The organism is Ruminococcus sp. 1001713B170207_170306_F1 (assembly GCF_015668065.1).
GTDB classification, from domain to species: Bacteria; Bacillota; Clostridia; order Lachnospirales; family Lachnospiraceae; genus Blautia_A; species Blautia_A faecis.
On record NZ_JADPEX010000021.1, the window covers coordinates 1 to 57,671 of the forward strand.

41 protein-coding genes and 1 pseudogene are annotated in these 57,671 nt (G+C 44.5%); 34 read left to right on the plus strand and 8 right to left on the minus strand.

Annotated elements, in window-relative coordinates; all coding sequences use genetic code 11:
* Positions 1–478: 478 nt before the first annotated feature.
* The 12 genes from I4V84_RS12960 to I4V84_RS13015 all read left to right on the plus strand — a co-directional run bounded on the left by I4V84_RS12960 (position 479) and on the right by I4V84_RS13015 (position 15,042).
* Entirely contained in the window at positions 479–3,979 is a 3,501-nt protein-coding gene (locus I4V84_RS12960) for a DNA polymerase III subunit alpha (RefSeq protein WP_187565827.1), read from the plus strand.
* A gap of 206 nt (positions 3,980–4,185) precedes the next feature.
* Positions 4,186–5,175 carry a 6-phosphofructokinase gene (gene pfkA / locus I4V84_RS12965; protein ID WP_173718340.1) on the plus strand — a complete coding sequence of 330 codons (990 nt, stop codon included), beginning with the start codon at positions 4,186–4,188 and terminating at the stop codon, positions 5,173–5,175.
* A gap of 296 nt (positions 5,176–5,471) precedes the next feature.
* A complete protein-coding gene (locus tag I4V84_RS12970) occupies positions 5,472–6,764 on the plus strand; it encodes a potassium transporter TrkG (RefSeq protein ID WP_243284098.1) in 1,293 nt (430 codons plus the stop codon).
* A gap of 75 nt (positions 6,765–6,839) precedes the next feature.
* Complete coding sequence (locus I4V84_RS12975) at positions 6,840–7,496, plus strand: TrkA family potassium uptake protein (protein ID WP_148463321.1); 657 nt, start codon at positions 6,840–6,842, stop codon at positions 7,494–7,496.
* Positions 7,497–7,511: 15 nt separating this feature from the next.
* Positions 7,512–8,294: an RNA methyltransferase gene (locus I4V84_RS12980; RefSeq protein WP_118583958.1), complete on the plus strand. Its 783-nt coding sequence runs from the start codon at positions 7,512–7,514 to the stop codon at positions 8,292–8,294.
* Positions 8,295–8,382: 88 nt separating this feature from the next.
* Complete coding sequence (locus tag I4V84_RS12985; protein ID WP_173717395.1) at positions 8,383–8,817, plus strand: NfeD family protein; 435 nt, start codon at positions 8,383–8,385, stop codon at positions 8,815–8,817.
* 1 nt (position 8,818) lies between these two features.
* Positions 8,819–9,763 carry a stomatin-like protein gene (locus I4V84_RS12990; RefSeq protein ID WP_195379314.1) on the plus strand — a complete coding sequence of 315 codons (945 nt, stop codon included), beginning with the start codon at positions 8,819–8,821 and terminating at the stop codon, positions 9,761–9,763.
* 151 nt (positions 9,764–9,914) lie between these two features.
* Positions 9,915–10,916 (plus strand): ornithine carbamoyltransferase, encoded by a 1,002-nt coding sequence (gene argF, locus I4V84_RS12995; RefSeq protein ID WP_195992439.1) that lies wholly within the window; start codon positions 9,915–9,917, stop codon positions 10,914–10,916.
* A gap of 111 nt (positions 10,917–11,027) precedes the next feature.
* Entirely contained in the window at positions 11,028–11,891 is an 864-nt protein-coding gene (locus I4V84_RS13000) for a biotin--[acetyl-CoA-carboxylase] ligase (RefSeq protein WP_243284099.1), read from the plus strand.
* Between the two features lie 126 nt (positions 11,892–12,017).
* On the plus strand, positions 12,018–12,368 hold the full coding sequence (locus tag I4V84_RS13005) for a DUF6145 family protein (protein ID WP_118583962.1): 351 nt from the start codon (positions 12,018–12,020) through the stop codon (positions 12,366–12,368).
* Between the two features lie 128 nt (positions 12,369–12,496).
* Positions 12,497–13,501 carry a tRNA dihydrouridine synthase DusB gene (gene dusB, locus I4V84_RS13010; protein WP_330637359.1) on the plus strand — a complete coding sequence of 335 codons (1,005 nt, stop codon included), beginning with the start codon at positions 12,497–12,499 and terminating at the stop codon, positions 13,499–13,501.
* A 176-nt stretch (positions 13,502–13,677) separates the two neighbouring features.
* Positions 13,678–15,042, plus strand: coding sequence for a M20/M25/M40 family metallo-hydrolase (locus tag I4V84_RS13015; RefSeq protein WP_195992440.1), 1,365 nt, complete (start codon positions 13,678–13,680; stop codon positions 15,040–15,042).
* A 72-nt stretch (positions 15,043–15,114) separates the two neighbouring features.
* On the opposite strand, the gene I4V84_RS13020 is transcribed toward I4V84_RS13015, so the two are convergent.
* Positions 15,115–16,356 (minus strand): hypothetical protein, encoded by a 1,242-nt coding sequence (locus I4V84_RS13020; RefSeq protein WP_148463327.1) that lies wholly within the window; start codon positions 16,354–16,356, stop codon positions 15,115–15,117.
* 34 nt (positions 16,357–16,390) lie between these two features.
* A complete protein-coding gene (locus I4V84_RS13025; RefSeq protein ID WP_187565821.1) occupies positions 16,391–17,476 on the minus strand; it encodes a polysaccharide pyruvyl transferase family protein in 1,086 nt (361 codons plus the stop codon).
* A gap of 181 nt (positions 17,477–17,657) precedes the next feature.
* Between I4V84_RS13025 and I4V84_RS13030 the strand changes: the two genes are divergently transcribed.
* The 4 genes from I4V84_RS13030 to I4V84_RS13045 all read left to right on the plus strand — a co-directional run bounded on the left by I4V84_RS13030 (position 17,658) and on the right by I4V84_RS13045 (position 28,681).
* Entirely contained in the window at positions 17,658–17,894 is a 237-nt protein-coding gene (locus tag I4V84_RS13030) for a purine biosynthesis protein PurH (protein ID WP_118583972.1), read from the plus strand.
* Positions 17,895–18,157: 263 nt separating this feature from the next.
* Entirely contained in the window at positions 18,158–19,363 is a 1,206-nt protein-coding gene (locus tag I4V84_RS13035; protein WP_195408901.1) for a bacterial transcriptional activator domain-containing protein, read from the plus strand.
* 254 nt (positions 19,364–19,617) lie between these two features.
* Entirely contained in the window at positions 19,618–27,585 is a 7,968-nt protein-coding gene (locus I4V84_RS13040) for a Cna B-type domain-containing protein (protein ID WP_195992441.1), read from the plus strand.
* A 295-nt stretch (positions 27,586–27,880) separates the two neighbouring features.
* Positions 27,881–28,681: a hypothetical protein gene (locus tag I4V84_RS13045; protein ID WP_195992442.1), complete on the plus strand. Its 801-nt coding sequence runs from the start codon at positions 27,881–27,883 to the stop codon at positions 28,679–28,681.
* Between the two features lie 70 nt (positions 28,682–28,751).
* Here I4V84_RS13045 and I4V84_RS13050 read toward each other — a convergent pair whose 3' ends face one another.
* Complete coding sequence (locus I4V84_RS13050) at positions 28,752–29,591, minus strand: AraC family transcriptional regulator (RefSeq protein ID WP_173716070.1); 840 nt, start codon at positions 29,589–29,591, stop codon at positions 28,752–28,754.
* Between the two features lie 170 nt (positions 29,592–29,761).
* Here I4V84_RS13050 and I4V84_RS13055 point away from each other — a divergent pair, with 170 nt between their 5' ends.
* The 3 genes from I4V84_RS13055 to I4V84_RS13065 all read left to right on the plus strand — a co-directional run bounded on the left by I4V84_RS13055 (position 29,762) and on the right by I4V84_RS13065 (position 34,670).
* Positions 29,762–31,924 (plus strand): alpha-galactosidase, encoded by a 2,163-nt coding sequence (locus I4V84_RS13055; RefSeq protein WP_195992443.1) that lies wholly within the window; start codon positions 29,762–29,764, stop codon positions 31,922–31,924.
* 193 nt (positions 31,925–32,117) lie between these two features.
* On the plus strand, positions 32,118–33,551 hold the full coding sequence (locus I4V84_RS13060) for a hypothetical protein (RefSeq protein ID WP_195992444.1): 1,434 nt from the start codon (positions 32,118–32,120) through the stop codon (positions 33,549–33,551).
* 99 nt (positions 33,552–33,650) lie between these two features.
* Complete coding sequence (locus I4V84_RS13065) at positions 33,651–34,670, plus strand: U32 family peptidase (RefSeq protein ID WP_195992445.1); 1,020 nt, start codon at positions 33,651–33,653, stop codon at positions 34,668–34,670.
* 131 nt (positions 34,671–34,801) lie between these two features.
* Here the strand turns inward: I4V84_RS13065 and I4V84_RS13070 are convergent, their stop codons facing one another.
* Positions 34,802–36,592 carry a flavin reductase gene (locus I4V84_RS13070; RefSeq protein WP_195992446.1) on the minus strand — a complete coding sequence of 597 codons (1,791 nt, stop codon included), beginning with the start codon at positions 36,590–36,592 and terminating at the stop codon, positions 34,802–34,804.
* Positions 36,593–36,864: 272 nt separating this feature from the next.
* Here I4V84_RS13070 and I4V84_RS13075 point away from each other — a divergent pair, with 272 nt between their 5' ends.
* The 8 genes from I4V84_RS13075 (at position 36,865) to I4V84_RS13110 (ending at position 44,935) form a co-directional block, all read left to right on the plus strand.
* Positions 36,865–37,452 carry a Crp/Fnr family transcriptional regulator gene (locus I4V84_RS13075; protein ID WP_243284100.1) on the plus strand — a complete coding sequence of 196 codons (588 nt, stop codon included), beginning with the start codon at positions 36,865–36,867 and terminating at the stop codon, positions 37,450–37,452.
* Positions 37,453–37,621: 169 nt separating this feature from the next.
* On the plus strand, positions 37,622–38,512 hold the full coding sequence (locus I4V84_RS13080) for a ribokinase (protein WP_187565813.1): 891 nt from the start codon (positions 37,622–37,624) through the stop codon (positions 38,510–38,512).
* A 428-nt stretch (positions 38,513–38,940) separates the two neighbouring features.
* The gene (locus I4V84_RS13085; protein ID WP_118582021.1) at positions 38,941–39,924 is read left to right on the plus strand and encodes a D-ribose ABC transporter substrate-binding protein; all 984 of its coding nucleotides are present in this window, start codon (positions 38,941–38,943) and stop codon (positions 39,922–39,924) included.
* A gap of 173 nt (positions 39,925–40,097) precedes the next feature.
* A complete protein-coding gene (locus I4V84_RS13090) occupies positions 40,098–40,685 on the plus strand; it encodes a DUF2291 family protein (protein ID WP_195992447.1) in 588 nt (195 codons plus the stop codon).
* A gap of 14 nt (positions 40,686–40,699) precedes the next feature.
* Positions 40,700–42,238 carry a sugar ABC transporter ATP-binding protein gene (locus I4V84_RS13095; protein WP_148463203.1) on the plus strand — a complete coding sequence of 513 codons (1,539 nt, stop codon included), beginning with the start codon at positions 40,700–40,702 and terminating at the stop codon, positions 42,236–42,238.
* Positions 42,239–42,257: 19 nt separating this feature from the next.
* On the plus strand, positions 42,258–43,304 hold the full coding sequence (locus I4V84_RS13100) for an ABC transporter permease (RefSeq protein WP_118582012.1): 1,047 nt from the start codon (positions 42,258–42,260) through the stop codon (positions 43,302–43,304).
* Positions 43,305–43,431: 127 nt separating this feature from the next.
* Positions 43,432–43,833, plus strand: a complete 402-nt coding sequence (rbsD, locus tag I4V84_RS13105) for a D-ribose pyranase (protein ID WP_173716076.1) — start codon at positions 43,432–43,434, stop codon at positions 43,831–43,833.
* 103 nt (positions 43,834–43,936) lie between these two features.
* Positions 43,937–44,935, plus strand: coding sequence for a LacI family DNA-binding transcriptional regulator (locus I4V84_RS13110; protein WP_195992449.1), 999 nt, complete (start codon positions 43,937–43,939; stop codon positions 44,933–44,935).
* A 229-nt stretch (positions 44,936–45,164) separates the two neighbouring features.
* Here I4V84_RS13110 and thrH read toward each other — a convergent pair whose 3' ends face one another.
* Entirely contained in the window at positions 45,165–45,770 is a 606-nt protein-coding gene (thrH, locus tag I4V84_RS13115) for a bifunctional phosphoserine phosphatase/homoserine phosphotransferase ThrH (RefSeq protein WP_173769776.1), read from the minus strand.
* A 530-nt stretch (positions 45,771–46,300) separates the two neighbouring features.
* Here thrH and I4V84_RS13120 point away from each other — a divergent pair.
* The 5 genes from I4V84_RS13120 (at position 46,301) to I4V84_RS13140 (ending at position 54,958) form a co-directional block, all read left to right on the plus strand.
* On the plus strand, positions 46,301–47,983 hold the full coding sequence (locus I4V84_RS13120; RefSeq protein ID WP_195982948.1) for a phospho-sugar mutase: 1,683 nt from the start codon (positions 46,301–46,303) through the stop codon (positions 47,981–47,983).
* Positions 47,984–48,169: 186 nt separating this feature from the next.
* Positions 48,170–48,379 (plus strand): hypothetical protein, encoded by a 210-nt coding sequence (locus I4V84_RS13125; RefSeq protein WP_118581997.1) that lies wholly within the window; start codon positions 48,170–48,172, stop codon positions 48,377–48,379.
* A gap of 516 nt (positions 48,380–48,895) precedes the next feature.
* Positions 48,896–50,398 (plus strand): DUF4186 family protein, encoded by a 1,503-nt coding sequence (locus I4V84_RS20685; RefSeq protein WP_195992451.1) that lies wholly within the window; start codon positions 48,896–48,898, stop codon positions 50,396–50,398.
* Between the two features lie 100 nt (positions 50,399–50,498).
* A complete protein-coding gene (locus I4V84_RS13135; protein WP_195983224.1) occupies positions 50,499–51,650 on the plus strand; it encodes an exonuclease SbcCD subunit D in 1,152 nt (383 codons plus the stop codon).
* Complete coding sequence (locus I4V84_RS13140) at positions 51,647–54,958, plus strand: AAA family ATPase (protein WP_195992453.1); 3,312 nt, start codon at positions 51,647–51,649, stop codon at positions 54,956–54,958. Before I4V84_RS13135 ends, I4V84_RS13140 begins: the two co-directional genes overlap by 4 nt.
* 197 nt (positions 54,959–55,155) lie before the next feature.
* On the opposite strand, the gene I4V84_RS13145 is transcribed toward I4V84_RS13140, so the two are convergent.
* The 3 genes and pseudogenes from I4V84_RS13145 to I4V84_RS20690 all read right to left on the minus strand — a co-directional run.
* Positions 55,156–55,815: an HAD family phosphatase gene (locus tag I4V84_RS13145; protein ID WP_195992455.1), complete on the minus strand. Its 660-nt coding sequence runs from the start codon at positions 55,813–55,815 to the stop codon at positions 55,156–55,158.
* Positions 55,809–56,498: a thiamine phosphate synthase gene (thiE, locus tag I4V84_RS13150; RefSeq protein ID WP_173718366.1), complete on the minus strand. Its 690-nt coding sequence runs from the start codon at positions 56,496–56,498 to the stop codon at positions 55,809–55,811. The genes I4V84_RS13145 and thiE overlap by 7 nt, the downstream gene beginning before the upstream one ends.
* Positions 56,499–56,543: 45 nt before the next feature.
* Positions 56,544–56,687, minus strand: a pseudogene (locus I4V84_RS20690) (DUF6783 domain-containing protein); the annotation flags it as partial.
* On the opposite strand from I4V84_RS20690, the gene I4V84_RS20695 reads away from it, so the two are divergent.
* Together I4V84_RS20695 and I4V84_RS13155 are read left to right on the plus strand one after the other, a co-directional pair.
* Positions 56,625–56,789, plus strand: a complete 165-nt coding sequence (locus I4V84_RS20695; protein ID WP_319017146.1) for a DUF6783 domain-containing protein — start codon at positions 56,625–56,627, stop codon at positions 56,787–56,789. The pseudogene I4V84_RS20690 and the gene I4V84_RS20695 sit on opposite strands and share 63 nt — an antisense overlap.
* Positions 56,790–56,907: 118 nt before the next feature.
* Positions 56,908–57,561: a hypothetical protein gene (locus I4V84_RS13155; protein WP_195478090.1), complete on the plus strand. Its 654-nt coding sequence runs from the start codon at positions 56,908–56,910 to the stop codon at positions 57,559–57,561.
* The last annotated feature ends 110 nt before the right edge of the window (positions 57,562–57,671 follow it).

Genomic DNA, 57,671 nt, shown 5'->3' on the forward strand with positions numbered 1-57,671 from the left:
CGCTCCTGAAATGCGCGGCTTGCGAATATACATTGCAAAATCGCTGGTTACTGGAAAGGGAAGAAAGAAACAGTAACGACAACAACGCGGGTGGGGTGAAGTAGTTGGTATCCCGCAACTTTATTATTTTTTGCCAATCTATCGTTACCAAAAAAGTATAGGGAAATCACTCACTCACCCTCCCCCTTCGTAAAAAGTTCTTATATAACATCAGTCCCAGCCAGTACACAGCATTTGGACAATGTGTATTACTCCAGCGAGCCATTTCAGGCGCGCTCTTAGCGGAGGCGAAATCCAGCGCTTACGGAGACTTATGCGTGAGGGCTCTCCCGAACGCATTAGTCGCAGTTAGCGATTAGTTCGCTGGAGCGTTGCGCCGGCGAGTGAGTAATACACATTGCCCAAATGCGTCCCTCCTGAAAAACTTTTCACCCTCCCAACACACTAAATAGCAAATTTGCGAAGAAGGAGACACACAATGGCTTTTACCCACCTCCACGTCCACACCGAATACTCCCTGCTGGACGGTTCCAATAAAATAAAAGAATATGTTGCCCGTGTAAAGGAGCTTGGGATGGACAGCGCGGCCATCACAGACCATGGGGTCATGTACGGCGTCATCGATTTTTACCGGGCAGCGAAAGCAGCCGGAATCAATCCGATCCTTGGCTGCGAAGTCTATGTAGCCCCTGGTTCCCGCTTCGACCGCGAGATCGGCAGTGGCGACGACCGTTACTACCATCTGGTACTTCTTGCCGAGAACAACCAGGGCTACCAGAACCTTATGAAAATTGTATCCAAAAGCTTTAAAGAAGGCTTTTACTATAAACCACGAGTAGACCTGGAGCTTCTCCGGGAATATCACGAAGGTCTCATCGCGCTGAGCGCCTGCCTGGCCGGTGAAGTAGCCCGGTTCCTTAACAGAGGAATGTACCCGGACGCTAAGAAGGCGGCCCTCCGCTATCAGGAAATTTTCGGCGAAGGCAATTTTTTCCTAGAGCTTCAGGATCATGGAATTCCGGAACAGCAGAATGTAAACCAGCAGCTTCTGCGCATGCACCAGGAGACTGGAATTGACCTGGTAGCCACTAACGATATTCATTACACCTACAAAGAAGATGCTGATCCTCACGACATTCTTCTGTGTCTCCAGACAGGGAAGAAGCTGTCCGATACAGACCGTATGCGCTACGAAGGCGGTCAGTACTATGTGAAATCCGAGCAGGAAATGGCGGCACTTTTCCCATATGCACTGGAAGCCTTGGAGAACACACATAAAATAGCAGAGCGCTGCCACGTAGAAATTGAATTCGGAGTTACCAAGCTGCCAAGATTCGACGTTCCCGAGGGCTACACCTCCTGGGAATACTTGAATAAGCTCTGCTTCGAAGGGCTGGAGCGCCTGTACGATCCGGTTACCCCAGAGCTACGGGAGCGACTGGAATACGAGCTGAACACTATCAAAAATATGGGCTATGTTGACTACTTCCTCATTGTGTGGGATTTCATCCATTATGCCCGCAGTAATGGCATTGAAGTAGGTCCCGGACGAGGCTCCGCAGCCGGAAGTATTGTTGCATATACCCTTGGAATCACCTTACTTGATCCAATCAAATATGACCTTCTGTTTGAACGTTTCCTGAATCCGGAGCGAGTATCCATGCCTGATATTGACGTGGATTTCGGATTTGAGCGAAGACAGGAAGTAATCGACTATGTTGTACGGAAATACGGCAAAGACTGTGTGGTTCAGATTGTTACATTCGGTACTTTGGCAGCCCGCGGTGTTATCCGTGATGTAGGCCGTGTCCTCGATATGCCATATGCCCAGGTAGACTCCATTGCGAAAATGGTTCCTGCCAAAATACCGAATGTGAAGCTTGTCACAATCGACAAAGCCATGGAAGTAAACCCGGAACTGAAAAAAGCATACGACGAGCAGCCGGATGTGCATCATCTGATTGACATGGCCAAACGTCTGGAAGGTCTTCCAAGACATACCTCCATGCACGCTGCCGGAGTTGTAATCAGCCAGAAAGACGTCTCCGAGTATGTGCCCCTTTCCCGCGCGCAGGACGGAACCATTGTCACCCAGTTTGTCATGACAACTCTTGAGGAGCTGGGACTTTTGAAAATGGATTTCCTTGGCCTTAGAACCCTGACTGTAATCAACAACGCAGTAAAAAATGTAAAGAAAAATTACGGCATATCCCTTGATATGCAAAAGATAGATTATAATGACCAGAAAGTGCTGGATTCTCTTGGAACAGGTCGTACTGACGGTGTGTTCCAGCTGGAAAGCGGCGGAATGAAAGGATTCATGAAAGAACTGAAGCCACATAGCCTTGAGGATGTAATCGCCGGAATTTCCCTGTACCGCCCAGGCCCTATGGACTTTATTCCCCAGTATATCCGCGGCAAGAACCGTCCAGACACCATCCACTATGATTGTCCTCAGTTGGAGCCAATCCTGAAGGCGACTCACGGTTGTATCGTGTACCAGGAGCAGGTTATGCAGATCGTACAGAGCCTTGCAGGATTTACCCTGGGACGAAGTGACCTTCTCCGCCGGGCCATGTCCAAGAAGAAACTTAACGTTATGGAAAAAGAACGCCAGGCTTTTGTCTATGGAAACGAAGCGGAAGGTGTTCCCGGCTGTATTAAAAATGGAATTGATGAGAAAATTGCAAATAAGATCTACGATGAAATGATCGATTTTGCACAGTATGCATTTAACAAATCCCATGCTGCGGCATACGCCTATGTTACGTATCAGACTGCCTTTCTGAAATACTATTATCCGGTAGAATATATGGCTGCGCTGATGACCTCCGTAATCGACAAGCCTACCAAGGTTGCCGAGTATATTCAGGTCTGCCGTCAGATGAACATTCCAATCCTGCCGCCGGACATCAACAAAGGCGAGTATGGCTTTTCCGTATCAGGAGGCTCGATCCTCTATGCGCTTTCCGCAATCAAGAGCGTAGGGCGTCCGGTCATCGAGGCTATTGTTGCAGAGAGAAAAGAACATGGCGAGTACCTTTCCGTGAAGAACTTTATTGAGCGGAATATGGAAGCTGTGAACAAGCGTGCCATTGAGAACTTTATCAAGGCCGGTGCTCTGGATTGTCTGGAAGGAAACCGTCATCAGAAGATGGTCGTTTTTGGTCAGATCGTAGATGACATTTCCCGAAACAAGAAGCAGTCTATGGCAGGGCAGCTCAGCTTATTCGACATTGCCAGCGAAGATGAAAAAAAAGAATTTGAGATTCGTATGCCGAATCTGGAAGAATATGACAAAGAGACGGTTTTGTCCTACGAAAAAGAAGTCCTTGGCATATACTTGAGCGGCCATCCCCTGGATCGCTACCGTAATATGATGGAAAAAATGATTTCCGCAAGAACTATCGATTTCCAGCCATCAGATGAAGATGACCGTGAAGGTGGTGAACCGGATGAGTCAAAAGTACGGGACAATCAGAAAGTCATCATCGGAGGCATGATCACAGAGAAAAACGTGAAGTATACCAAGACAAACAAAGTGATGGCGTTTCTTACCGTGGAGGATCTGGTTGGAACTGTAGAAGTCATGGTTTTCCCAAGAGATTATGAGAAATGGCAGAATATGATCAATGAGGATGCCAGGGTATTCATCCAGGGACGCGTATCTGCCGAGGATGACAAGGCCAGCAAGCTGATCCTGGAAAAGGTACGGTCATTCTCCGATATTCCGAGAGAACTCTGGATCCAGTTTGAAAGTAAGGATGATTACAGCCAGAAAGAAAAAGGGCTTCTGGAGGATCTACGGAATTCTCAGGGTACAGACACTGTCGTTATTTATCTGAAAGATGTAAAAGCAATGAAAAAACTGTCTGCTGCATACCATGTAAATCTGCAGGATGAATGGCTTGCACAGATGAGTAAAAAATATGGTGAAGGCAATATCCGGGTTGTAGAAAGAGCTCTGAAAACGCTTTAAAGTGAAGAATCAGACAGGTATATGGAAAATTATGGTAAAATCACGGAAAACAGAGTGTAATTTCGGCAATTACTTAAGGAAAGAGTCTTGAAAAACCTTTGAAAATGCTATAAACTAATGCTGAATATGTGTATAGAAAAACGAGGGCGTTTCCACTGAAAATGGAGACACAGCTCCCGACGATTCATAAGATGGAGGAGATTATTATGGCAGAAAACAAAATTAAGACCATTGGTGTCCTTACCAGTGGCGGTGACGCTCCTGGAATGAACGCTGCAATCCGTGCAGTTGTAAGACGTGGACTTTCCAGCGGACTTAAAGTAAAAGGTATCCAGAAGGGCTATAACGGCCTTTTAAACGAAGAGATCATCGATATGACAGCAAGAGATGTATCCGACACCATCGAGCGTGGTGGTACAATTCTTTACACTGCAAGATGTGCCGAGTTCCGCACAGCGGAAGGACAGCAGCGTGGTGCAGAGATCTGCCGCAAGCACGGTATTGACGGACTTGTTGTAATCGGTGGAGACGGTTCCTTTGCCGGAGCACAGAAGCTTGCTAACCTTGGAATCAATACAATCGGAATTCCAGGAACCATCGACCTTGACATTGCATGTACAGAGTACACCATCGGTTTTGATACCGCTGTTAATACAGCTATGGAAGCAATTGACAAGGTTCGTGATACATCTACTTCCCATGAGAGATGCAGTATCATCGAGGTTATGGGACGTGGAGCCGGCTGGCTTGCACTGTGGTGTGGTATTGCCAACGGAGCCGAGGATGTTCTGATCCCTGAGAAGTATGACTATGATGAGCAGAAGCTGATCAATAACATTATTGAGAGCCGTAAGATGGGTAAGAAACACCACATCATCATCAATGCAGAGGGTATCGGCCATTCACAGGCTATGGCAACTCGTATCGAGGCTGCTACAGGAATCGAGACACGTGCTACTATCCTTGGTCACATGCAGCGTGGTGGAAGCCCAACATGTAAAGACCGTGTATATGCATCCATGATGGGTGCTATGGCAGTAGACCTTCTTCTGGAAGGCAAGAAGAGCCGTGTTGTTGGATACCGCCATGGTGATTTCGTTGATTTCGATATCAATGAAGCTCTTGCAATGGAGAAGAGCGTCACTCCATATATGTGGGAGGTTTGTGAGTCCCTTTCTCATAACTATAGGAAATAACAGTGATAATACGGTTCACTTGTCTCAGGGCATATTTCCGACTGGGTTTTACAGTATGTGATACACATTTTGCAGAAATCCTTTGAGCTATGTGCCGACGGCAGGTGAACCGTAATTATAAAAGAGTCATTGTTCCTGACATTCTGCAGCAGAATATTTTGCAAAAGATGCTGAGGGCAGTGGCATAAAGGAAGCTTATGTTCATTCAAAACCTGCAATATAAATTGCATAAACTGAATACGGCACAGATCATTACCCTCAGCTTTGCGGGGGTAATTTTTGTAGGAGGATTAATTTTGTGGCTGCCTTTCTGTACGGCAGCAGGCCAGAACACTTCGTTCTCAGATGCTATGTTTACAGCCACCACCTGTGTATGTGTAACCGGTCTTGTAACTGTGACCACAGCCACTCACTGGAGCCTGATCGGCAAGCTGGTGATCCTTTTGCTGATCCAGATTGGCGGAATTGGTCTGATCGCTCTTGCCAGCATTATTTTTATTTCCCTGAATAAGAAGATCAGTCTGAAGAACCGCAGAATGATCCAGGAATCCTATAATCTGGAGCAGATGTCCGGTCTGGTAACAGTGGTGAGAAAAGTGGTTCTCTGCGTATTTGCAGCGGAAGGAATCGGAGCCGTCGGCTATGCATTCTGCTTTGTACCAGAGCTTGGACTGGTGAAAGGTCTGGGGCAGGCTGCTTTTACAGCAGTTTCAGCCTTTTGCAACGCAGGAATCGATCTCTTGGGAGAGAACAGTCTGGCAGACTATGTAACCAATCCTCTGGTGAATGTGACAACGATGGGATTGATTATTGCTTCTGGACTTGGCTTTAACGTATGGTGGGATCTTGGAAAAAGAATAAAGCTGGTTTTTCAGAAGAAGCTTTCTCTTGGCAGATTATTCCGGACCCTTCGTCTGCAGAGCAAGCTGGTTTTGACTACAACCGGGATTTTGCTCCTTGGTGGGACAATCTGTATTTTGCTGTTTGAGTATAAGAACCCGGACACACTGGGAAGTCTGTCCTTTGGACAGAAGCTGATGGCAGCGGCATTTCAGTCTGTGACCACAAGAACTGCAGGATTTTTTACAGTTGATCAGGGGGCGCTGACCAGCGGAAGTGTAATGATCTGTCTGTTTCTTATGCTGGTTGGAGGTTCTCCTATGGGGACTGCCGGCGGAGTGAAGACGACTACACTTGCAGTGCTTGTGCTGAGTATTATTGCCAACCTTCGGGGAAAAAAGGATGTAGAGGTTTATGGGAGAAAGATTCGCAGCAGTTATATCCGTTCTGCGCAGGTAGTTGTGGGAATGGCGGTTAGTGTGCTGCTTATTTCCGTGCTGGGGATTTTTGCAATTATGCCGGATGCACCCTTTGTGGATGTGCTGTATGAGCTTACTTCTGCAATTGGAACCGTAGGTCTTTCCAGAGGACTGACCGCGGTCCTGAATACACCGGCCAAATGGATCGTTATTTTTACCATGTATCTTGGAAGAATCGGTCCGCTGACACTGGGCGCGGCGGTTGTATCCCGTGCGCAGAAGCGAACGAAAGATGTACATCTGGCAGAAGAGAATATTATGATAGGATAGAAAATGGCGTCTGTGGACGACATTATCCCGCATGAAAGTCCGTTGCTTTCATAGCAGATTTTAAAGGAGATTAGAATGAGCGGAAAATCCTTTGCAGTCATTGGATTGGGGCAGTTTGGAATGACCCTGGCGAAAGAGCTTGCGAATGCAGATTATGATGTTTTGGCAATTGATGATAAAGATGAGAATATTCAGGAAATTGCAGATACTGTCACTTATGCAGTTCGTGCAGATGTGCGCGAGCCTGGAATTCTGAAATCCCTGGGCGTGCAGAACGTAGACGTTGCGATTATTGCGGTTGCAGAAAATATGGAAGCCAGTATTACAGCTACCATGCAGGTGAAGGACCTGGGCGTCCCGCTTGTTCTGGCGAAGGCAATGAATTCCCTTCATGGCCGGATCCTGGAGAAAATTGGTGCTGATCAGGTAATATATCCGGAGCGTTCCATGGGCATCCGCGTTGCCCGTAATTTTACAGCCAGTGGATTTGAGGATGTGTTTGAGCTTTCTACGGAGTTCAGTATGGCAGAATTCCGGATCCCGGATGAATGGGTGGGGAAAAGTCTTTCAGAGATCAGGCTCCGTGAGCAGCATCATATAAATCTGGTTGCAGTGAAGCATGGAGATTCTGTAAATGTAAACCTGAATCCTGCGGAGAAGCTGGAAGCGGGTTGTATTCTGGTTGCAGTAGGAAAGAACGAGGATTTGAATAAATTCCGAAAGCCGCTGTAACAGGGAGGATAATTTATGATAACCAGTGCAAATAATACACAGGTGAAAAATATCATACAGTTAAACCAGAAGGCCAAGGCCCGCAGGGAACAGGGGTTGTTTGTGGCTGAGGGACGGAAAATGTTCGGGGAAGCTCCAAAGGACTGGATTTCCAGGGTTTATGTGACAGAATCCCTGACTGCAGATGAGTCCCTGATGAAGCAGGTCATGGAGCTTCCGGAAGAAAAAAGAGAAATTGTGGCAGATAATGTTTTCCGCCAGATGTGTGATACCAGGACTCCACAGGGAATTCTTACAGTTCTGAAGAAACCGGTGTGGACTGTGGAAGATATTTTAAAAGGAGATGCTCCTTTGGTAATGGTTCTTGAGGATCTTCAGGATCCGGGAAATGCAGGGACTATTTTCCGAACAGGTGAGGGTGCTGGTGTTTCCGGTGTTTTTCTTACGAAAACCTGCGTAGACATTACAAATCCAAAGGTCATCCGATCAACTATGGGATCTGTTTACAGAATGCCTTTCCTATATGTGGAGGATGTGGTATCATTAAAAGCAGAACTGGAGCAAAAAGGTATCCGTACCTTTGCAGCCCACCTGAAAGGAAAAAATTCCTATGATCAGGAGGATTATCAGGGCGGCACAGCATTTCTTATTGGAAATGAAGGAAACGGGTTGACGGAAGAGGCAGCAGAAGCTGCTGATTGTCTCATCCGGATCCCCATGTGCGGCAAGGTGGAGTCCTTGAATGCAGCTATGGCTGCAGGAATTTTGATGTATGAGGCTGCAAGGCAGAGACGGTAGGGTTAGCTGATCTGGAATCTGTCTGCTGAAGTATATCTGATGACGTATGGCAGATTTTGACAATCGCTTATCTGAAAGGGGGAGTCTTATGGAACCAATTATCTGGCTGGGAGTCCTGGCTGTGCTTCTGGTTATTGAAGGGCTTACCACGGCACTTACTACGATCTGGTTTGCAGGAGGCGCACTTGCTGCCGCTATTGCAGCCGGCATTGGAATGGGAATCGTGCCGCAGCTTCTTCTGTTTTTCTGTGTTTCACTGGTGCTGCTGTTTTTTACAAGACCGGCAGCTCTGAAGCTTATGAGAAAAGACACAGAGAAAACAAATGTGGAAGGTCTTCTTGGAAAAAAGGCTGTCGTGATCCAGAAGATCAATAATCTGGCCCAGACAGGCCAGGTTCGCATCAATGACATTGAATGGATGGCCCGGACATCCGATGACAGCGTAACAATTCCGGTTGACACTGTAGTAATCATAAAAGCAGTCCACGGCGTTAAATTGATCGTGGAGCCAAAGGAGGCGTAATATGGGAAGTATCTTATTTTTGCTGATCGTCATCATTCTGGTGCTGTGGATCCTGGCATCCTGCATCCGCATCGTACCCCAGGCATATGCGATCGTACTTGAGCGTTTAGGCGCTTACCAGGCAACATGGGGAACCGGCGTACACTTCAAACTTCCATTTGTAGAGCGTGTGGCAAGAAAAGTCAATCTGAAAGAGCAGGTTGTAGATTTCCCACCACAGCCAGTTATCACAAAAGATAACGTAACCATGCAGATTGATACTGTTGTATTTTTCCAGATCACAGATCCGAAGCTGTACGCATACGGCGTTGAGAATCCGATCATGGCTATCGAGAATCTTTCCGCGACTACATTGCGTAACATTATCGGTGATATGGAACTGGATGAAACCTTGACCTCCCGTGAGGTGATCAATACCAAGATGCGTGCTTCCCTTGACGTGGCAACTGATCCATGGGGAATCAAGGTAAACCGTGTAGAGCTTAAAAATATCATTCCTCCGGCTGCTATTCAGGAAGCCATGGAGAAACAGATGAAAGCAGAGCGTGAGAGACGTGAGGCAATCCTGATCGCAGAAGGTGAGAAGAAATCCACCATCCTTGTTGCAGAGGGTAAAAAAGAATCTGCAATTCTTGATGCCGAAGCTGAGAAACAGGCTGCTATCCTTCGCGCGGAAGCGCAGAAAGAGCGCATGATCAAAGAGGCGGAAGGTCAGGCAGAGGCAGTTCTGAAGGTTCAGAAGGCGAATGCAGAAGGTCTTCGTATGATCAAGGAGGCAGGTGCTGACAATGCAGTTCTTACCCTGAAGAGCTTCGAAGCTCTTGCGAAAGTGGCAGACGGCAAATCTACCAAGATTATTATCCCGTCAGAGCTCCAGAATCTGGCAGGACTGGCAGCTTCTTTGAAGGAAGTTGTTGTGGATGAAAAGGATAAAAAAGAAGAGTAACATTCTTGAAACAAGAAATTAATGAGATGAAAGCCGACGATGGTAGTCTGAAAAGTGAAAAATTGAAAGACTTGTACGACAGTTTACTGTAAAGCATGGCAGAAAGAAAAATGGTGCCAGGCACTATACCTGGCACCAGAGGAGGATTATTATGAACTTAAAAGGCAGAAATTTTTTGACACTGAAAGACTTTACACCAGAGGAAATTCTGTATCTTCTTGATTTATCCGCTGAGTTAAAGGCAAAGAAAAAAGCCGGTGAGCTTACCGAGTATTACAAGGGCAAAAATATTGCCCTGATCTTTGAGAAAACCAGTACCAGAACACGTTGTTCCTTCGAGGTGGCAGCCCATGATCTGGGAATGGGAAGCACCTATCTGGATCCAACTGGCTCCCAGATCGGCAAGAAAGAGAGCATTGCAGATACTGCAAGAGTTCTTGGAAGAATGTATGATGGTATCGAGTACCGTGGATTTGGTCAGGAAATTGTAGAAGATCTTGCAAAATATGCAGGAGTTCCGGTTTGGAACGGTCTGACAAACGAATATCATCCAACACAGATGTTAGCAGATATGCTTACCATCCGTGAGCATTTCGGATATCTGAAAGGAATCAAGCTGGTTTACATGGGCGATGCCCGTTACAACATGGGTAACTCCCTAATGGTAGCCTGCTCCAAGCTTGGTATGCATTTCGTAGCCTGCACAAGTAAGAAATATTTCCCAAATGAGGAGCTGGTTGCTCAGTGCAAAGAGTACGCTGCAGAGTCCGGCGCAACCATTACTCTTACAGAGGATGTAGAGGCTGGAACGAAGGACGCATACGTTATTTACACAGATGTATGGGTATCCATGGGTGAGCCGGATGCAGTATGGGAAGAGAGAATCCATGATCTGACACCATACAAGGTAACCTCTGCAGTTATGAAGAATGCAGGGGAGAAAGCAATTTTCCTTCACTGTCTGCCGGCATTCCATGATCTTAAGACAAAGATTGGCAAAGAGATGGGCGAGCGCTTCAATCTGACAGATATGGAAGTAACAGACGAAGTATTCGAGTCTCCGGCTTCTAAGGTATTTGATGAGGCTGAGAACCGTATGCATACCATTAAAGCGGTTATGGTTGCTACACTGGGAGAGCCTGAGAATAAATAATTCGGCTTCCAGATAACAATGAATTAATGAATTCCGATTGTTTCTACGTTCTTATGTACTACTTTTTATCCTCTGGATAAGATGTATCATTTATTCAAAGAACCTGGACGATTGGGAGTTATAGAAAGGGTATCTGAAATGATTTCCGAAAAAGAATCATATGAAGAAATTGGCACGGGCAGTATCTATAACGAAACCACAATTGCAGATCAGATACATACAAAATGGGCGGGCAAAACCGTCCATTTTGCAAGAGAAACAGATTCTACCAATTTGTGGATCAAGCGTCTGGCGAAGGAAGGCGCATCAGAGGGAACTCTTGCACTGGCAGAATTTCAGTCAGCAGGAAGAGGAAGACTTGGCAGATCCTGGGAGGTACCAGAGGGTACGTCGGTTATGATGAGCATTCTTCTCAGACCGAAATTTGAACCTCAGTATGCACCAACCCTTACCCTTGTAATGGGTATGGCTGTGGCGAAAGCAGTGAAGAATCTTGGATTTGACGTAAGTATCAAATGGCCCAATGATGTGGTGGTTTCCCACAAAAAAATATGCGGAATCCTTACCGAAATGGGGGTTCGCGCTGGAAAAATTGACTATGCAGTCATCGGAGTGGGAATTAATGTAAATATCAAAGAGTTTCCGGAGGAGATGGCAGACAAGGCTACATCTCTTTATCTGGAGAGCGGCAAGGAATTTGACAGAAGCCAGATTCCCGGGCTTGTGATGGAAGCTTTTGAGAAATACTATGAAAAATTTGCAGCGACCTGTGACCTCAGTGGGCTGAAAGAGGAATATGAAAGTATTCTTGCTAATTACAATCAGCCGGTGCGTGTGCTGGCGAAAGAGCCGTACGAGGGCGTGGCCAGAGGGATTACAGATGGCGGAGAGCTGTTGGTAGAGAAAACTGATGGAACGATTGTAGCTGTCAGCGCCGGTGAGGTTTCGGTTCGCGGGCTGTATAGCTATGTGTAAGGCTATTGTTTAGGCACATTTTTGCAAATGATATTCCCCACTGATTGCGATAATCCTACAGTGAATGGGGCATATCACTTGCGAAAATGTTGTTGACACAGATGAAAACAGAAAGGTGGGACTTAATTGTATCAGGAGAATGTAGTACTTTGCGGCGCAAGCGCTTATGAACAGAAATATTATTTTAATAAAGACTTTGATTCTCTGCCAGATCATGTGAAGAAAGAACTGCAGATCATGTGCGTTCTTTTTACAGAAGAGATTGGCGGAATTTTCACATTGGAGTTTGATGATCATGGAAATCTGCAGTTTAAAACAGAGGCTACGGAAGCTGATGGATTTTATGATGATATTGGCGGTGCATTGAAGATTAAAAAGCTGCGTGTAGAGAAAGAGGAGCTTCTGGAATCTCTGGAAATGTATTATCGTGTGTTCTTCCTTGGGGAAGATGTGGATAAAGAGAAGACAGAAGAGTAAGCTGTGTGGATAAATTGATAAACAGGGAAAATAGCAGCTCATCAGATGTGATATTTGAGTTTGCGAAGCGAGTAATTGTTGAAAGGGTTGAATAGTTACACATCAAATATGAAAGTAATTAAGGTGATATGAGTAGTAATTTAGATTCTAAGTTGAGATATGAGCTTCCAAAGAAGATGAAGTGGAAAATTGGAAATGTAGAGATCCCTAACCGGTTCGTCCTGGCACCAATGGCGGGCGTTACCGACCTGGCTTTTCGCAGGCTTTGCAAGGAGCAGGGCGCTGGGCTTCTCTGCATGGAGATGATCAGTGCCAAGGCTATTTCCTATAAGAACAAAAATACCAGGGCTCTGATGGAAATCGACCCGGTGGAGCATCCTATTTCCATGCAGCTCTTTGGCAGTGAGCCAGAGCTGATGACGGAGGTGGCGAAGGAAATCGAGGAGGAGCCTTTTGACATTCTGGATATCAATATGGGATGCCCAGTGCCGAAGGTGGTAAATAACGGTGAGGGTTCTGCTCTTTTGAAAAATCCGGATCTGATCGTGAAGATTGTGAAAAGCATTTCTTCTGCCATTCAGAAGCCATTGACAGTGAAAGTTCGTATCGGTTTTGAGAATGAGCCGGTGGATATTGTGGAGATTGCAAAGCGCGTGGAGGATGCCGGGGCAGCAGCTATTGCAGTTCATGGACGGACACGGCAGCAGTATTATTCCGGGATAGCAGACTGGGAGACCATTGCCAGGGTTAAAGAAGCAGTTTCCATTCCGGTGATTGGAAATGGGGATGTGGATTCGCCGAAAAAAGCAGAGAAACTTTTTCGGCAGACCGGATGTGATGCGGTGATGATCGGGCGTGCTGTGGAAGGAAATCCATGGATATTTCGGGAGATGAATCACTATTTTGCAACAGGGGAAGAGCTGGCAAGACCTTCTCTGGCAGAGGTGAAAGCGATGATTCTGAAGCATGCGCGGGCTCAGATTGAAATGAAGGGTGAATTCATCGGAATCCGGGAGATGCGCAAGCATGTGGCATGGTATACAGCAGGGATGCCCCACAGTGCAGGGCTTCGTAGGGAGTCCAATAATATTGAGAGTTATGCGGATCTGGAGAAGCTGCTGGAGAGATTATAATTATGTTCAGTGGATCCGATTCTGCAAGAAATCATTTCAAATGTAGTGTTGACCAGATGAGTGGAAAACCGCTGTATGATGATAAAAAGATAATAATCAGAAGTATGAGAGTCAGGAGGTTTGGGCTGGGAAGGCTGGAACTTGCTGACTTTTTCTATAGTTGAAAGGGAAAGATTATGGATAAATTACTGAAATATAATGGTGTGCAGGAAGCACTAAAATTTCTGCGCGAAGATGATGAAAGAACTTTGCAGGAGCACCTGGAAATGTGCCAGATTCCTGCGCCTTCCTATGAAGAAGGGGAGAAAGCGGAATATGTCCGAAAGAAGATGGTGGATGCCGGTCTTTCAGAGGTGCACGTTGATGAGGTGGGAAATGTGCTGGGAACCTGGAAAGGGACTGGGAATGGACCGCGAATTATGGTTGCGGGACATACAGACACTGTTTTCCCAAGGGAGACAGACCTTACTTTGAAGAAAGAAGGCGAACGCTACAGTTGTCCGGGAATCGGAGACGATACCAGGGCGGTAGCGGAGCTTCTCAGTCTTGCAAGAGCAATGAAAGCTACAGGCATTCGCGGCGAGGGAGATATTGTGTTCTGTGCAAATGTGTGCGAAGAGGGACTTGGTGATCTGAGGGGAATTAAGCATGTGTTTAAGGATATGGCAAACACAGAAGAACACTACGACGGTTTCGTTTCCATTGATGATAAAAAAACCTCCGGAATCATTTACCAGGCAGTAGGCAGCGAGCGCTATCTGGTAACTTTCCACGGAACCGGTGGCCACAGCTTCACCGGCTTCGGAATTCCCAACCCGATTCACGCAATGGGAAGGGCGATTGCGAAAATCAGCGATCTCCAGACACCAAAGAATCCGAAAACTACTTTCAGTGTAGGCGTAGTAAACGGCGGCACGTCTGTAAATGTAATCGCGGCAGAGTGTTCTATGCTGGTGGATATGCGCTCTGTGGATGCAGGGGAACTTGAGAAATTATCTGCAAAACTCCACCAGGCAATAGAAGAAGCCGTGAATGAGGAAAACGCCCGCTGGGGATATGGAACTTTAAGTTCTGAGAGTACAGTAACCCTTGACGACAATAATATGACGGCGAAAAGCAGTGTGGGAGATACAGCTGGTGCAGTGCCAGTGAATGCTGATAATGGAGACAGGGAAACCTCAGCAGAAGATGACCGCATTACAGTCACCTTCGAACAAAAGGGCAGGCGCCCTGCTGGTACCCAGGAAAAATCCTGCCAGATTGTCCAGGCTGCAAATGCTGCAAATCAGGCCATTGGCATGGAAACCCTGTACATCGGTGCCGCCAGCACAGACGCCAACATCCCCATCAGTCTTGGAATCCCTGCCATCACCGTGGGCTGGGGAGGAAAAGGCGGTGGAGAGCATACCATCCACGAATGGTACGAACCTGTAGAATCCTGGAAAGGACCACAGCGTGACTTGCTTTTGCTGTTGGCGTTATCGGGCTATGAAAATATACGAGAGTATCAGCTTCCACGCATAAATCCGAAAGGAAAATAAAAAAACATCCCCCGGAAAGAATAGTCCCAATAAACGGACATTTCCTTTCCGGGGGATGTTGTATTAATTGAACTAGTTCTGATGTTTTTTACGAAGAATTACATAAATCAGGATCAAAGTAAACAGCACAAACAAAATGGAGCAGGACAGTACATAATTCAATGCTGCGCCCATAATTCCCAACTGCTGCACCAGGATCCGGGCAGCTGCGATGGTAATAACTGCGGTGATGGAATAAACTGGAAGCAGGCATTTTCCCCAGCGGATAGCGATAAGGATATTGTAGATCATGTAGACTTCCGCGCTGATTCCACCGCCGATAAGTAAAACTACGAAATGCAGCTTATATGGGGAAAGATCTACACCGTAAATAATCTCCAGCAATGTTCGACCGATGAGATGCCCTCCGGCCACAACAGCCACACAGCAGACAAGGATGATGCCAATGATCCGCAGTATGTACAGTGTGAACTTTTTCACATTATTTTCCCACCATAATTCTGCGATGGTGGTGATGGTAGGCTTAAACACGAACTCGCACATCAGCGAAATCACAAAAGAAGGCATAAACAGAATGCTATAGTAAGTCTGATATTCATCTGTCATAACGCCAGCCATTGCGTATTTTGGAATGTTGTAGAGCAGCAGGGAAAGAAAAGTACCGATAAACATAGGGGTACAGGTTCGAAGTAACTCCCACACATGAGACATCTGAAGCTTGCGTCCATCCTCTTCATGACCAACGTATTTTCTGGTCATCTGTGAGTTAATGATAAGACACAGAATAAGGGAGGTTGTAGAAGTAGCAACACAGGTGCAGTACAGGTTCTTGGTGATAATAAGCATAGCGGTGAAAAAAACTGCGGAATACAGATTTCTCGCCGCCAGCATTTTTCCCATCTGCTCAACATGGTACTTTTGCTGAAGATTTCCGTGGAAAACATCCTCCACCGCATCAATCATCTTCATCATAATAATAAAAGTGCTGATGATAATATATTCGCCTTTGAAGCTGAAGGAACTGTAAATAATTCCAAACAGCATCATCAGTGCACAGGTGATAATGCGGGAAACCTTATACTCGGAAAAAATATATTTGTGCTCCAGATCCGTGGCCTGATAGGTGCGGACACCATAGCGTCCCACCTGCAGAAGCAGCTGTGCAGTAGCGTAGCTTAAGGAATAAAACCCTGCCAGCTGTGCGCCACACACACGAGTTACCACCAGGAGATACAAAAAGGAGGAGCCTGAGTAACAGGTACTTCCGATCATATTCCATAAAAAGGCTTTTTTTACATTTTTTTCTTTATTCATTTGCTAAAAATCTCCATTTATTGGTAATCGCTGCTTAATCCTCAGATGTCATCTGGCGCAGCTGTTCCATAGAGTGCTCACGGAAGCGGGCAATCTGCTCATTTGCATAAGTAAAATCAATTTCTTCGGTAAGCTTCTCGTAAGAAACATCATCCATAGTTCTATCGGTAAGCTTCACCAGATTAAGAAGCTGCTGAACACGGCGGTTCATGTGATGACCGTTTACCTTGGCGAAGAATTTGCGGTTAAAAATAAGGGCAAAAACAACACCATGGAAAGAATCAGAAACTACATATTCTGCATTTTTGAAAAGTCCCATCCACTCTGCAGGACCAACTGTGATCTTGCAGTCACATTTCAGAAGACCAACTAATGGGAAAGGAATGTATACAATACGGTAGCCGGTCTTATTGTGGAGACGGCGGGCGAAGTCTACGATTTCTTTGTTAATTCCCAGCTGGTAAACCAGAATGTATTTTTCTTTATATTTTGGCTCAACCAGAAGCTTATCCCACTCTTCCGCAGTGAGAAGAAGGGTAGGATCGCAGACCACTTCAGGACGCTTCTCTGTGAGATTCTCTACAATGTCAGCCCCATAGTCTTCACGAACCAGAATTTCATCAAAATCGGAAAGCAGTTCTTTATATTTCTGCTGGTATTCTTCCGGCGGAAGATTTTCACCGATACTTGCGGCATAGCTGCATTTCTTTTTTCCCTCTTTTACAAAATCAAGGAAATAGGTAGTGTCAAAATTGGTAAGCTTGTAATCCCAAATCTGGTCGCTTCCAGCAATATAAATATCGTATTTGCCAGCTACCGGCTGCATTTTACCCTGAATGACAGGCTGGCTGTAGCGCATATGCTTACGGAATTTGTTGCATTTGAAACGGCGGGGAATGTAGCAGATATGGCCGATTGCCCCGTAAATATAGTTAAAAAGTCCTTTCTTTTTCAGGTTTACAAGGCGGAAAGGATTGCTGATATAGTCGCAGCGGTAATCAATAATTTCCGGCTGAGTGCCGATTTCTTGCAGCTTTTTCTGAAGCGCATAGCTCTGCAGGATGGCACCGTAATTGTCGTAGTTATGGAAGGTAATCACACCTACTCGTTTTTTCTGCATAAAGTCCTCCTGGCTAATATAAGGTAGATATAATATAACACATAAACGAGAAAATAAACAGTTTTTGCAGGTGGATTTATCAATTAATTCCAAAGTGTTTATGGAAGTTAAAGTTGAAATTGTTAAGGAGTACGCTATAATAGAGATAATGAAATTTACCTGAGAAAGTGGAGGCGAAAAGATGGCGGGATATTTAATCGCAGAAACTACCCGTGAGGAGCGGGAGAAGATTGTTGCAGAATCCCTTGGAAATATTGAGGCGAACTGCGACGGTTGTATGGCAGGGCTGGCTGAGATGTATCAGGAATACATTGATGGGAAGAAAGAGCTTCGCCAGATCAATATGGAATTTAACGCAAGATACGTAAAAAGCGAGGACATGCCGGTGAGAAGCCGGTGCCCGGAGTCCTTTTGCTAATAGAAATCAAAGAGGGCACCAAACTGAAATATGAATTGAGGCAGTACGAAGTAACAGAATAAAGAAGCAGTAAGAGCAGAAGTTTTCAGTACATGTAACGAAAACTTCTGCCTTTTTTTAACCAAATGTTAATAGTTCTTTTTTTATTCTGGTGTTATTATGTAAAAAAGTCGTATTATAATTAATAAGGAAATAAAAGGCTATTGCTAATTACGTCTGCAATAAATACGTTCTAGAATTATTTTAGTTATGGAGAAAAGTATATGGAAAAAAACGTATTAAAGGTTCGCATGCTTGGAACCTTTTCGTTGGAATATAAGGGAAAAGAACTGGTACTGGATCGAAATAAAGCATCGAAGACTACACAGCTTTTTCAGCTGCTTATGTTTCATACCGAAGACGGCGGAATTTCCAAAGCTGCTATGATAGATGCCCTTTATGGAAGAGTTGAGGTGGAGAATAAGAACGGAAGCCTGAACAACACCATTTTCAGACTTCGTAAACAGCTGAAGGATATTGGACTTCCAGATAGCAAATACATAAATATCCAGTCCGGAATGTGCCGTTGGGACGGAAATATTGAAGTTCAGGTTGATGTAAATGAGTTCCGGAAACTGATAGAGAAAGAAAAAAAGGAGAAACGGGAAGAGGACAAGCTTCATCTCTGGATGCAGGCCTGGAAAATTTATAAAGGTGAATTTCTCCCGGATATGATCGGGGAGCAATGGGTCGCTGTGGAGAATGTCCGGTGCAGAGATGAGTACTTCCGTGTTACAGAGGAGCTGTGCCGCTGGCTGAAGGGGCATGAACGGTATGAAGATCTGCATAAAGTGGCGCACAGAGCCGCCGAAATTTATCCCTTTGACGAGTGGCAGGTCTGGGAAATCGACAGCCTGATCGGAATGTCCCGATATAAGGAAGGCCTTGAAGTTTACCAAAACACCGAAAAGCTTTTATTCGATGAAATGGGAGTGGCCCCTTCGGAGAGATTGTTAAAGCGTTTCAAGCTGATGGGAGAACGGACTTCACAGGCAGCAGGTGCCCTTAGCGATATCAAGGAAAGACTTCGGGAAAAGGAGGCTGCAGTAGGAGCATATTTCTGTCCGTTTCCCAGCTTTGTTGATATCTATCATGTATTCAGCCGTATGGTGGAGCGCTCCGGTTTATCCGTGTTTGTTATGCTTTGCACACTGGACTATAAGGCGGATCATGTTTCGGAGGAGAAGGAACGTGAAAAGTCCGAACTTCTCAGACAGGCTATCCAGTCATCCATACGAAAAGGTGATTTTTACACCAGATACAATGTCCGGCAGTATATTGTCATGCTGATCGAAATCAGCCAGGAGAACTGCCCCATCGTTTCCAAACGAATTGCAAAAAAATTCAATAAGCTCTCTGGCGATAAGAAATTCACTCAGGTTGATTTCTATGTGGCATCCATTGGAGAGATGTGTGAAATGGAGGGATAAATTATGGTCTACGATGTGATTTGTGATGAGTATGAACTCATTTGCTCCTGATTTATGGAAAAGACTTGAAAAATGCTAAAAATGCCATAGGAAATCGCTCGTTTTTGCAACTCTTTCGGAAAATGAAAGAGTTGGAGAAAGAGGCAAAGTGATAGAATATATTTAAAAATCATATACTATCTATCATGCAACCGAAAATAAGTCCCGATTCGGTTAAAATAAATCTACATATCCAAAGAAAGGAATGAGACATTATGAAAAAGAATGGGTATTTAAGAAGATTTCTGGCACTGTTTCTCGCTCTTGTGATGATCATGGCTGATTCATCTGTGACGACGTTTGCGGCGACGGTGGGAAGGGTGAAGCAGAAGAGTGCGGCCGCGGAGACGGAAAATCAGCAGACGGTATATACCTATGAGGATTCTAAGGTAACGGTAACTGCAACGTTGGAAAATGCCGATGCAGTACCGGACAACGCCAAATTTGTTGTCACAAAAATGAATAAAGCAGATCATCAGGATGGTTATGCGTATGCAGAACAGAAACTGAAAGAATATGAAGAGTTAGAGAATGTTCTGTATGATAGTTATCTGATTTATGATATGCATTTTGAAGATGAGAACGGAAACGAAATCGAGCCAGCAGAAAGTCAGGTTTCCGTAAACATTTCTTATAAAAAGGCTCAGAAATTATCAAATGAAACAACAGAAGACAGTGTACAGGTATTACATTTGGATGAAAACCTGGATCAGTTGGAAGATGTAACGGATAATGTTGAACTGAATAAAAAAGGAAAAATTAAGGAAGTAACATTAACAACGGATAGTTTTAGTACTTTTATTATCGCAGATCAAGGTCTGAGTAGTTTTAAGCTGAGATTACAGTTTGTGGATTCGCAGGGAAACGTTGCAACAAGTCAGAATGGTACATACTATGCGAAGATTGAAAAAGATGGATTACATCAGTTTAAAAAAATAACTGTAGAAAATGGAATTGGCGAGGCAACATTTGATGCGCTGTATGATAATAATGGTAATCGACAGAAGAGCATAGAAACTGGTGAATATAAAGCAGTGCTTGCAATTGCTCGTCCAGATCAAAATCCAAACGTAGAAGGTCAGAAACAAAATAATTGGGATACAAATAACGCTTTGTCAGAAGTCGATAATGGCCAGACATTTGATTATCAGTTTACAATTGCAATTAATGACAGATACACAGTAGACTCTTCACATGACACAGTTGTTATTAATGCAACTCAGATGGGAAATAATTCTATTTCTTATGCTGATATAAAAGATGGCTTGAAAGATGCAAGCCAATTTATGGTTGTTGCGAATTATTTCGAGCAATCCATGCATTTTGAGGGAAATTTTGCTGTAGATAAATTTAAAGGAAATGGAAACCCGGTTGGAGCACAGGGAACTGAAAAGAAAATTAATCTTACAATTAATATTGAAAAATCAGTTAATCCGGCAGCTGCAAAAACTTTTAACTTTAGAATAGTTGATGCAAACAAGAATAAAGTCGCAGATGTAACCATTACAACTGATGCTAACGGAGTTGGCTCTACCTCGTATACAATTAAGGATGCAAAAAGTGCATATGAAGTATATGAATTAGATGAAAAAGGAAATATTCTTGAAGATGGAGGAAAAATAGGAGACTATACAGTTTCTTATGATTATTCAGAAGGTTTAAAAGGCTTAATGAACTATGATACAACTTCATTTGCGAAAGTGATTGAAGGGGTTACAAGTTTAACTGCAAATAGCTCAAACAATTTATTTGTAACAACGTCAGAGGTGACGACCGATAAGGGGGCTGTTAAGAAGGTTACCGCAGCAGAATTCGATTCTCTGATTAACATTACTAATATTTTAACAACAGTATCTGGATTATCAAAGAAACTTGCTAAGGCGAAATCTACAGATTCAGCACAAGTTGTTTATTTAACCCCAAGTGATCTGAAACAGTACCGATTAAATCTTCCAGCAGTTAGAGATAATCAAGCTCTTGTGATCAATGTTATGATTCCAAGTGGCATGAATGAACTTGATGTTGCGACAGAAGTACTTTATGTTGGAAATGAAATAGTTGATGTTGCTGGTAAAAAAGAAAGCGAACTGGATCCGAATAGTAAAGGTCAACAAATTGCAAAAAGAACAATTTGGAACTTCGTAAATGAAGATGGAACTCCATATAAGGGATATGTGAAAGATACTGGAAAGAAGATGGGCGGATTTGCCCTTGTTCCAGAAGGCTCATATATGAATAATAATGGAATGTGTTCCATTTATGCTAAAAACGTTTATCAGGGCGGAGCCGAAATTCACAAAAATAGTTTCCCTGGTGATCAGGAAAAATCTGGAACTGTAAAGATTTCTAATAGAAAAGATACACCAGAAGAGACCAGTGTAAGTGTCAAGAAGGTATGGAATGACAGCAACAACCAGGACGGAATCCGCCCGGATTCCGTCACCGTACAGCTTTATGCAGACGGAAAAGCAAGCGGAGCCCCGGTAGACCTGAATGCGGCGAATAATTGGAGCCACACCTGGAGCGGACTTGCGAAGAAAGCAAATAAGACCGACATTAAATATACGGTGGACGAAGTGAGCGTACCGGCAGACTACACCAAGACGGTAAGCACAAACGAAGCGAAAACGGAATATGTGATCACCAATACCCATGTGACCGAGACAACAGAAGCAACGGTCAAGAAGGTATGGAACGACAGCAATGACCAGGACGGAAAACGCCCGGCAGAACTGACCGTGAACCTGATGAACGGAAACACGGTGGTACGGACGGTTACCCTGAATGCTGGAAATAACTGGACAGCGAAAGTGACCGGACTTGCGAAGAAGGCCAACGGAACCGATATCGCATACAGCTGGAGTGAGGGAAGCATGCCGACAGGCTACAGCCTGACTGATACTTCCGTGGATGGAACGGTAACCACCCTGACGAACACCTATGCACCGGAAGAAACAAGCGTAAGTGTAAGGAAGGTATGGACAGACAGCGACAACCAGGACGGAATCAGACCTGCAAGTGTGACAGTACAGCTTTATGCAGACGGAAAAGCAAGCGGAGCCCCGGTAGACCTGAATGCGGCGAATAATTGGAGCCACACCTGGACCAAACTTGCGAAGAAAGCAAACAAGACGGACATTGAATATACGGTGGACGAAGTGAGCGTACCAGAAGGTTATACCAAGACGGTAAGCGCAAATGAAGCCAAGACGGAATATGTGATCACCAATACCCATGTGACCGAGACAACAGAAGCAACGGTCAAGAAGGTATGGAACGACAGCAATGACCAGGACGGAAAACGCCCGGCAGAACTGACCGTGAACCTGATGAATGGAAATACAGTAGTGTCTACGGTAACCCTGAGTGAAGAGAACGGCTGGGAAGCAACTGTATCCAACCTGCCAAAGAAGGAAAACGGAACGGTCATCAGCTACAGCTGGAGCGAGGGAAGCATGCCGGAAGGCTACAGCCTTGAAGGAAGTGTGACAAGCGGAACCGTAACCACGCTGACTAATAAATATGCGCCGGAAGAGACCAGTGTAAGCGTAAGAAAAGTATGGACGGACAGTGACAACCAGGACGGAATCCGTCCAGACTCCATCACCGTACAGCTGAAAGCAGACGGTAAAGAGAGCGGAGAGCCGGTAGAGCTGAATGAGGCAAACAACTGGACCCATACCTGGAATGGTCTTGCGAAGAAGGCAAGCGGAACCGAGATTGAGTACAGTGTAGACGAAGTAAGCGTGCCGGGAGGCTATACTAAGACGGTAACAGCCAATGAAAACAAGACGGAGTATACGATCACAAATACCCATGAAACTGAGAAGACAGAAGCAACGGTCAAGAAGGTATGGAATGATAGCAACAACCAGGACGGAACCCGCCCGGTTGAACTGACCGTAAACCTGATGAATGGAAATGCAGTAGTGGATACTGTAACTTTGAAAGAAGCGAATGACTGGAGCGCAACTGTAGGGAATCTGGAAAAGAAGGCTGGTGGAAAAGATATCGAGTACACCTGGACAGAGGGAAGCATGCCAGAAGGCTACAAACTGACCGACACCAGAAAGAACGGAACTGTAACCACCCTGACTAACACCTACGCTCCGGAAAAAGTTTCCATCACTGGAATAAAGACCTGGAACGACGCGAATAATCAAGATGGCAAACGTCCAACCAGCATCAAGATCAGCCTTTTTGCAAATGGAAATGTAGTGAAGAGCCTTGATGTAACAGCAGCAACCAACTGGACGTATAGCTTCACAGACCTGCCGAAGTACGAAGCAGGAACTGAAATCAAGTACACAGTAGGAGAGGAAGCAGTTGCAGATTATGAGACTAAGGTAGAAGGCTACAACATCACCAACACTCATAAACCAGAAACCCTCGACATCACCGGAACCAAAACCTGGAACGATTCCAACAACCAGGATGGCAAACGTCCAAAGAGCATCACCGTCAACCTTCTTGCAAATGGCATAATTACAGACACCAAGACCGTAACAGCTGACGATAACTGGACCTACAGCTTCACCGATCTGCCGAAATATGCAAATGGTCAGGAAATTACCTACACGGTAAGCGAGCTTACCGTACCTGGTTATACAACAACTATTGATGATAATTACAACATCACCAACAGCTACACCCCAGGTGAGACCAGCGCGTCTGTAACCAAGATCTGGGATGATGCTGACAACCAGGATGGCATTCGTCCAGAGAGCATTACCGTAGCTCTCCTTGCAAATGGAACGCCAACTAACAAAACTGTTACTCTTACTGCTGCGAACAACTGGACACAGACGATAACTGGTCTTCCGGAAAAAGCAGATGGAGAGTATATCACCTACACCTGGACCGAGGTTAATGTTCCAGAAGGCTACAGCTTGACAGGAACTTCCAAGAACGAAACGGTAACCACTCTGACCAACACTCATACTCCAGAGCTTACTTCCATCACCGGAACCAAGACCTGGAAAGATGCAGATAATCAGGATGGAAAACGTCCAGAGAGCATTACCGTAAACCTTTTTGCAGACGGAACTAAGCTTAAGAGCCAGAGTGTAAGTGCTGATGCAGACGGAAACTGGAGCTACAGCTTCACAGACCTTCCGAAATATGCAAACGGACAGGAAATCACTTACACCGTAACTGAGGATGCAGTCGATGGCTACACAACCGAGAGTGATGGCTATAATTTCATTAACACTCATCAGCCAGAGACCACCGAGATTACCGGAACCAAGACCTGGAACGATGCAAACAACCAGGATGGCAAGCGTCCGGAAAGCATCACTGTAATCCTCCTTGCAAATGGCACAGAGAAAACTCGCCAGGCCGTAACTGCAGACGAAGCAGGAAACTGGACTTACACCTTCAAAGATCTGCCGAAATATGCAAACGGCCAGGAAATCACCTACACCGTAGCTGAGGAGGAAGTAACTGATTACACTACAACCTACGATGGCAGCAACATCACCAACAGCTACACTCCAGGAAAGACCAGTGCAACAGTAACCAAGATCTGGAACGACGCTGAAAATCAGGATGGAAAACGTCCGGAGAGCATTACCGTAAGTCTTCTTGCAGACGGTAAAGAAACCGGAAAGACCGTTACCCTGAGCGTCGAGAACAATTGGAAACAGACTATATCTGACCTTCCGGAAAAAGCAGACGGAAAAGCAATCGAGTACACCTGGACAGAGGAAACTCTCCCAGAAGGTTACGAACTTACCGACAACAGCAAGAACGGAACTGTAACTACTCTGACTAACACCTACGCTCCAGAAACAACTTCCATCACCGTAACCAAGACCTGGGATGACGCAGACAATCAGGATGGCAAGCGTCCAGAGAGCATTATCGTCAACCTTCTTGCAAACGGAGAGATCGTAGCAAGCCAGACTGTAAAAGCAGACGAAGCAGGAAACTGGACCTACACCTTTAAAGACCTGCCGAAATATGCAAATGGCAAGGAAATTACCTACACCGTAACCGAGGAAGCAGTGGAAGGTTATGAAACAAGTGTAGACGGATTTAACATCACCAACACTTACACAACCGAGACAACTGAGGTGAAGGGCTCCAAGACCTGGAACGATGCGGACAATCAGGATGGAAAACGTCCGGAGAGCATCACTGTAAGACTTCTTGCAAACGGCGAGGAGAAAGACAGCCAGACCGTAACCGCAGACGAAAATGGAAACTGGACCTACAGCTTCGAAAAACTGCCGAAATATGAGGCTGGAAAAGAAATTGTATACACGGTAACCGAGGATGCAGTTGCAGATTACACAACTGAGATCACCGGCTACGATATCACCAATAGCTATGCACCAGAAAAGACCAGCGTCACAGTTACCAAGTCATGGGCTGATAACGATGACCGCGGCGGTCACAGACCGAAGGAAATCAAGGTTCAGCTGAAAGCCGATGGAGAAAACAGCGGCGAGGAAATTACCCTGAATGCAGAGAACAACTGGACCTACACATGGTCTGACCTTGACCAGAAGAAAGCCGGTAAGGACATTGCCTATACCGTAGAAGAGACTGGAAAAGCAGCTGGTTACATTTCCACAGTAACCGGAAATGCAGAAGAAGGCTTTATCATTACCAACACCATTACCTCCGTGAAGATCAGCAAGGTAGACATCACCGACCAGAAAGAACTGGCAGGTGCTCATATCCAGGTGATCGACAAGGATGGAAATGTAGTAGAAGAGTGGGATTCCACATGGGAAGCTCACGAAGTAACTGGCCTGAAGCCTGGCGAAACCTATACCCTTCGCGAGACTGTAGCACCAGAGAGATATACTTTGACCAGCGATACCACCTTTACCCTGAAAGAGGATGGAACCGTTAACAAAGATACTACCACAACAACCATATCAGATAATGGAACCCTTCTGGTAGAAGACAGCAGAACTTCTGTAAAAGTAAGCAAAGTAGATATTTCCGATGGGAAAGAGCTGGAAGGTGCTCACATCCAGATCATTGACCAGGATGGAAACGTAGTAGACGAGTGGGATTCCACCAAGGAAGCTCATGTTACCGAGAAACTGAAAACCGGTAAGATTTACACTCTTCGTGAGACTGTAGCTCCAGACGGATATTTACTTACAAGCGACACTACTTTTGTTCTGAAAGAAGACGGAACAGTAGATGCAGAAAAAACAACAGCTGTTTCCAAGGATGGTGTTTTACTTGTACAGGATAAACTGGCAACCTCAGCATCTATTGCAGTGACAAAGAAACTTACCTATATTGGTGAAGGTCTGGCAGCAAGAAATCAGACCTTCTATGTAGCCCTGTATTCTGATAAAGAATGCACACAGAGAGTTTCTGATGTGAAAGCTCTTGTATTCAAGAATGCAGATGCTTCCACCGTAGTATTCTCAGAGAATATTAAGGCAGGCAAGACATACTACATTGCAGAGTGTACACAGGATGGAACTTCTCAGACGATCGGCGCTCTTGCAGATGGAACTGTTTATGAAGCTGTATTTGGCAATGGTAACTCCACAACAGTAACCGAAGCCGATGGAACAACAACCGTTTCCTTTGAAAACGTGTTCAGCAGCTTCCCGCCAGATGGATTCTACAAACAGGGTCAGCTGACAATTACCAAGAAGGTTCTTGGTGCAGATGGAGGCACCAGAAACAGCAACGAGGTATTCTATGCAGGTATCTTTGATGATGCAGCTCATACACAGCTTTCCCAGCAGGTTGAGCAGAACATTATCAAGCTTGATATGGACGGTGGCTATGAAGTAAGTGAGATCATCAATGTTGGTCTTGCCCAGTCAGGAGCAAAGGTAACCCTGTATGTAACGGAAACTGATTCCAACGGAAAACCAATTGCAGGCTCCGAAGGCTTTGGATATAAAGTTACCGTAAGTGCAGATTCTGTTACATTTGATGAAACGAATATGACAGCAGAAGTTGTCATCACCAACCAGGAAGAAAGCACAGTAACAGAAACACCAACACCAACACCTACTCCTTCTTCCGATGGTGGAAATAGCGGTGGCTCCGAAGATCATTCCGGCGGCTACGGCGGAGGCAAATCACCGAAGACCGGAGATGATACCCCGATCGGAACTTATCTGATGCTTCTTCTTGCAGCTGCAATGCTTGCAGCCGAGACTGAAAGACGCCGCAGAAGAAACAAAAGACAGTAAAGCAAAACAAGGTTTCTGACCAGATCGGAACCATAACAAAGCAAGTACAAATGAAGGCGGTCCGCACACAAAGCGGATCGCCTTTTTGCAGGTGCCCCTTAGCTTCCTGCGCAATTAAGGAAACTACAGAACAGTCATGTGGTTCTGGTTTTGCAAAAAAGTAAAAAAACTTTCCTGAAAAGTGGAAAAACATCCCGAAGAAAGAGTTGACGAAACAGCCCTACTGGTATAATGAAGTCAAATTAAAGGATATTACATTTGGGAATGACTTTATAGATTTCAGGAGGTTTCCATTATGAGAAAGAATACATTAAAAAAAGCAATGGCAGTTATGATTTCAGCGACAATGCTGGTGACAGGATATACAGTAGTTTCCGCAGAAGGATTTACAGATGCGGAGGCACTTGCAGAGATGGATGCTTTTACTACAGGTGATGAAGCTGTATATGTGGAAGAAGTTCAGCTGGAAGCTGCACAGACTGAGGAGGTTCAGCCAGAGCAGACTCAGACAGAGGTTCAGCCGGAGGTTGCACAGACCGAGGAAGTTCAGGCAGAAGAATCTCAGGATGAGTTCCAGACCGGGGAATCTGCTGAAGAAGCCGCTTTTGTTGATGGATTCACAGATAGCTCTGCAGAAGCTGATCCAGCTGAGTTTACCGATGGAACCGGTGAAGTTGGAGATGCAGTAGAAACTACCGTAGATTCCGATTTCCGTTTCGAGAACGAAGAAGTCATTATCACTGCAAAAGTGTTTGATGAGACAGCTCTTCCAGAAAACGCTGAAATGAACGCTGTAAAGCTTGAAGCTGGCAGTGAGAAATATGAAGAAGCAAAACAGGCTTCCATCAGAGACCTTGGAACAACAGAAGACGACGAGTACACTTTCTACGACGTAACCTTTATCGCAGATGGTGTTGAGATCGAAGTTCCAGACGAAGCAGTCGTAATTAATATGGAATTCAAAAATGTTGCATCAGAGGAAAACGAAACCCAGAGCGCCCTCCACATCCAGAAGACAGAAGCTGGCGTAGTTGCCCAGGACGTAACCGCACAGTCCGCAGACGGAACACTGAAATCCGTAGGATTTAACTTCTAAAATTCAATAACCGCAAGCAGATACAGGACTTTCTGAGAAATCGGAAAGTCCTTTTTGTATAATCAAAATTTCATCTATGCTGCTCCCGCCACGCCCGCGGTGAAACCCCATACACATTTTTAAAAGCCCGGGAGAAGTGGAGGGCGTTTTCGTAGCCTACGGCAGAGCCGATATCTCCTATAGATAATGTGGTCAGCTTCAGCAATTCCGCCGCTTTTGTCATGCGGTAATGAATGAGAAATTCCTGTGGAGAGCGTCCTGTGCTGGTGCGGAAAATTCGTCCCAGATAGCTTCTGTTAATACCGCATACAGCTGCCACATCCTCAATAGAAATATCATTCTGGAAGTTCTGTTCGATATAATTTATTGCCTCTTTTATATAATAATCACTCATTTTACTGGTGGCGGCAGGCTGCGGTCTGGCAACAGATTGCGCAAGCAGATCCGCAAAAAGATAGAAATGTCCCATCAGATGAAAAGGAGATTGCTCTGAATTCTGAGAAATGTAAATCAGTTCATCCACCATCTTTTTTCGTGCCTCCCTGGAGTGGGCCATATAGACTGGCGCATCCTTGGAAAAACCACAAACGTTGAGGATTTCTGTGGTACGCAGCCCGTCAAACTCCACCCAGACGTATTCCCATGGTACCTGAATATCTGCCACATAAGTGGTGATCTGTCCTGGAAAAATCATAAATCCCTGTCCGCTCCGAACCTGATAATTTACATTCTGCCCCTTGGAATTCGTGGCCATCAGTGTGCCTGTTCCGGAAAGAACATAGTGAAAAAGATAGTGATTCCGCGTTGCCGGACCAAATAAATGTCCGGGAGTACACTTCTCATGTCCATATTGGTAAAGGCATAGATCAATGAAAGTTTCGCTCGGAAAAATGTGAAAGTTGTTATCCATATCCGGAATCCTCCTGTTACATTTGCTGACAATATATCATAATGCGATAATATATTTCATTATACCATAAAAAACCATCATAAAGGCATAAAATAAGAAAAATTAAGCTATTTAAGTGTTGATTTTGGTATGCTATACTTAATACATCATAAAAAAAGGAGGCCCCACTCATGGCAATCACCTTCAACGAAACAACCCGGATCTTTACCCTCACCACTGCCCACACTACCTATCAGATGCAGGCGGATGCTCAAGGGTACCTTTTGCACCTGTATTATGGTGCCAGAACTGCAGGAGAAATGGACTATCTTCTGAATTATGGAGACCGTGGCTTTTCTGGAAATCCGAATTCAGCAGGCAGCGACAGAACCTATTCTCTGGATGCATTGCCACAGGAATATCCATCACTTGGCACAGGAGATTTCCGAAATTATGCGTTAAATATAGAGAATGCAGATGGTTCCCAGTGCTGCAATCTGGTTTACATAACACATGAAATTGCGGCTGGAAAATACACTCTGAAAGGTCTTCCATTCGTCCGTGCAGAAGAAAATGAAGCGGAAACTTTGAAGATTATACTGGAAGATCCTGTTACAAAAGTAGAGCTTCATCTGCTCTACGGAGTACTGGAAAAAGAAGATATTATCACCAGAAGTGTGATAATTAAGAATGCTGGAAAAGCCCCTGTAACAGTAAAAAAAGCCCAGTCTGCATGCCTGGATTTCCTTCACGGAGACTATGATCTGATCAAATTTTATGGCAGACATGCTATGGAAAGAAACATGGAAAGAATGCCGGTTTCCCATGAAAGCACCCGAATTGGCAGCCGCCGTGGAACCTCCAGCCACCAGTATAATCCAGGGGTAATCCTTGCAGGAAAAAACACAAATGAAGACAGCGGAAGCTGCTACGGAATGCTGTTTGTATACAGTGGAAACTTCCTTGTAGAAGCAGAAAAGGACCAGTATGATCAGACCAGAATCCAGATGGGTCTGACTGATGAACTGTTTGCATATTCCCTGGAAGCCGGAGCTGAATTTACCGCGCCAGAGGTTATTTTATCCTACACAAACAAAGGTCTTTCCAGGCTTTCCCAGCAGTACCATCACTGCATTATGAATCATATCTGCCAGGGAAAATACGTCCATGCAAATCGTCCTGTCCTGATCAACAGCTGGGAAGCCGCATATTTTGATTTCACCGGAGACACCATCGTAGAGCTTGCAAAGGAGGCAAAAGCGCTTGGAATCGATATGGTGGTTATGGATGATGGATGGTTCGGAAAGCGAAATGACGACAATTCTTCTCTCGGCGACTGGTATGTGAACGAGGAAAAATTAGGCGGAACTCTGACGAAATTAATCGAAAGAGTAAACGCAGAAGGCGTGAAATTCGGTATCTGGATTGAGCCTGAAATGGTCAGTGAGGACAGTGATCTTTACAGGGAACATCCGGACTGGGCAATCACAATTCCAGGCCGCAAGCCTGTCCGTTCCAGAAACCAGCTGGTCCTTGATTTTTCCAGAAAAGAAGTACGTGATGAGATATTTAAACGCATCTGCGCAGTTCTGGATCAGGGAAATGTGGAGTACATTAAATGGGATATGAACCGCAGCCTGGCAGATATTTATGCACCAAACGTGACTTATGATTATGTTCTTGGGGTGTACGATTTCCTGGAAAAACTTACGAACCGTTATCCGGATATTCTTATTGAAGGCTGCAGCGGAGGCGGCGGAAGATTTGATGCCGGAATGCTGTATTATACCCCTCAGATCTGGTGCAGTGACAACACAGATGCTATTAACCGTACACGGATTCAATATGGAACTTCCTTCTTTTATCCGGTAGCAGCAATGGGTTCACATGTGTCAGCAGTGCCAAACCATCAGACCGGAAGAGTGACCAGTATGCATACAAGAGGCGTTGCAGCTATGTCTGGAACCTTTGGCTATGAACTGAATCCCGCACTTTTAAATGCAAAGGAAAAAGCAGAAATCCGTGCCCAGCTTGCCCAATACAGGGAGTATCAGGAATTGATCCGTGAAGGAGATTATTACCGTCTTTCCAATCCTTTCCAGGATAATTTTGCGGCCTGGATGGTGGTATCAGATGACAGATCCAAGGCACTGGTAAGTGTGATAAGACTTACAGCAGAAGCCAATCCGCCGGCAGCATACGTTACCTTAAAAGGAATGGAAGAGGATGCTTTTTATCGGGAAAAAACTACCGGAAAAGTATATCCGGGAGCTGCACTTATGGAGGCTGGAATACTGCTTCCTGCTGCGGTGAGCGAATATGAAGCATACCAGATAGCACTGGAGCGTGTTTGAAAAATCATTCCCGCAATCTGCACCCCCCACTTTGCGGTATATTTTACCCGAACCTTTTCATAGTCGTTAAGTTAATTTTACCATTCTTTTGTGAAGAAAAAAGGAGAAAAGGTTTATAAACTGGAAAGATTGTTTTTTTATATATTCTGAGATATACTTGCAGTATTCGTAGACGGAACAGGGTGTGATTGCAATGGTTTCAATGATTCCTTTCGGGCTTCTTGCCGGGGTTGTGGGGGGACGGGAGGTTCGGATTACAGAGATTGATGAGAGTGGATTTTGTTTTCGGACAATAGAAGAAAATATCTCTGATTCAGAAGCTTTGAAGGTGTGCTTTTATGACATAAAGAATGGGCGTTATCGTGAATTGGAGATTCCAGAATACGATATACAAAGGTTTGATATGGTGGACGCAGAACTCTCCGGATTTTATGTGAAATATAAGGTGACGGTGAAGCAGAAAGCGTATGCGGAGGCGGTTCAGAGGCTTCTTTATCAGTATAATCACTACATTCATCTGAAGCTGGAAGAGGACGACAGCGCGTTGGCGAAAAGCCTGACAGGGTATCCGGGGGAACTGGATGAGGTCAAGCGTGGCAGTCTGGAAGAGCAGGTGGGAATATGGCGGAGAGAGCTTACGCCAGATGGATTGGAGTCCGCTTATAATGGGAAACGTATAGATTTAACTGATAATTGTTCTCAGTACGGAACTGGCTTTAAGCCTGGGTATAAGTGCCAGGTACCGCTTGAATCAGGTGTTACGGAGCTGGCGCTGGAGATAGATCGCCCGGAATTGTATCAGGAATATTTGAATAGTTCCCTGACAGAATTTTCCAAAAAGTATGCCGGAAAATGTATCGGTATCTGCGGCAGCATTATTCTGGAACATAGAGTACCGGATCACCTTTATATTGGAAATCAGTTCTGTCATCTTCTGTTTCCGGAACGTAAATTGTTGTTTGAAATAATAGAAAAAGCAGCGGCAGAACAGGTGAAAATCACACTTGTTTTTTCTTATATCCGGGAATATATGCTGGATTATATAACAGAATTGCTTGATGAAATTAACTGGTGGTGTGAAGAAAAAGGGCAGGCTGTAGAGATTGTTGTAAATGACTGGGGAATGGCCTCTTTAGTAAAAAAAGGCAGAAGGAATCTGATTCCCAGCCTTGGAATTTTGTTAAATAAACGCAGAAAAGACCCTCGGATTTCGTTCAAAAAAGGAGAACAGAAATGGTTTGAGAGGAACAGCCTGAATGCTGGATTTTACCGTGATTTTCTGGAAAGAGAATATGGAATCCAACGCTTTGAATGGGAATCCTGCGGTTACGAACAGCAGATTCCACCTGGAAAAAACAGCTTGCATATTCCGTTCTATCAGACCAATACATCACAGTATTGTCCTCTTGGTGCAGTATGTGAAACAGGCGAGAGAGGACGACAAAAGCTTGCAAAAAAATGCCCGGGATATTGTACGGAATATGCACTTTTGTATCCGGAACATTTGCATATGATAGGGCGGTATAATTCGTTGTTTGGGATTGATATGAGGATATTGAAAGAGGAAGAAATACTGAAGAATTATATCCAAAACGGTGTGGACCGGGTTGTAATAAGAGCATGGTAATGCCACCGGCAGGTGACATACCCGTGTTGAGGCAGATGCGATATTTTATTCAGGATGAAGTACATGGCTGCTCAAGGCTGGAATTTATGGAGATAAGTGATGAAAATAGTAGCAGGATTAGGCTCGATAGATGAATATATAAAGTTCGCGGAGGCTGGTGCAGATGAATTTTTCTGTGGTTATGTTCCTTATTCTTGGTCCAAAAAATACGGAACGGTATTGCCCCTGAACCGCAGGGAAGTACTTTGTTATAACGTACAGCTTGGCGCATTCAGTGAGCTGGAAATCCTGTCTGGGATGATGAAAAAGTACGAAAAACCAGTCCATCTTACATTCAATTCCCTGTATTATATCCCGGAACAATATCCGGAAATTGCCGGGATCATAAGCCAGTGTATGAAAATTGGTTTTCACAGTTATATTATTGCAGAACCGGCGTTGATAGTATATTTACGTGAAAATGGTATAAACTGCGAAATCCATCTCAGTGGAGAATGTGGAGAAATTAACAGCCAGATGGTGGCTTCATTGGGAAAACTGGGATTGAAACGTGTGATTTTTCACAGGAAAAATACATTCGAAGATATGAAAGCGGTTGTTGATAAATGTGGAAAAAAGGATGGGACAGAAGGAATCCCGGAATTTGAGGCTTTTGTATTGAATGAAATGTGCCAGTTTACAGGTGCATTTTGTAATTCTTTGCATTGCGATGAGATGGGGTATCTTTGTAAAGTGCCCTATCAGATCGGAACCTTAAAAACAGGGAATGCCGGTTCTGAAATCTTCAATCAGAAAATAAACGGAGGGCATTTGCTGCCAGACGGCTTTGTTCCTGATGATTTTCACAGTTTACATGATTTTTCCTATGATTCTGCGGGTTATCTTTGCGGTGAAACTGGCTGTGGTCTATGTGCACTTTATCAGTTAAAGCAAGCCGGAATTACGCACTTGAAGCTGGTTGGCCGTGGAAATTATACGGATTACATGGAAAAAGATATTCGAAATCTTCGAATGGCGTTGAATATATTGAGAGAATCCGTTGACGAAATGGAATTCCGGCGAAAATTGAAATTGCAGATTTTTCCCAGAGGGTGCAGCAGGAATTGCTATTACCGGTAATCAGGCAGCGCAGGCTCCGGAGTGTGTCTGAAAAATCATTCCCACAAATTGTGGTGCACATCTTGCAGAAAGCCTTTTTCAGACACGCTCTGGATTCTGTGCTGCCTTGAAAAATTTATCTGGTTGTTTTTTTATCCGATGGGCTCGAAATCTGCAGCTCCATGTTTGCACAGCGGGCAGATGAAGTCATCCGGGAGCTCGTCACCTTCGTAGATGTAGCCGCATACTTTGCAGACGAAGCCTTTTTTGCCATCGGTTTCTGGCTTCGGTTTTACATTTTTCTGATAGTAGGTGTAAGTCATGGTGTCAAGATCGTTCATGACGCGGGCTTCGGTGACGCTGCAGATGAACATTCCATGGGTACCAAGGTCTACATATTGTTCAACCTTCAGAGACATAAATGCATTAATATATTTGTCCAGGAATACCAGTCCATTATCGGAACGGTAGACCTTCTGACCTGCAAATTTATCTACGCTGCGTCCGGTCTGGAAACCAAACTGCTGGAATACAGAGAACGGTGCATCTACAGACAGGCAGTTTACGTTGAGAACTCCAGTCTGTTTGATCACATGGTGGGAGTAATTTGCCTTATTGATATTTACCGCAATACGGTTTGGAGTATCAGTGAGCTGGGTCACAGTGTTGACGATCAGTCCGTTGTCTTTTTTGCCGTCATTGGAGGTAACTACATAAAGACCGTATCCGATTCTGAAAAGGGCTGTCATGTCATTTTTGTTTGCCAGCTCATCATTCTGGGCAATGTATTCTTTGCAGAGCTCGCTTGCCATAGCTTCCAGCTGATCCTTGTTTTCCTGGTTTACTGCGGAAAGCACTTTTACAGTAGTGTCCAGCCAGTTGATCTTCTTGCAGCCAGAAAGCATTTCTTTCATAACTTTTGCTGCCAGAGGTGCCCAGGAACCATTTTCGATAATACCCACTGTGCGGTTCTGGAAGTTGTGCTCGGTCAGACGGGTGATATAGTCGTGCATGAACGGATAAATACTTGCATTATAGGTTGTGGTAGCAAGAACCAGCTTACTGTAGCGGAATGCGTCGGACAGAGCCTGTGACATGTCATCTCTTGCAAGATCATATACAACAACTTTGGGACATCCCTTGCTGCGAAGCTTGTCAGCCAGCAGCTCTACAGCCGCTTTTGTATGACCGTATACAGATGTGTAGGCAATGACAATTCCTTCTGTCTCTGGTGTGTAAGAGGACCATGTATCGTAAAGACCAATGTAATGTCCAAGGTTTTCTGTAAGAACAGGTCCGTGAAGAGGGCAAATGATCTGGATATCCAGGCCTGCGGCAACTTTCAGTAATTTCTGAACCTGTGGTCCGTATTTTCCAACGATGCCAATAAAGTATCTGCGAGCTTCATCGTCCCAATCTTCTTCTACATCCAGTGCGCCGAATTTTCCGAAGCCATCTGCGGAGAAAAGTACTTTATCGGTGCTGTCATAGGTTACCATAACTTCTGGCCAGTGCACCATGGGAGCGAAAACAAAGGTCAGGTTGTGGTTTCCAAGGTTGAGGGTGCCGCCATTTGTAACCTCCAGCTTCTGTCCTTCCAGGTCGAGACCGAAGAAGTTCTGGATCATAGTGAAGGTTTTTGCGTTGGCTACGATGGTGGTTTCCGGATAAACCTTCAGGAAGTTTGCCACATTTGCTGCGTGGTCCGGCTCCATGTGCTGTACGATCAGGTAGTCCGGCTTGCGACCTTCCAGAATGCGGTCCAGATTATCCAGCCATTCGTGAGTGAAATTTGCATCTACAGTATCCATGACTGCGATTTTTTCATCCAGGATCACATAGGAATTATATGTCATACCGTTCGGTACTTTGTACTGACCTTCGAAAAGATCAATCTGATGGTCGTTTACGCCTGCGTAGCGGATGGTGTCTGTAATTTTCATAGAGGTTCGTCTCCTTTTTATGAGATATTGTTATTGATGTAATTGTTTGTGATTTTTGAGGGAACTATGTATTTTTTACTGCTTTGTTATTTCTTTAACATGGCTTTAGTATAACCAAATTTTGAAATAAAGTCTGTTGCAAATACAACAAAATGGTGTAAGATATAAGAAATTATTTTTTGAACATGTTCTGGATAAATTGATAGAAAGGGATTGTAGAAATGACACCAGTGACACTTTTTTCATACATAACTCCTGAAGAACAGGAACGTATGCGCATCTGTTTCGATATGCATGAAGCAGTCTATCGGAATAATGAGACTGTGATGGAATATTCCAGTTCCATGAAAAAAATAGGTTTGATCCTGGAAGGTCAGGCAGTTCTTTATTGCATTGATGAAGATGGAAATCAATATATGATAGATAACCTGAAAAAGGATAGTGTTTTCGGCGAACCATTCCTTTTACCTGAAGAATCCCAGCACTATTATGTCTGTGCAAAATCCGAAACAAGAGTGCTGTTTATCGCCTATGAGCATGTGATTAAACGCTGCGAAAATGCCTGTAAATTCCATAGCCAGCTGGTAAGCAACCTGCTTCAGATGATTGCCCTGCGCGCCAGCCAGCAGGCCAGTCGGATTTATGTGCTGTCAAGAAACAGCATCCGAAAGAAGATCATGACCTATTTAAATTCCATTGCCGCAGAAAAACAGACGAAAACTGTTATTTTGCCCATGTCCTACACCACTCTTGCCGAATACCTTAGTGTAGACCGCAGTGCCATGATGCGGGAGCTGAAGAACTTGGCAGACGAGGGGATTATAGAACGGGATGGGAAGAAATTGCGGATTTTGGATTGAAAATAGAGTGGATATATATTTTTTTATCAGTAAACGGTAACATTCTGATGGAAAATATAGTTGACGAGAAGAAGCTTGTACAACATAATAATAGAAGTATAGATGCTGTCATCTGAAAAGGTTTGTGGGTGGCGGCATGAGGGAGAACAAACAAATTGGAGGTTTTTACATGAAAGTACTAAATTACGGTTCATTAAACGTAGACTACGTGTATTCCGTAGATCACATCATTGTAGGCGGTGAAACCCAGCATTCTTCCAAGCTGGAAGTTTTCAGCGGGGGAAAAGGCTTGAACCAGTCTATTGCACTGGCGAAGGCTGGGGTGCCGGTTTATCATGCGGGAATCGTGGGAACAGATGGAGATATTCTGTTGGATGCTTGTAAGGAAGCTGGTGTAAACACCAAATATATCCGCAGACTTCCGGTAAAGGGTGGTCATACCATGATCCAGGTGGACAAAAATGCCCAGAACTGCATCATTTTATACGGTGGAACCAACCAGATGCAGACAAAGGAATTTGTAGATGAGGTTCTTGCTGATTTTGGAGAGGGAGACTATCTGATCCTGCAGAATGAGATTAATATGCTGGACTACATTATTGACCAGGCTTATGAGAAAAAGATGAAGATTGTTATGAATCCGTCACCTTTTGATGACAAGCTGAGCACCTGTGATCTCAGTAAGGTTTATCTGTTTCTCGTAAACGAAATTGAAGGTGAACAGATCACTGGCTGCAAGGATAAAGATCAGATCCTGGATGCCATGGCTGCGAAATTTCCTAATGCACGTTTCGTGCTTACACTTGGAAGTGACGGCGCTGTTTATTACGATGGAAAAGAAAAAGTTTTCCAGGATATTTTCAAGGTAAAAGCTGTGGATACCACAGCAGCTGGTGATACATTTACAGGATATTTCATTGCAGCAGTCATCGAGGGCAGATCCATCCAGGAGGCGCTGAGAATGGCTGCAAAGGCCTCCTCCATTGCTGTTTCAAGACCAGGCGCTACACCGTCCATTCCGAGAGCGGATGAAGTGAAGAAAGATCTGGGAATGTTGTAGATTTCAAATTACATAAGCGTGTATCTGTGTGTGGCAGTCACCAAAGTCCATGTTTGCATGAGACCTTGGTGACTGCCTTATTTTTGCAGAGAACAGGTCTTATTCACCAGAGCTGTTGCCTGGCTCTGGATAGTCTTGGCAACCGTCTCCATAACGCGCAAAATTTATATTATGTTTTACATACTGCTTATAAATGTTTATATAAACGTTTACATAAATGCACTAATGGATGGTTGGGAATACATAGATTTTATAGTAAAAACTTACTAAAATCACAATAAAAACCTTGTGCATTCATACAAAATAGCACATAAAACTAAAAAGATTATTGAAATATTTATGCAAATGTTTATAATCAAATTATCAACAGTTCGGAGAGAAAACCGAACAAAAACAGATCTTAATTATATTTCAAGGAGGACGTATTTATGAAAGCAAGAAAAGCAATGGCATTGGCTATGACAGCAGCGATGGTTGGAGGTTTAATGACAGTTCCGGTAATGGCTGAAGAGAATGCAGAATTACTTCCAGGCGGCGGAAGCAAGATCATTTACTGTATCACACCTTCCACATCTAACCCATTCTTCAACACAGAGCAGGTAATTGCGAAAGAAAAAGCTGAAGAACTTGGCTACGAAGTAAAATGTGCTTCCCACGATGACGACGCTGCTACACAGCTTGAGCTTTTCGAAGCAGCTATCAACGATGGCGCAGCAGCAATCATTTGCGATAACGCTGGTGCAGATGCTTCCATCGAAGCAGTTCAGAAAGCATATGACGCTGGAATCCCGACTTTCCTTATCGACCGTGAGATCAACCAGTCCGGACTTGCAGTAGCACAGATCGTTGCAGATAACGCACAGGGTGCAGCAGCAATCGCAGAAGTATGGGTTGAGGCTATGAACTACGAAGGCAAATACGCAGAGCTCCTTGGACTTGAATCCGATACAAACTGCCAGGTTCGTTCTGATAACTACCATTCTGTAATTGATGAGTATGAGGATCTTGAGATGGTAGCTCAGCAGTCCGCTAACTGGGATCAGACAGAAGCTTATGAGAAGACAGAAGCAATCCTTCAGTCCAATCCAGAGATCACCGGTATTATCTGCGGTAATGACACAATGGCATGTGGTGCTGTTCAGGCTTGCCTGGATGCAGGACGTAACGACATTAAGATCATCGGTCTTGACGGATCTGACGAAGCAAACGCTTACATCAAATCTGGTGACATGGTTGGTACCGCTCTTCAGCAGATCGCTCTGATCACTGAGATGGCAGTTGAGCAGGCAGACGCTTACCTTAACGGTACAGCTCCGGAAGAAGAGAAACAGCTTGTTCCTTGTGTAGCAATCACAGCTGACAACACAGATTGCCTGAACGCATTTGTTTACACAGAACCAGAAGCTAAATAATCTGGCTGCCAGGAAACAGATTTTTATAAAAAATGAACGAGTGTTTGAAAAATTATTCGCACAATCTGCATGCCCCGCTTTGTGGTATATTTTGCAGAAAGTCTTTTTAAACACGCTTTGGAAGGCGGTGCGCCAGCGCCGCCTTTTATAATAGAAAGCAGGGAGAGATGATTATGAAAAGCAGAAGAATTTTGGCAGTTCTGGCCGCATGTATAGCAGTAACCTTTACCGGCTGTGGTGTTGTAACTGTAGTACCCATTGGCGAAGAAGCTTCTTATACAGGAAAACAGGAATTTGATTCCGCAGCAGAGTCCCAGGGTGACTGGGGAGCCGTTGTAGCGGACATTTCCGACAAGGCACAGGATCTTTCTGAATTATTAAATGGTGATGGCATTACAGAAACAATTGCAGTAAAAGGCACAGGAAAAATCAAAGAATACAATACAGACACCCCGAAACATTATCTGATAGTAGAACTGGATGGATATACCGGAACTACAGAGGTTCAGGTCCGGACAGATGGACCGAACTCCAGTACCGCCATCCGTGACCTTCAGTCTCTGAAGAATTTTGAAAGCTTTACCAACCAGACGGAATGGTCAAGCTATGGAAAAGAACTGAACAAGCAGGCGCTTGCACAGGTAATTGACCCACTTGGAATCGACGAAAATGTAGTTGGCAAGACTGTTACATTTACAGGCGGCGCAGAAGCCGGTACAGATGCAGTATCTGTTACAGCAGTTGAGCTGACGATTGAATAAAAGGAGGAAGCATTATGTTTGATGATCCGAATGTTGTTCTCCATTGTGAAAAAATTGATAAAATTTATCCCGGAACCAAAGCTCTGGATCAGGTTTCCTTCGATCTTCTGAAAGGAAAGGTAAACGTTCTGATCGGTGAGAACGGTGCCGGAAAATCCACCCTGATGAAGATGATCGCCGGAATCGAGCAGCCTTCAGCAGGTAAGATGTACATGGACGGCCAGGAGGTTTACTTCAAGGATACCAATGCAGCCCGTGCAAAAGGTATCGGAATCATCCACCAGGAGCTTTCTCTTTTCCCGAATATGACAGTTTACCAGAATATTTTTATGGGACATGAGAAAAAGAAAGGCTTTTTCCTGGATGACAAGGCCCATTCAGAGGGTGCGAAAAAAATCCTGCAGCGTCTGGAACATGAAATTCCACCGGAAACCATGGTCGGAGACCTTCGTGTAGGACAGCAGCAGATGGTGGAAATTGCACGAAACCTGAACCAGGATGACTTACGTGTTCTGATCATGGATGAGCCTACGTCCTCTCTTTCTGCAGCAGAGGTTAAGGTACTTTTTAAGATTATGAGAGAGCTTCTGGAAGCCGGAATTTCCATCGTATATATTTCCCATCGTCTGGAAGAAATCATGGAGATTGGCGATCACGTTACCATTCTTCGTGATGGAAAATACGTTGCAGATGCTGATGTAAAGGACATTGAGCTCAGCTGGATCGTAGAGAATATGGTTGGAAAGAACACCCAGTATCACCGTTTTGAGAGAAGCATTGACCTTTCCAAACAGCCGAAGGTGCTGGAAATTAAGGATATGTGCCTTCCGAAAAAAGGCGGCGGCTGGACTCTTGACCACGTAAGCCTGGATCTGAAAAAGGGCGAGGTCCTTGGTGTTTACGGACTTCTGGGAGCTGGACGAAGCGAGCTGTTTGAGTGTCTGATGGGACTTCATCCGGAGCACACCGGTGATGTACTCTATGAGGGCAAAAAGCTAAATATCAAAGATGTTGCCGCCCAGATCAAAAACGGTTTTGCTCTTGTACCTGAGGATCGTCAGAGCCAGGGTCTGATCCAGACTCTTGATATTGGCAAGAATACCGCTATTTCTTCTATGAAAGATTATGTAAAAGGTCTGTTCCTTGACGAGAAAGCAGAGAATGCGGCAGTTGACGAGCAGATCAAGGATATCCATATTAAAGTGGCGGACAAGAGACTTCCAATCCTGTCACTGTCCGGTGGAAACCAGCAGAAGGTTGTAATCGGCAAAGGACTTTTGACCAAGCCGAAGATCTTACTTCTGGATGAGCCTTCCCGTGGTATTGATATCGGTGCGAAGACTGAGGTCTTTGAGATCATTCACGACCTTGCGGAAAAAGGACTTTCCATTATCGTTATCTCATCTGAGCTGAAAGAGATCATGGCAATCGCAGACAGGATCGTTGTATTGTCAAATGGCAAAAAGACCGGCGAGCTGACCGGAGATGAGATCACAGAAGACACACTTGTACGTACATCTTATGCCGGACTTGGAACCGGAAGAAATGCGTAAGCCGGGGAGGAGCAGAACAATGAATAACAAAAAATCAAATAATAATCAGTTGTTAATGACACTGTTAAAAGGACGTACCTTTATTGTACTGGTACTCCTGGTCATCTTTTTTACCATTGTAAAAGGAACCACATTCCTGTCAGCATCTACACTGACCATGGTTGCCAAGCACGTAGCCCTGTATGGAATCCTTGCACTTGGTATGACCTTCGTAATCATTACCGGCGGTATTGACCTTTCCGTTGGTTCTGTAGTCGGACTTGTTGGTATGCTTGCCGGTGGTATGATCCAGGAAGGTATTACACTGAAATTTGCAGGTGTAACCCTTTACTTCAGCGTTCCGGTAATCATTATTACCATGCTGGTTGTTGGATGCATCATCGGTGCAGTTAACGGTCTTATTGTAACAAAATTAGGTGTAGCACCATTTATCGCTACCCTTGGTACCATGTATATCTGCCGTGGTTTTGCAAACCTTCGTTCCAACGGTGCAACATTCTCTGATATCAAGGGCTATGACGGACTTGGCAACACAGGCTTCAAGATCCTTGGAAGCAATATTGCCGGCATTCCTACCGGTGTTTATATTTTCGCAGTGCTTGCAATTATTTCCGTTATCATCCTGAAGAAGCTTCCATTTGGATGGTATGTACTTGCAGTCGGCGGCAACGAGAAATCTGCCCGTCTTTCCGGTATCAAAGCAGACAAGATCAAAATTATCGTTTACATGATCTCCGGCTTCTGTGCAGCATGGGTTGGTATGATCAATACCGCACAGCTTTCCGCAGCACATCCTGCATCTGGCGATGGCTGGGAAATGAACGCCATCGCAGCTACCGTACTTGGCGGTACTTCCATGAGCGGTGGTTCCGGAACCATTATCGGAACTGTAGTCGGTGCATTTGTTATCGGTGTTATCAATGATGGTATGACAATGTGTGGTGTATCCGAGTTCTGGCAGAAGGTTATCCGTGGTCTGGTTATCATCCTTGCAGTTGTAATTGACCAGACACAGAGAAATCTTCAGGCGAAGATGGCACTTCAGGCAAGAAACGAGAATAAATAATCGAAGCGTGTTACTGGTCACGGAGTGAACAGTAACCAAAACCTTTCTTAATGTTAAAATAATTTGAAAAGTTGAAAAAAATCCGAAAAAGATTTATAGTAATAATCAGAGATGCAGGAGGAATAGCATGAAAAAATCAGGGATTTTAAATGCCCAGCTGATCCGTTGTATCGCAGAGCTGGGACATAAAGATCTGTTTATGATCGGTGATGCAGGAATGCCCATTCCAAAGGGCGTGGAGATTGTAGACCTGGTTGTATGCGGAGGGGTTCCCACCTTTAAACAGGTGATGGATGCAGTGCTGGCGGAGACAGAAGTGGAAGCCTACACCATTGCAAATGAGATTGAGGAAAAAAATCCGGAGCTTCTTGCATATATTCAGCAGAGCCTTCCTGAGGCAGAGGAGAGCAGAATTGACCACGTAGATCTGAAAAAGATGTCTGCACAGTGCAAATTTGCAATCCGTACAGGTGAGTTTACACCTTATCCGAACATAATTTTAAGAGCGGGAGTTGCGTTCCCGGCATAAAATGATCAGAGAAGACGCTGCGAATAACAGGTGATAGCTTGTTTTTGCAGCGTCTTTTTTCACAGATGTATGGCATTATTTTACCGACAGAGGAGGAACTAAAATGAAAGTGAGTGTGAGAAAAATCAGTGAGATCACAGGATTTTCTCCGGCAACTGTTTCAAATGCACTAAACTACAAAAAAGGCGTGAATGCTGAGACATCTGCGAAGATTTTTAAAGTGGCGCAGGATCTTGGGTATTTTGAGGAAAATCATATCCGTAAAATAAAATTTGTCATGTTTAAGCGGGATGGTGCTGTGGTTGAGGATTCTCCCTTTTTTATCCAGCTGATTTCCGGGGTGGAACAGGAATGCCGCGCCTGTGGAATGGAAATGCAGATGTGCAATCTGGACAAAAGAGATCCTGGATATCAGGAACAGGCGAAGTGGATCATGAATGACAAGGCGTCGGCCGTGATCCTTCTGGGAACAGAGATGGTAGATGCGGACATTGACCTGATCCGCGGAATGACCTGTCCGTTTATTGTGATTGATTACTGGAAAGAGGATATGAGCTTTGATGCCATGCTGATCAATAATGCAGATTCTGCGCGTATGGCTACAGAGTATCTCATTGCCAATGGGCATAAAGAGATTGGTTATCTGCGGGGAGATTTCAGAATCAAACCTTTCCGGTCTCGTTTTGCAGGATATCAGACAGCACTGCAAAAGGCGGGACTTCCCCTGAGTAAGGACTATATTTTTACAATGGCAACTACCATCGACGGTGCTTACGAGAATATGAAACGGTTTTTGTCTGAGAAGGTGAAGCTGCCTACAGCTTTCTTCGCAGACAACGATATGATCGCGCTGGGGGCTATGAAGGCTATGGCAGAGTTTGGAATCCGGATTCCGGAGGACATATCTATTGTGGGATTTGACGACCTTACTTTTTCCTCAATTTCTTATCCGCCTCTGACCACACTCCGGGTGCCGAAGCAGGAGATGGGAAGAGCCGTTGTAAGGCGGTTGCGGAATATTCTGAAAGATAATGACGGGATTAAGATCAAGATGCAGATGTGTACGCAGTTTATTGAGAGGGAAAGCGTGAAGAAGATATAAGAGGTACACAGTTGGGCAACTGATATTCCACGCAGGTCGGTGCAACGCTCCGGTGAACTAACGGTCAACTCTGGCTAAGACGTTCGGGAAAGCCCTCACGCCTAAGTCTATGCAGGTTGTGGATTTTACCTACGCTAAGAGCGCACCTAAAATGACATGCTTAGGAATAGCAGTTGCCCAACTGCTGTGTATTGGCGGAAACTGGATGGAATCCAAGTTTTACTTTACATTAATTTTTAATTGCCTTCATAATTGCGTCATACAGCTCGTCATATGTTTCATAAGCCGGAATCTCCGGATATTCAGCCTTGATCGCATCCGTGCTCTTGAACAGGAATCCTGCTTTACTTGCCTGGATCATGCCAAGGTCGTTGTGGCTGTCACCGCTGGCAATGGTGTCGTAGCCAATGGACTGCAGGGCTTTCACAGTGGTGTATTTGGACTTTTCGCAGCGCATTTTGAAATCAGTAATTTCGCCATTTTCGCCCACTACCAGTGTGTTGCAGAAGATGGTAGGATAGCCCAGCTTTTTCATAAGAGGACCTGCGAACTGGGAAAAAGTGTCACTGAGGATGATAACCTGGGTCTGTGCTCTTAATTTGTCCAGAAATTCCCTGGCGCCTGGAAGCGGGTCGATCTTGGCGATAGTCTCCTGGATTTCTTTCAGGCCAAGACCATGCTCTTTCAGAATGTTCAGGCGGTATTTCATTAATTTATCGTAATCAGGCTCGTCTCTTGTGGTTCGTTTCAGCTCCGGAATGCCGGTCTCTTCGGCAAATGCGATCCAGATCTCCGGGACAAGCACACCTTCTAAGTCTAGGCAGACAATTTCCATAATCTCCTCCGTTCTGCAGCTGTAAAGATTGCTGCAATTGAATTTTATAGTGTTTTTCAAATCTCAATGTCAGATAAAGGGAAAGCGGTTAGGATGGTTGCTTTCACACATTATCTTATTATAGCGTAAAAAAGCCGGGAACGCTATACCTAAATTGATAATGTGAGAATGGAATGTTCCCTGTAGTTACTGTTCACTCCGTGACCAGTAACTCGCTTCGCGATGCACAGAAAAACGAACCTTCTTGTGACAAGCACAAGAAGTAGCGTTTGCTGCGCAAACTTAATTCTCGGGTTTTCTGTGAACTTTGTTCACAAAAAACACCTCGCGGAATGTTACCAGTGAACAGTAACTCCCTGTGAACTGCGGCTGAAATGTATAATTGTCGGAAATTAGTGGAAAACAGAGAAAAAATGTCTGGTAGAAATTTGTCGCTTATATTGCCGTTCCGTGAAAAATGTGGTATATTATTAATATCTGTAGTAATATTAGACAAAATAAACAGAATAATAATGGCAGGAGTGGTTAAAATGTATAACGAAGAGTACAAGCGCTGGATGGCAGCGGATCTCGAGGATGCAGATCTGAAACCAGAATTATCTAAGATTGAAGGAAACGACGAAGAAATTAAAGATCGTTTTGCAGTAGCTCTGAAATTTGGTACAGCAGGACTTCGTGGAGTTCTTGGAGCAGGTACCAACCGTATGAATATCTATGTAGTGCGTCAGGCTACACAGGGTCTTGCTAACTGGGTGAAGACTCAGGGCGGCACTCAGACCGTTGCAATCAGCTACGACAGCCGTCTGAAGAGTGATATATTTGCGAAAACAGCAGCAGGAGTTCTGGCTGCCAATGACATTAAGGTCAGAATTTATGATGCATTAATGCCTGTACCGGCCCTTTCCTTTGCGACACGCTACTATGAGTGCAACGCGGGTATTATGGTTACCGCATCTCATAACCCTGCTAAATATAATGGATACAAGGCTTACGGCCCGGATGGCTGCCAGATGACAGATGATGCTGCGGCTATCGTTTATGATGAGATCCAGAAGACAGACGTTCTGACTGGTGCGAAATATATGTCCTTTGCAGAGGGCGTTGAGGAAGGTCTGATCCGCTTTGTTGGTGACGACTGCAAACGTGCTCTTTACGATGCAATCGAGTCACGCCAGGTTCGTCCGGGTCTTTGCAAGACAGCAGGACTGAAGCTGGTTTACAGCCCGCTGAATGGTTCCGGACTTGTGCCGGTAACCCAGATCCTGAAAGATATCGGAATCACAGATGTAACAATTGTTCCGGAACAGGAATACCCGAACGGCTATTTTACCACATGCAGCTACCCGAATCCGGAGATTTTCGCAGCTCTGGAGCAAGGACTGAAGCTTGCCAAGGAGACAGGAGCAGATCTTATGCTTGCTACTGACCCGGATGCAGACCGTGTTGGTATTGCCATGAAATGCCCGGACGGTTCCTATGAGCTGGTAAGTGGTAATGAAGTGGGAGTTCTTCTTCTTGACTATATTGCAGCTGGCCGTATCGAGAAAGGCACAATGCCGAAGAACCCGGTTGCAGTGAAATCTATCGTTTCCACACCTCTTGCAGACGCAGTTGCAGAGCACTACGGTGTAGAGCTTAGAAGCGTACTTACCGGATTTAAGTGGATCGGTGACCAGATCGCACAGCTTGAGGCTGCTGGTGAAGTGGACCGTTTCATTTTCGGATTTGAAGAGAGCTACGGATACCTTGCAGGACCGTATGTACGTGATAAGGATGCCATTATCGGATCCATGCTGATCTGCGAGATGGCTGCATACTACAGAAGCATTGGAAGCTCCTTGAAGCAGAGACTTGAGGAGATTTACGCACAGTATGGCCGCTACCTGAACAAGGTTGACAGCTTTGAATTCCCGGGACTCAGCGGAATGGACACTATGGCAGGAATCATGCAGAAATTCCGTGACAACCCGCCGGCAGACATTGCAGGCTACAAGGTAGTGAAGGTTACCGATTATAAGAAGCCTGAGGAGACCGGTCTTCCAGCAGCAAATGTTCTCATTTACAAACTGGAGAATAACGAGACAGTAGTTGTTCGTCCATCCGGAACAGAGCCGAAGATTAAGATTTATTACACTACACTGGGTAAAGATCTTGCAGAGGCAGAAGCTGAGAAAGAGAAGCTGGCTAAGGCATTGGAGCCGATGATGGCTTAAGGCTTAAGCGAAGTATATAATCGTATAGTGAATAATCGCCCCTTGCGGAATGATTCTGCAGGGGGCTTTTTGCGCTGTTTGTAAATTTTTTCTTTATTTGAAGTGAAAATCCCCATTAAGTCGTTGATTACAGTAAAGGGCAGACCATATTGTATAATGCTTGAAAAGAAAACGAGGTGACAATTTATGCTGACGCTGTTATTTATCATTTTAATGTTTGGTATATTTGGCAAAATGATCGGACTTGCCTTCCGCGCAACCTGGGGAATTACGAAAATCTTTTTTCGTCTGATATTCCTTCCCCTTGTCCTGATCGGATTAGTTCTGGGAGGTCTGATCTACATAGCACTTCCCCTTCTTGTGATAGTTGGGATTATCATGCTGGTATTGATGTAATATATTGATAGAATAAAAAATAGATGAAAATACAATCGAAAATATGTTCACTTTGCCAGATGACAAAAAGCGACAGATATGGTAGTATAGATACATCAACGAAAGAGAAATACGAAAAACACTTAAGAAATCTGAAATACGAAAGAAAGCAATAAAGCACAAAAGAATCTGAAAATACAAAAGAACTTAGAAGTACGAAAGTTCTGTGCTTCACCAAAGATTTGTAAATTACTAAAGATTCATAAGCCGCTAAAGATCAACCAAAATACCTAAGATCAATAAGAAAACGAAAGATTTTCGAAACACATCCGATAAAATTATAACAAGACACATCAGAAAAAATGGCTGGGAACTAGTTTCCCAGCCATAAATCATAACAATATCTAACCGATTCCCATTTATAATGACATCTACTCAGAGTAAGTTAAATTGGAAACTTATAGCCCTTTTACTTGAAATAATGTATACTGAAAGAATATGAAGACAAAAACGAAATAAAAATATCGGGAATATATAATGAATACACAAGATGCAATAGAACTTCTGGGGATTGCCCCAGAAGATGATGAAAGGGAAATTAAGCGAAAATATCATAAAATGATCAGCCGTTTTCATCCGGACTCATTGAATGAAGTAGGGGAAGCCCATATTCAGCGCGCACAGGAGATAAATGAAGCGTATCGGATACTGAGCCAGAGCGATAGCCGGGAAATGCAGAACGTATATGGAACGGAAGTTTATGGAACAGAGGCTCATGGCGCAGACAATCATAAATCTGGGAAGAGGGAACAGCATCAGGAATGGTCTGGTGAATGGAACGAGGCTGCTTTTATACCAAGGAATATTTATCTGCACTATAGTATGAATCTTTCTGAAGAAGAACGAAAGGAAGCCCAGGGGAAACTGTATTATCAGGCTGCCTGTGGAAAATATATGTGGGATCCGGAGGAAGAGGATTTCGCGCTTTTTCTTACCAGTATTCGTCATGCAGCCGCAGCCCTCCTTGAGAGAACGGAGAATGCCGTAAACGCAGAAGACTTATCTTCTGTACCAGATTTGAAAGAATACCGTTTCCGCATCCAGGCGAAGCTGTTTGAATATCTTTCTATGCAATATGTGAACCCATTGCTGGTTCTGGATTCCCTGATGAAACCAGAGAGCACAGATAGAAAAGGTCAGAGAATTTATCGGGTTAAAGCATTTCTGGCGGCAGAAGCCGCATCCCCGGAAGGCAGGCTTATAGCAAGTTTGCAGTCTGGCGAATATCTGTTTCCAAAAGCTTTCCATGGGAATCAGATTCAGCTTATGAATAAAGACAAACAGGTATTGGGGTATCTTCATATGGAAGAGGACCGGCTGTATTTTTGCATTATTCCTCTTCTGAAGAGGCATGCAGCGCAGGTGAAATTTCTGGTGCAGGAAGAAGGCGGTGGAACAAATGAAAAAAATGAAGGAATTAATAATACGACGAATAGTAGTAACTTCAGAAATAGCGGCAGAGGAATAAAGCGTGGAAACAATAAGCTGAAAGTTAATATAGATTTCTATTTTCGTTTAGAGGATGAGAACTATACGTATAATAGTTCAGAGCTTAATTTGAAAATTGCAGAAATATTGAATGGATATGAGAAGTATTTGCGAAAATATGATCCGGAACAGGACCAGTTTTGTGATCTGTTTGCCCGCCTGTCCCGCTCGAATTTTCGCAGTCGTTTTCATCTGAAGGATAAGGATATACAGTATATCCGGGAGAAAGGAATGGATACCATCCGCAGTCATGCCTCAGATTTTGTGCGAACACGTCTGGCTCCGGCTCAGATTCCCAATGATGGCAAACAGACTCCAATGCGCGGGCACCCTGTATTCCTGGCTCAGCATGCTACTGGCTGCTGCTGTCGGGGATGCTTGTATAAGTGGCATAGAATTCCAGCAGGAGTGCGGCTCACAGAAGAGCAGCAGGAATACATAGTAGATGTGTTGATGGCATGGATTGAGAGAGAATATAACAGAAATGCATAGGGCTATGAAGTTGGTTTTATATATACAATCGGTAATAGTAAGGTATATGAAATATATAGTTTAACTGGAATTTTGAGAAGATAAGAATGGGGAACGGTTTATGAGAATATTTCACTTATCAGATTTACACATTGGCTTGAAATTAATCAATCGTGATCTCAGAGAAGATCAGGAATATATACTGGATCAAATAATTCAGAAGGCCGCAGAGAAAGTGCCTGATGCGATCGTGATCGCAGGGGACATCTATGACAAAGCAGTTCCGTCTGCAGAAGCAGTGGAGGTGTTTGATCATTTTATCGGAAAGCTGCGAAATGCAGTTCCGGATTCTGTAATTATGATGATCAGTGGAAATCACGACAGTGCACCTCGTGTGAACTGTTTTCGGAGTGTGCTTGACCGTCAGAAAATTTATATGATCGGAATACCGCCTCAGACAGAAGAAGATCATATTGAGAAAGTGGTACTCCAGGATGAATATGGTCCGGTGAATTTTTATTTGCTTCCCTTTGTGAAGCCTTCCATGGTGAAGCTGATCACTGGCACAGACGAGAATGGAAATAATCTTTCTTACAATGATACGATTCACAGACTGATAGAACGTGAACAGGTCAACATAGACCAGAGAAACGTTCTGGTCAGCCATCAATTCTATCTGCCCATGGGGGAGAATGCAGAAGAAATTGAACGAATGGACTCTGAGATCCGGACAGTAGGAAATATTGACCAGGTGTCAGCCGATATTCTGCAGAAATTTGACTATGCGGCACTGGGACATATTCATAAGCCAATGAAAGCAGGCGGCGAGTTTTATCGCTATTGTGGAACGCCGCTGGCATGCTCTGTAAGTGAAGCAGGTCAGAATAAAGGAATTATAATGGTTGACATAAAACAAAAGGGCGAAATCACTACAGAAGTAATTCCACTGGAACCGCTGCGCCAGATAAAGGTGATTAAGGGAGATTTAGAGAGTGTTCTGGCACAGCGCTGTAAAGATTATGTGACAGTAATTCTTACGGATAAGGTGGATCTGGACGTAATTGATATGCAGGATCGTCTGCGCCTGGCTTTTCCAGGGCTTTTAGAGATACGCCGTGAGACTGTGCGGCAGGCTGATTATACCAGACATGCAGACAGTGAGCGTGAATTGAATCCATTTGAACTTTGCTGCCAGTTCCTCGGAAATGCAGATGCGGAAGAGCAGGAAATTCTTCAGGAGGTTATCAATATAGTACAGGAGGTGGCGAAATGAGACCTGTGAAACTTACCATGCAGGCGTTTGGTTCCTACGGAAAACTGACACAGATCGATTTTCAGGAGCCGAATCAGAATCTGTTTCTTGTGACCGGAGACACCGGAGCAGGAAAAACAACTATATTTGATGCCCTTGTATTTGCTCTTTACGGTGAAGCCAGCTCCAGTACAAACAAGAAAGATGGTGTTGTACTGCAAAGCCAGTATGCAGAGTTGAACGTTGAACCATTTGTAGAGCTTGTTTTTTCCGAAGGGACAGGAGAAAATAGCCTGCTGTATACTGTCCGCCGTGTTCCCAGACATCTGAAGCTTCTGACAAGAGGGGCGGGGAAAAATACAGGAAGTCGTGAAGTACCGGGGGCTGTCAGCCTGATCATGCCAGATGGTACCGAATATCCACAGAAGGAAGCTGACAGCAAGCTGGGGGAGATCCTCGGTCTTACCAAAAGCCAGTTTATGCAGGTTGCCATGATCGCTCAGGGAGAATTTATGGAGCTTCTTCGTGCAAAATCTGATGATAAGAAAGTCATCTTCCGGAAGCTGTTTAACACTGAATTATACCAGAATATTGTGGACGAGCTGATGAATCGCAAGCGTTCCCTGGAAAAAGAGATTGCCCAGATCAAAACTGCATGTCAGACTGAAGCTGCCCATGTGGTAATTCCCCAGGAATATGACCAGTGGCAGGAAATAGAAGGGCTAAAAAAGCAGGTTTTGAATGGGGAAATTGTAGTGATGGATTGCTTTCTGGATCATCTGGGCGAGTTATGCAGAACACTGGAGAAAAGTGTGAATTTTACCTCGAAAGAATTACAATCCGCATCAAAACTCCGCGACGAAAAAAGGGATATCTACAACAGTTCCATTCAGCTGACGAATTTATATGCGCAGCTGGAAAACGCTGAGGTTCAGCTTTCTGAATGTGGGAAAGTGGAAGCACAAATAGGGGAAAAGACCATTCTGTCAGAGAAAATTAAGAAAGCATACGAAATAAAAGGCGAATACGCACGCTGTCAGGATGCCTTGCGTAATATGCAGACATGTGAGAGTGCCTTAAAGGAGCAGCAGGAACGAGCTCCTTTATTAAAAGAACAGTCACAATCTGTCATTCAGACAGCGAAGGCGGTGAAAGAAACGGCAGAGAAGGAGCTTAAGGCGTACACCACTATTTATGAGCGCGTGAATAAAGAAGTGAAGCTCCTTAAGCAGATCAAGGAAGCAGAAAAAAGTGTAAAGACCAGCCAGCAAAATCTGACCGCAGCGCAGGCCGCAGACCGCAAAGCCAGAGAAGATCTGGAGAAAATGGAGAAGCAGGAAGCAGACTGGAGGGCTCAGTCAGAGAAGCTGACCGACACTAATGAGAAAATTGCTGTCTGGAAAGGGAAAAATCAGGAACTGGAAGTACTTGGCATTGAAGTACAAGAAACGGAAGATCTTCTTAAAGGTGTAGAAACACAGAAAAAACTGGCGAAGAAAGCACGAGAGACATACCAGAAGAATAGAACCAGATATGACGCAAAGAGTCAGGAATATGAGTCTATGCGGAGAATTTTTCTGGATGAGCAGGCTGGTTTTCTGGCGCGCGAGCTTCAGCCAGGGAAACCGTGTCCTGTATGCGGTGCAATAGAACATCCGAATCCATGCATAGCTTCTACCCTTCATAGAGATCTTACCCGTGAGCAATTGGAATTGGCAGAAAAAGAAGTTTCTGAGCTTCGAAACAGGCAGGAACAGTCTGCCGGTGAAGCAAGGTCAGCCGTGGATATAGTTGCAGAAAAAGAACGACTTTTGGAAGAGACAGGAAGGAAGCTGTGCACGCGTATTTTAAATGATCATGAGCAGTTTCCGGAAGCAGGAATGCTGGAAGTATTTGATTCTTTAGGAGACAATATAAAAAATTTCCAGGAGAGCAGAAATTCAGAAGTCTCTGGTGCAGCCCAGGATCAGATGGCGGATAACGAGTGTAATTGGAGTGTATTGCTGAAGCAGATACAGACACTTCTTGGAACCTGGAAAACTTTATTACAGGAAGAGGGTACAAGACTTAATACAGCCCAGAAAACATTGCGTAATCTTCAGGATGCTCTGGGACAGGTAGAAGAGCAGAAGAAATCTGGAAAAACTGCCGTAGAGGAATGCGGACAAAAGCTGACTGCGGCAGCAGCGTCAGCCAAGAGCGCAGAAGCTCTTCTGAAGCAGCTGAATGATTCCCGGGAATATCCATCAGAAGAGGCGGCTATGACAGAGTTTAATCAGGCAAAAGGAAAATGGAAAGCAGCAGAAGCTACTTCCAAGGAAGCTGAAAAGAAAGAAAAAGTGTCTTCTGAAGAGCTGGTTAACTGTACCAGCTTGATTAAACGATTTGAAGGGGAACTTCCAGATCACCAGAAGCTTTACCAGGAGCGGCAGGCCTTTTATCAGACTTTGATGAATGAGAAGAATATGACAGAGGCAGAATGGGCGGATATAGCAGAGAACTATACCCGTGAAACAGCGGAGATTTTGCAAAAAGAAGCAGATAGCTGGCAGCGAAAAAAACTAGCCGCACAGACCACTGCAGAAACAGCTGGAAAAGCCATAGATGGCAGGAGCAAGCCGGATATGGAAGCTGCCAAGTCCCAGATGGAGGAAGCTGAGAAAGTACGGCTTCTGACTCAGACGAAACTGGAACTTTATAAAGAACAGTATAAAGCTGATAAAGAGGCATATGATATTCTTAGCCCTCAGATGGAGAAGCGAGGTAAAATCATTGAAAAGCATACCAAGCTGGAAACTCTTTATAAGCTGTTGTCTGGAAATATGTCCGGAAACCGTATGGATCTTGAAACCTATGTGCAGAGATATTACCTGGAGAAGATTCTTTATGCGGCCAATCGCCGCTTTGCGAATATGTCTGCCGGACAGTTTGAACTTCGTATGGTAGACGAGGAGAATGCGGGGAAAGGAAAGAATCGTGGTCTGGATCTTATGGTATATTCTAATGTTACCGGCAAAGAGCGTGAAGTCCGTACCCTTTCCGGAGGAGAATCCTTTATGGCAGCCCTGGCATTGGCACTTGGAATGGCAGATCAGATCCAGGAGAGCTCTGCAGCGATACATCTTGATGTAATGTTTGTGGATGAAGGCTTCGGTTCCCTTGATGAGCATTCCAGAGAACAGGCGGTAAAGGTTCTTCAGGAACTGGCGGGAGGAAGCAAGCTGATTGGAATTATTTCTCATGTGACCGAGCTGAAGCAGGAGATTGAAGATCAGCTGATCGTCAGCAAAGACGAGAAGGGAAGTCATGTGAAGTGGCAGATAAGCTAGAATCTGTTTGAAAAATCATTCCCGCAATCTGTACGCTCCACTTTGCGGTATATTTTGCCCGAATTCAGTTGCCGTAGCTCGCTACGGCTCCTTCCTCCATCTTGCATATGAAGAAATCATCCTGCGTCAATGTAGTAGATACTTGGTTGAATAAAGAATATCGGGAAGCAATTAAGCTTCCCGACAAATAAAAAGTTCTATAGATTTTTTGTAAAATTAATAAACTCTTCCGACTCACCGTAATCATGAATCCGACAGTTTGCCAGACGCTGTATTTCCTCTTGATTTTCTTCATGAGAGTCGTACACAGCAGTGGTATAGAAGCCATCTTTCTTAGCTGTAGTAAGGGCATGAAGAGAATCTTCAAAGACCATGGTATTGGTTCGGTCAGTACCAAGAAATTTCAAGGCTTCCCGATAAATGGTTGGTTCGTCCTTTCCGGCACCCACAGAGGAGCAGGTAAAGATTTCGCTGAAATAGTCAAGCACTCTGCAACGTGCCAGGGCAGCTTCCACGAGGGAGCGCTCTGTAGCAGTGGCAATACACATTTTGACTCCAGTCTCATGAAGCTGAGCCAGAAATTCTTTCAGATGAGGCTTCAGCTGAGCTTCATAGCGGTAGAAATCATCTACAATTGCTACAGCACTCTTGATCAATTCATCTCGGGTCTGTTTTACACCATAGTGCTCAATAAAATAGTCAGCTGCCTGGTGGAGACTCATAGTGGCGATTGCTTCATCCAGATCCGGTTCAGGTTCAATTCCCTGGCTTCGCAGGTAATTTTCGCCTACATGATCCCAGGCTGACATAGAATCCAGAATCGTGCCATCCAGATCCCAGATGGCACCCCTTAACATGAAATTCCTTTCCTGGAAGATGCATTGTCTTTGGAAATACAAGTAGAATCTTTCATTTTGAGAGTAAGCTCTTTAAGCTCTCTGGTTGCTTTTGTAATATCTTCAGCTGCAAAGATGGCACTTACAACTGCAATTCCGCAGATACCGCTTCCAGCCAGCTCCATTACATTGTCATGTGTAATTCCGCCAATGGCAATAACAGGAATATTTACAGCCTCACATATTTGTTTTATAGTTTCATGGCTGATATTGCCGGCATCTTTTTTGGTTCCGGTTTGGAATGCGGCACCTACTCCCAGATAATCTGCGCCATTTTTTTCAGCAAGAACAGCCTCTTCAACTGTATGCGCAGAAACGCCGATGATTTTGTCAGAACCGAGGATGGCTCTGGCATTACCAGCAGCCATATCCTCCTGCCCTACATGAACGCCATCGGCATTGATTTCTTTTGCAATTTCTACATTGTCATTGATCACGAATGGTACATGATAGCGCGCACATAACTCTTTGATTTCCGCAGCTTCTTTGCGAAAACTATCTGTATCCAGAGTTTTTTCGCGTAGCTGAATGAAGGTAGCCCCACCTTTTAAGGCTTCTTCGACCTGGTCATATAAAGTTCTGCCATTTAACCAGCTGCGGTCAGTAACGGCATAAAGTAAAAGATCTTTTTTATTGCAGTTCATTGGTAAAACCTGCCTTTCACATGTAACTTGTGCTTCAAACACACTCTAATACATTATATAAAGCTGAATCTGGAAAGTAAAGGTAATTATTAAGCTAGAGCCTGTTTGAAAAATCATTCCCGCAATCTGCACGCCCCACTTTGCGGGAGATTTTGCCCGAATTCGGTTGCCGTAGCTCGCTACGGCGCCCTCATCCGGACAAAATCTCCCACAAACTGTGACGCACATCTTGCAGAAAGCCTTTTTCAAACACGCTCTAGAGCGTGTTTCTGCGAAGATCGAGAATCGTAACCCATAATGTTTGTTACACGAACAGGAATCTGTACATTGAATAACGAAAAGTGATATGTTAGACTAATATTAAAATTGTGTTTTTGTTGGTTTACAAAAAAGAGAGGAAGGTTTGATTATGGATCAATTTGAGAGGATGAAGGTGACACGGCAGGCGATGAATGGCAGGATGTGTCTGATGTTTGGTGGTATTTTCCTGATGTTTTCAGCCATTACCTCCACGATCATGTATGGAATCAATTTCTTTATGACAGCTCTGGAAGCAGATAAAGGAACTGCAGAGTATGTAGAACTTCTTGAGAATGCCGGAGTGGGAAGTGGACTTCTGAAAGGGATTGGTATCTGTTTTATTGCAGTAGGAATCTGGGAAGCTGTAGTTGGATTTCTATCTGTAAGGAACTCCAACAGAGTAGATAAGAGCAGATTTTCTGTAAAACTGGCCATATCTCTTCTTATAACTGAGATTGTCATGCAGGTAATTCTGTTTTTTACCGGATTGATGAATCTGGGGCTTCTTTTTACAGCCATTGTACTTCCGCTGTTTTTACTTTGGGGTGCCACCCGTTTAGGCAAAGTTGCCAAGGCTGATCCGGAACGCAAATTTGCAGTAGACCCAGCCAGGAAGAAATCCTCCCAGCAATCTCAACCGGCTGCCCCGAAGAAGAGCATTCGTGAGAGAGCCGCTATGCAGGTGCGAGAAGATGCAGTGGTACCAGAGAAACAAGATACTGTAGATGAGGAAAATATTGCAGATTCAGAAGAGTCAAATTAGAAACTCAAAGTATGAATATAAGCATTATTGGAAAATGCAGTGGGTATAAGCGTCATAGGAAAATTGTTAAAGATATATAACCTGTGAAATTGTATGAGCTGTAGTTAGTC

Coding starts and splice junctions, on each gene's coding strand:
- I4V84_RS12960 (WP_187565827.1), top strand. CDS start 479: ATGGCTTTTACCCACCTCCACGTCCACACCGAATACTCCCTGCTGGAC.
- pfkA (WP_173718340.1), top strand. CDS start 4,186: ATGGCAGAAAACAAAATTAAGACCATTGGTGTCCTTACCAGTGGCGGT.
- I4V84_RS12975 (WP_148463321.1), top strand. CDS start 6,840: ATGAGCGGAAAATCCTTTGCAGTCATTGGATTGGGGCAGTTTGGAATG.
- I4V84_RS12980 (WP_118583958.1), top strand. CDS start 7,512: ATGATAACCAGTGCAAATAATACACAGGTGAAAAATATCATACAGTTA.
- I4V84_RS12985 (WP_173717395.1), top strand. CDS start 8,383: ATGGAACCAATTATCTGGCTGGGAGTCCTGGCTGTGCTTCTGGTTATT.
- I4V84_RS12990 (WP_195379314.1), top strand. CDS start 8,819: ATGGGAAGTATCTTATTTTTGCTGATCGTCATCATTCTGGTGCTGTGG.
- argF (WP_195992439.1), top strand. CDS start 9,915: ATGAACTTAAAAGGCAGAAATTTTTTGACACTGAAAGACTTTACACCA.
- dusB (WP_330637359.1), top strand. CDS start 12,497: ATGAGTAGTAATTTAGATTCTAAGTTGAGATATGAGCTTCCAAAGAAG.
- I4V84_RS13015 (WP_195992440.1), top strand. CDS start 13,678: ATGGATAAATTACTGAAATATAATGGTGTGCAGGAAGCACTAAAATTT.
- I4V84_RS13020 (WP_148463327.1), bottom strand. CDS start 16,356: ATGAATAAAGAAAAAAATGTAAAAAAAGCCTTTTTATGGAATATGATC.
- I4V84_RS13025 (WP_187565821.1), bottom strand. CDS start 17,476: ATGCAGAAAAAACGAGTAGGTGTGATTACCTTCCATAACTACGACAAT.
- I4V84_RS13030 (WP_118583972.1), top strand. CDS start 17,658: ATGGCGGGATATTTAATCGCAGAAACTACCCGTGAGGAGCGGGAGAAG.
- I4V84_RS13035 (WP_195408901.1), top strand. CDS start 18,158: ATGGAAAAAAACGTATTAAAGGTTCGCATGCTTGGAACCTTTTCGTTG.
- I4V84_RS13040 (WP_195992441.1), top strand. CDS start 19,618: ATGAAAAAGAATGGGTATTTAAGAAGATTTCTGGCACTGTTTCTCGCT.
- I4V84_RS13045 (WP_195992442.1), top strand. CDS start 27,881: ATGAGAAAGAATACATTAAAAAAAGCAATGGCAGTTATGATTTCAGCG.
- I4V84_RS13050 (WP_173716070.1), bottom strand. CDS start 29,591: ATGGATAACAACTTTCACATTTTTCCGAGCGAAACTTTCATTGATCTA.
- I4V84_RS13055 (WP_195992443.1), top strand. CDS start 29,762: ATGGCAATCACCTTCAACGAAACAACCCGGATCTTTACCCTCACCACT.
- I4V84_RS13060 (WP_195992444.1), top strand. CDS start 32,118: ATGGTTTCAATGATTCCTTTCGGGCTTCTTGCCGGGGTTGTGGGGGGA.
- I4V84_RS13065 (WP_195992445.1), top strand. CDS start 33,651: ATGAAAATAGTAGCAGGATTAGGCTCGATAGATGAATATATAAAGTTC.
- I4V84_RS13070 (WP_195992446.1), bottom strand. CDS start 36,592: ATGAAAATTACAGACACCATCCGCTACGCAGGCGTAAACGACCATCAG.
- I4V84_RS13075 (WP_243284100.1), top strand. CDS start 36,865: ATGCGCATCTGTTTCGATATGCATGAAGCAGTCTATCGGAATAATGAG.
- I4V84_RS13080 (WP_187565813.1), top strand. CDS start 37,622: ATGAAAGTACTAAATTACGGTTCATTAAACGTAGACTACGTGTATTCC.
- I4V84_RS13085 (WP_118582021.1), top strand. CDS start 38,941: ATGAAAGCAAGAAAAGCAATGGCATTGGCTATGACAGCAGCGATGGTT.
- I4V84_RS13090 (WP_195992447.1), top strand. CDS start 40,098: ATGAAAAGCAGAAGAATTTTGGCAGTTCTGGCCGCATGTATAGCAGTA.
- I4V84_RS13095 (WP_148463203.1), top strand. CDS start 40,700: ATGTTTGATGATCCGAATGTTGTTCTCCATTGTGAAAAAATTGATAAA.
- I4V84_RS13100 (WP_118582012.1), top strand. CDS start 42,258: ATGAATAACAAAAAATCAAATAATAATCAGTTGTTAATGACACTGTTA.
- rbsD (WP_173716076.1), top strand. CDS start 43,432: ATGAAAAAATCAGGGATTTTAAATGCCCAGCTGATCCGTTGTATCGCA.
- I4V84_RS13110 (WP_195992449.1), top strand. CDS start 43,937: ATGAAAGTGAGTGTGAGAAAAATCAGTGAGATCACAGGATTTTCTCCG.
- thrH (WP_173769776.1), bottom strand. CDS start 45,770: ATGGAAATTGTCTGCCTAGACTTAGAAGGTGTGCTTGTCCCGGAGATC.
- I4V84_RS13120 (WP_195982948.1), top strand. CDS start 46,301: ATGTATAACGAAGAGTACAAGCGCTGGATGGCAGCGGATCTCGAGGAT.
- I4V84_RS13125 (WP_118581997.1), top strand. CDS start 48,170: ATGCTGACGCTGTTATTTATCATTTTAATGTTTGGTATATTTGGCAAA.
- I4V84_RS20685 (WP_195992451.1), top strand. CDS start 48,896: ATGAATACACAAGATGCAATAGAACTTCTGGGGATTGCCCCAGAAGAT.
- I4V84_RS13135 (WP_195983224.1), top strand. CDS start 50,499: ATGAGAATATTTCACTTATCAGATTTACACATTGGCTTGAAATTAATC.
- I4V84_RS13140 (WP_195992453.1), top strand. CDS start 51,647: ATGAGACCTGTGAAACTTACCATGCAGGCGTTTGGTTCCTACGGAAAA.
- I4V84_RS13145 (WP_195992455.1), bottom strand. CDS start 55,815: ATGTTAAGGGGTGCCATCTGGGATCTGGATGGCACGATTCTGGATTCT.
- thiE (WP_173718366.1), bottom strand. CDS start 56,498: ATGAACTGCAATAAAAAAGATCTTTTACTTTATGCCGTTACTGACCGC.
- I4V84_RS13155 (WP_195478090.1), top strand. CDS start 56,908: ATGGATCAATTTGAGAGGATGAAGGTGACACGGCAGGCGATGAATGGC.